The organism is Colwellia ponticola, assembly GCF_005885605.1.
Taxonomy (GTDB): domain Bacteria; phylum Pseudomonadota; class Gammaproteobacteria; order Enterobacterales; family Alteromonadaceae; genus Colwellia; species Colwellia ponticola.
Window position 1 is genome coordinate 1 of the sequence record NZ_SZVP01000001.1, and the last position, 57,671, is coordinate 57,671.

Sequence of the window (57,671 nt, forward strand, 5' to 3'; positions counted from 1 at the left end):
CAGCGTTCAATCTGAGCCATGATCAAACTCTTCAATTAAAAATCGTTTGTGATGTATTCGAAGATAACATCTGCTCAATGAATTCTGTCGTGATACCAACCGAAGTTGATATCGCATTACATAGTCGCTACCTACCTAACTTTCGTTAAGTAACTATATTTATTTGCATGAACAGTTTTCATTAAGCGTTGTTGTTCTCCCGAAGGAAAACTTATAAAACAGCTTAATGTGAGTGTTCACACAAATTGCATGATAACTAATTGTTAAAGAATCTTACTATTAAGTAGTAAGGAGCAACTAATCACATTCGTTAGTTGCTTGGCTTCGTTGCTGTTGCTCCGAAGCAGGATGCGTATCATACGCTCCCGAGTTTTGATGTCAACGTTTATTTTAAAGTATTTTAAAAACATTTTAAAAGTTCACGTTAAGTTAACAGATTTACCTTAAAAGGTAAGAGATAACCTATCAAAACAGTTCGTTGATGGTTCATTTTGCGTGAACCCCTTGGAACTGGAGCGCATTATAGAGATTTCAGTTTGTTGGTCAACCTTTTTCTTTCGAAAAAGACTAATACTTTCAGTTATGCGTTTGTTTGCACAGAAAATAAACGCATAATAATAAAAATCATATAAATGTGCCTAGTAATCATTAAGAGTGAGTATAAGGTAAGTGAATTATCACTTACCTTATACTTTATTTTAGCGTAAAAATATTAACGTAAGCTTACTCGGTAGAGAATATAAGCTCCCCATCGAGAACACTTACCTCAATAATACTGCCTTTAGCAAATTCATTACCAAGAATTTTTTGTGCTAATGGGTTTTCAAGACTTTGCTGAATAACACGTTTAAGTGGTCTTGCACCAAAGAGCGGATCAAAGCCAACAGCAGCAATAAGTGATAAAGCTTCATCATTTATGACTAAATTAAGTCCTTGCTCTACTAGTCTATCGGTCAACTCTTGAATTTGTATTTTAGCAATTTTCTTAATTTGATCTGCCACCAATGGGTGAAATACCACTGACTCGTCAACACGGTTAATAAATTCAGGTTTAAAATGTTGCCCTAATATACTCATGACCTTTGCTTTCATTTCTTCATAGCGACTATCGCCAGCATATTCTTGAATAATGTCTGCACCAATATTGGAAGTCATGATAATAACGGTATTTTTAAAGTCTACGGTTCTGCCCTGCCCGTCTGTTAAACGTCCATCATCAAGTACTTGTAATAAAATATTAAAAACATCAGGATGTGCTTTTTCTATTTCATCAAGTAAAATAACAGAATAAGGTTTTCTGCGTACCGCTTCAGTTAAGTAACCACCTTCTTCATAACCAACATACCCAGGAGGTGCTCCCACTAAACGTGATACCGAATGTTTCTCCATAAACTCTGACATATCAACACGAATAAGTGCCTCTTGAGAATCAAATAAAAACTCAGCCAGTGATTTAGTTAACTCAGTTTTACCAACACCTGTTGGCCCTAAAAATAAGAAGGAGCCTATAGGTTTTTTAGGATCACTTAAACCTGCACGAGAGCGTCTAATCGCATTAGACACGGACGTTACCGCTTCATCCTGACCAATAACATTCTCGTGTAAGTTATCTTCCATATGTAATAATTTATCACGCTCCTGCTCCAACATTTTAGCAACAGGTATACCGGTAGCACGACTGAGCACTTCGGCTATTTCAACATCGGTAACTTTATTAGCTAATAATGTCATCTCTTGCATTTCTGCTTGGCTAGCTAAATCTAATTGTTTTTCTAACGCAGGTAATGTTCCATACTGTAATTCGGACATACGATTTAAATCGCCTGTTCTTCTCGCAGCCTCAAGTTCAAGTCGCGCTTGCTCGAGCTCTTCTTTTATAGTGTGAGCACCATAAAGCGCTGCTTTTTCTGTGGTCCAAATTTCATCTAATTCATCATACTTTTGCTGATTATCTGTAATTTGTTGAGAGATAATGTCCAAACGCTTAATAGACGCTTCATCATCATCTTTTTCTAAGGCTTTTTGTTCAAGCTTTAATTGAATTAAGCGTCGCTCAAGTCTATCAAGATCTTCTGGTTTAGAATCCATTTGTAAACGAATACTTGAAGCCGCCTCGTCAATTAAATCAATCGCTTTATCCGGTAATTGTCTATCACTAATATAGCGATGCGATAATGTTGCCGCCGCGACAATGGCCGGGTCAGTAATATTTACTGAATGATGTAATTCATAACGCTCTTTTAAACCACGTAAAATAGCAATGGTATCTTCAACACTTGGCTCTTCAACTAACACTTTTTGAAAACGTCGCTCTAATGCAGCATCTTTTTCTATATACTGGCGATATTCATCAAGCGTTGTAGCACCAACACAGTGTAGGTCACCTCGAGCTAAGGCAGGTTTTAACATATTACCCGCATCCATGGCACCATCTGATTTACCCGCACCGACCATAGTATGCAGTTCATCAATAAAGAGAATGACTTGCCCTTCTTCTTTTGCTAATTCACTTAACACCGCTTTTAAACGCTCTTCAAATTCACCTCGATATTTAGCACCAGCAATTAACGCCCCCATATCCAGTGATAAAACGCGTTTATTTTTTAAACCTTCCGGTACTTCATGATCAACAATGCGTTGCGCTAACCCTTCAACAATCGCTGTTTTACCAACCCCCGGCTGACCAATAAGTACCGGATTGTTTTTAGTACGTCGCTGTAATACTTGCAAGGTGCGACGAATTTCATCATCTCGACCAATAACAGGGTCAAGCTTGCCCTGCTCTGCCAACTCAGTTAAATCAATCGTATATTTATTTAAGGCTTGACGAACATCTTCTGCATTTTGATCATCCACTTTTTGACCGCCCCTAACGTGTTCAATTGCAGATTTTATACGCTGTTGATTTGCCCCCAAGTCAGTAAGGATTTTCCCTAATGTGCCTTTATCCTCAATAGCCGCCAGTATAAACATTTCTGATGAAATATATTTGTCCGACATTTTTTGAGCATGTTTATCACAAAGGTTTAAAATACGACCTGAGGAAGCTGATAATTGTACATCGCCAGCACTGTCTTCTACTTGAGCAAGCGAGTTTAACGCCTCATCAAGTTTTTGACGTAAAGAGAGTACATTGATACCCGCACTTTTTAATAGTGCGATAACTGAATTACCATTTTGGTTTATTAACGCCATCATTAAATGAATGGGTTCAATGAACTGATGATCTTTACCAAGGGCAAGTGATTGCGCATCGGCAATAGATTCTTGAAATGATTGAGTAAAACGATCTAACCGCATTATAATATCTCCTAGCCAATTAGGTGAGTATGCACTGAATACACAGCGATTACATACTTACTATATAGTCTAATGTATAAGGCTGAAATATTATTTTTCAATGCTGATCAACAATATCATTGATATAGATCAATAGTTTTCGTTAATCATGATGTTTAGGCTAATTGACTGAATTGAGGTTTAGCTAAAATGTGAAGTGAGGCTTTAGCTAAGATTTGAAATGAGAGCTTAGCTAACAACTTAACGACGGCAAATAATAGTCGCCATGCGTCCAGTTACTTTTTCTTTTCGATAAGAATAGTATTTTTCTGTTTGCTGATAGGTACATTCCTCAAGTGCAGCAACTGCCGTAACGCCTAAAGAGGCTAATTGTAATCGCGCGATTAACTGAAGATCAGCAAGATATTTACCATTAGCTTGCTTTAAAAAAGCAGTATGAAACATCGGGTTTAGTTCCACAAAGGCTTGCTTAACTTCACCACCTATTTCAAAAGCACTATGACCAATACACGGGCCAAGCCAAGCAATAAGGGCTGTCGGTTTACTGTGCATTTTATGAATTGTTTTAGCAATAATATTACCCGCTAACGGTCGCCACCCACCATGGATTGCCGCAACTTCCTTACCTTCATTATCGGTTAATAAAATAGGTAGGCAGTCTGCCGTCATTATCGCTAACGCAACATTTTTCTCACGGGTAATACTGGCATCAGCAGTTATTGGATGATCATTAACCGCAGTGACTTCAACAATGTCACTACCGTGTACTTGCTCAAGCCACTGAATTTTTATGGTTTCAATAGCTTGATTATCAACTAACCGTTGCTGGTTAATAAACTGTGTAACAAGCTGACGATTATGGTTAACGCGCTCAGCGTTATCACCAACATGTAACCCTAAGTTAAAGTGATGATAAGGTGTTTTTTCAGCACAGCTTTTTTTTTGTGCATCTAAGGTCGCCACATCAAAACCAGCACGAGTAGTTTGCACAGCAATCACTTTATTAGCCAGCGACTGTGCTAAATTACTCGGCCATTTTACCCGCTCAAAAGCAGCGTTGGTAAAGTTAACGTTTTGGTTGTTACAAGTATTCGTCTTGAGCATTAAGCTTACTGTCTTCTTGTAGTAACTCAACTAGTTCAACAAAATCTTCTGGCAAGTCTGCATGCCAAGTCATTTCTTCGCCTGTTATAGGGTGGAACAGAGACAACATAGCGGCATGTAATGCTTGACGCTTAAAGTTACGTAGCTTCATTAATAATGCTGGTGTGGAATTTTTTGGTGGACGAGGACGACCACCATAAACCGGGTCGCCAACAAGTGGATGGGTAATATGCGCCATATGAACACGAATTTGATGTGTTCTACCCGTTTCTAAACGTAAGCGTAAACGAGTATGTAAGCGGTATTTTTCCATCACTCGGTAATGTGTTACTGATGGTCGACCCACAAAAGAGACTGTCATTTGCGTACGTTTGGTAGAATGACGTCCAATAGGTTCATCAACTAGTCCACCAGCGGTCATTATCCCGTTTGCTATCGCTTCATATTCACGAGTTATCTCACGTAACTGTAGAGCTTCAACGAGATTAGTTTGTGCTGCTATTGTTTTAGCAACTACCATTAAGCCCGTAGTGTCTTTATCAAGACGATGCACAATACCAGCACGAGGTACTACATTAAGTTCAGGACAATGATGTAATAAAGCATTAAGTACCGTACCATCTGGGTTACCAGCGCCAGGATGAACAACTAACCCAGCGGGCTTATTTATCACTAAAATATGCTCATCTTCATAAACAATATTTAAGGGAATATCTTGTGCTTCAAAACGTATTTCAGCTTCAACCGTGGCATTGATGTCAACCGATTCGCCACCATACATTTTCTCACGAGGGATGGTTAGTACTTCTCCATTGACTTGTACTTTTCCGGCTAAAATCCACTCTTTTATTCGCGAACGTGAATAATCAGGAAACATTATCGCTAATGCTTGGTCAAAACGTTTACCTAAACATGACTCAGGCACTATATCTTTATGTTGGATGATTTCTGACATTAAATTCTCTTTTAACAGGTTATAAACCTAGCGAAATAATCAAATTACTATTTGCACTGTGCAAGGTAAGATTGCTAGGGTAGAATGCATATTCTTAAATATACTTAAATATAGAAGCATTTTACCCGTTTACGTGGTCGTTTGATATTTATTTTAATTAAAACAAAGTAGCGATAATACATTTCATGGCAAAATTTACAGTAAAAATTATTTTAACCGTTCTGGTATTGGCTCTTACGGCGTGTTCATCTTCTGAAGATGATATAGAAAAAGTACCAGATAAGTCAGCTCAGGCTTTATTTGTCGATGCACGATTTGCTCTTGATAATGGTTTATATCAAAAAGCTATTCAGATACTTGGCGCCATTGATTCACGTTTTCCGTTTGGCCCAATATCTCACCAAGTACAACTCGATTTAATCTATGCTTATTATAAAAGTGGCGATGCTGCACAAGGTATTGCGTTAACTGATCGATTTTTGCGTTTAAACCCTAATAATTCAAATATAGATTACGTGTATTATATGCGCGCACTCATTAACCTCTCTACCGAAGAAAACTTGTTTCAAGATATGGCTGGCATTGACCGTAGTGATCGCGACCCTGAAGCATCACGAAGTGCCTTTAGAGACTTTAAAAGTATCATAACTCAATTTCCAAACAGTAAATATGCTGCTGATGCACGTAAACGTATGATTTCAATTAAGTCTCGATTAGCGCAATATGAGGTTGCCGTTGCTCAATATTATATAAAACGTGAAGCCTATGCTTCAGCAGCCAACCGTGGTCGTTATATCGTTGAGTATTTTTCACCTAGTCCAGAAGTAGAAACAGCATTAGAAATAATGATTGAATGTTATGATAAATTAGCACTACAAGACTTAAAGCGTAATGCAATGCTAGTTCTTGCCGCTAACTATCCAGATAATTCATTAGTGAGCTCAGAGCTCGTTTATTAGCAAAATAGCTCCATGAATAGCTAACCGATAATAACGCGTAACAAACATAAACGTTAAAAAAGCTAAGTCACTGTAGTGATTTAGCTTTTTTATTGGCAGTTTTTATTGAACTTAGTGTCTACTTAAGTAAGACTCTCAGCGATAAATACTTAAATTGCGGCACCATTTTCTTCACCCGTTCGAATACGGATCACACGCTCTACATCCGTGATGAAAATCTTACCATCGCCAATTTTTCCAGTTTGAGCGGTTTCTAAAATAGCATTAACACAGCGCTCTACATCTTCTTTCGCTATAACAATTTCTAATTTTACTTTAGGTAAAAAATCAACCATATACTCCGCACCACGATACAACTCTGTATGTCCTTTTTGGCGGCCAAAGCCCTTAACTTCAGACACTGTCATACCCGTAACACCAATTTCACCTAAAGCCTCTCGTACATCATCCATTTTAAAAGGTTTAATAATCGCTTCAATTTTTTTCATCTATATTGCTCGTCGGTTAAAGTTAAGTTTATTTCTATTATAAAGTTATTACAGCGTGTTTATTACTATTTAGCAATATCCAATTAACTTTTAATTTTGTTAAACTACTAAGTCATTTATACTTTAAGCCTTTTGTGCCTCACTAGGAAGTCCCATGGACCAGCAAACCATTACTGCCGAAATTATTGCCGAAATGAAAGTGTTACCTAACATTGATATTACCTTTGAAATACAGCGCCGAGTTGCTTTTATTAAAAAGAAACTCCTACAGTCTGGACTCTGTAACCTAGTGTTAGGGATAAGTGGCGGAGTTGATTCCTTAACTTGTGGTCGCTTAGCTCAACTTGCTATTAATGAGCTAAATGAGCAACATGATAATACTACTAAATACCAGTTTATCGCCGTACGTCTACCTTATGGCGTTCAAGCTGATGAAGAAGTCGCGCAGCAAGCGCTAGACTTTATTCAACCTACGTATTGTTTAACGACTAATATTTTAGTGGGTACCGATGGTATTCATCAAGAAGTTGTCCAGGCAATGAGTAAAGCCGAAATTTTAACCGCAAGTGACGCCAATATAGACTTTTCCAAAGGTAATGTTAAAGCGAGAGCGCGTATGATGAGCCAATACCATATTGCTGGCATCGTGGGCGGTTTAGTCTTAGGGACTGATCACAGTGCAGAAAATATTACTGGCTTCTTTACTAAATGGGGTGATGGTGCTTGTGATTTAGCACCTCTTTTTGGCTTGTCAAAAAGACAAGTAAAAGCTATTGCTACAACCTTAGGCGCACCAAGCGATTTAGTTGATAAAACACCAACAGCTGATTTAGAAGAACTTGAGCCAGGTAAAACAGATGAAGACGCTTTAGGTATTACTTACGATGAATTAGATGATTTTTTAGAAGGTAAGCAAGTTACGAGTGCCGTTCGTGAACACATAATCAATATTTATAAAAAAACACAACATAAAAGACAAGCAATACCTACAATTTACAACTAACAACACGTAATAGACACTATAAAAGCCTATTGCTAAGGTATGTATAAACAGTATTGTCCGTTCGCTAAATCCATTTTTATTAGCTATGATTTATTATCTGATCAGCAAATAAAAATGGATTTTTTATGCATCATACTCATCCACAGTTACCTCACTTTCCCTCAGAATTTATCATAGCGCCTGTTGCTAATCATCAAATAGGTATGACTTTGATTAAACTGATGGTGAGCATAGTTATTGTCGCTTTACTTACCACTATCGCCTTGCCAAATTTTAATCACTTTATTGTACAATTACGCGTAGACAATGAAATATATCGTCTCACCCGTTTATTACTTATCGCGAGAAATCACGCTATTAGTAGTGAAGACAACGTTATTATTTGCCCCTTAACAACTGATGGTGTCTGTACGGTAAATTGGTATGAAGAGCTTAGTGTCTTTGTTGACACTAATGGTAACAAACAGTTTGATAGCGCAGATAATGAGGTCGTTATTGCGACAAAAAGTCGGGTAACATCAGGCGACATCTTAACATTTGCCAAAAACAGAGATAAAATAACTTATCAGGCTACTGGACATTTATTTGGCTTAAGTAATGGCACCTTAAAATATTGTCCACAAGGGCATAAAAAGAAATCAAGAGCGATTGTTGTCGCACGTTCAGGCAGGTTTTATGCAACAGCAGATAATAACAATGATGGTTTTGATGAAACTCGCAGTAATCAAAAGATAGAGTGTGATTAAGGCGTTTTGTCTGTAAGTTATTTTACCGATATAAAAAAACCAGCGACTTAGCTGGCTTTTTACTTTTCTTACGCTAGAGAGCGTCGCTTAAAGAATCAATTACTGAGCGACTTTCACGCGGATTTTATTTTTAGCCACTCTAGTTTCATGTAAACTAGCTAAAGCTGCTTTGGCTTCTGTATCATTAGGCATGACAACAAAGCCAAACCCCTTAGATTTAGCAGTAGCGCTATCTAAAACTAAGCTACATTCTGTAACTGAGCCATGAGCAGAAAATAAAATACGAAGCTCTTGCTCCGTTGTAGAGCGAGAAAGGTTACGAACTAAAAGTTTCATAATAAACCATTAAATTGTTATTTATCGTCAATTATCTCACAGTTTGCTAATAGACCAAGAGATATTATGCATTTAAGTTAAAGTTTTTCGGTCACATCTAGGCCTAAAGTGATCTGCTTATTGATCTGCTTATAAAGTAAGAGAAGCGGTAAAAATAATCGCCAAAATATCAATAAGCTCTCATAAGCTCTAATGATGTATTAATATTTTATTGTGTCTTTATTGATTTAAATCTTTCAATACAACAAGTAGATGAGGTATATATATAGTAGCTTACTATCCTACTGAGGCATAAATTTGTATGTTCAAATTTAAAAAAATCAATCACAAACTCGTTTTTACATTTTTATCACTGTCGTTAATCCCCCTTATACTTTTTGCTATTATCAGTATAAATATTGCAAAAGACTCAATAGAATCACAAGAGTTTCATCAATTAGAATCCATTAGAGAGACTAAAAGCTCACAAGTTGTTAACTATATTGCTTCGTTAAAAGCGAGTTTAGAAGTATTACATGGCGACCCTTATGCTTCAGAAGCGTTTAATGCTTTTAATCAAGCAATGCTCTCAGGGGGAATTAAGAGCCAAGCATGGCAACAAGCTGATAAGCAATACGCTAGTCGTTTTCAAAAGATTAATGACATTAATGGTTGGTATGATCTGTTTTTTATTAATTTGCAAGGCGATATTGTCTTTTCTGCCAAACATGAGCCTGACTTAGGAATGAACATACCGCAATCTTCCCTCAATAAAACCAGCATAGGTGAAGCTTTTAAGAAAGCACAACAACAACGTGGTGATAACGATATATCGGTTAGTGATTTTAAACCCTACCCACAGTCTGATGATCAACCTGCCGCTTTTATGATAACAAAGCTTATTAACTCAAATGGCCAGCATAGCGGTTATATAGCCTTACAGTTTCCCATCAATATTATCAGTAAAATAATGAATCAGCGAGATGGTATGGGTGTATCAGCAGAAGCTTACCTGGTAGGTGAAGATAAGCGTATGCGCTCAGACTCATACTTAGACCCTAAAGGTCGTTCAGTTATTGCATCCTTTGCCGGTGATATAAATACAAATGGCGTAAATACCTCTGCAGTAAAGAGTGCATTTAATGGCGAAATAGCCAGTGGCATCATTAACGATTATAACGGGAACCCAGTATTATCTTCTTTTACCACGATAGACGTAGGTGATTTTAAGTGGGCACTTATTGCTGAAATTGATCAAGCAGAGGCTTTTGAAACTGCAGATCAGTTAATGCATATATCGGCGATTATCGTTGTTATTGTCTCGGTCATTATTAGCTTTATTGGCGTACTAATAGCAAGAAATATTAGTCGTCCTATTGTTCAAGCCGTGTCAGTAGTACAAAGTGTCTCCGCAGGTGATTTAACCGTAACAGTTATTGTAGATCAACATGACGAATTAGGCTTATTACAGCAAGCGATGCAGGACATGATAGCTAAGTTAAAAAATATGATTCAGCATATTTCTATCTCAGCCGATCAACAAGCAACCGCTTCTGAAGAGTTATCAAGCATTACCGAATTAACTAATACCAACGTATCTCGCCAACATCAAGCAACAGAGCAAGTTGCCACGGCAATCAATGAGATGAGTATGTCGATTGATGAAGTAACCAGTAATACATCTGAAGCGTCAAGCGCCGCAGATACGTCAACAAAATTAGTACATATTAGTTCTATTGCGGTCAATGAAACAATACAACAAATTATACAATTGTCAGAAGATATCACTAACTCCAGAGCGCTCATTGACGAGGTACAAGCGGGTACAAAAGATATTGCTAATATTTTAGTGACCATTAAAGGTATTGCCGATCAAACAAACTTACTTGCCTTAAATGCTGCCATAGAAGCAGCTAGAGCAGGAGAGCAAGGACGAGGCTTTGCTGTAGTTGCTGATGAAGTAAGAAACTTAGCACAAAACACGCAAAATTCTACCGTAGAAATAGAAAAAATGATTAAGTCATTAGAGCTCAACGTAAGTGCGGCAACCAGTTCAATGATTGCAGGTACCGAGCAAGCGCAACGCATTGTTGATAAAACTAATGAAGTAACACATTCATTAGCAGAAGTTGAAGCCTCGGTAGCCATGATCTCTGACATGAATATTCAAATATCTACGGCGACACAACAACAAAGTGCTGTCGCTAGAGATATAAATCAACAAGCAACTGAAATCAGTAATATTTCAATTGAGACCGGTGCCAGTACTAAAGAAATATCTGCTGCCAGTGAAGAGTTAGCCGCTTTAGCTGTAGAGCTTACTGAGCAAGTAAAAGCATTTAAAATCTAACTGTGTAGTACTGATACGGGTTATAAAAAAACGACTCATAGTGTTACAGCTAAATTCAGCAGATATAGAGTAAAAAAGCCCTAGCGTTCTCAATCTGCTAGGGCTTTTTTATGGTTCGTTTATAGACCTATGGTCACTATCGCTAGTCTTGCTGCTCTGCTTTAGCAATTTTATTAGCAATCGCTTGTGGTGAACCGGTATTACGGCATAACCAATAATAAGCCCCAGGTACAATAAACAAGGTAAATATACTGGCTAATGACACGCCAGCAAAAATCACAACGCCAATGACCATTCGACTTTCAGAACCAGGACCAACGGCTAATACTAACGGAATAGCACTGGTGACTGTAGTAAACGTAGTCATCACAATAGGACGCAAACGTTGTTTCGACGCATTAATTAATGCGTCTTCAAAAGGAATGCCTTTATCACGTAATTGGTTAGCAAACTCGACAATTAAAATACCATTTTTTGCCGCTAAACCAATTAACATCACAATACCTATTTGACTGTAAATATTTAACGTCATTCCCATAATTTCTAAACCAGCAAGCGCACCAACAAGCGCCAGCGGTACTGTAAGTAAAATAACAAAAGGGTGAATAAAGCTTTCAAACTGTGCGGCTAAGACCAAATAAGTAATTAACAGCGCAAGTAAGAAAACAAACAATATTGAGTTACCCGATTCTTTTAGCAATAATGACTCACCTTTGTAGTCAATTTGCACATGTTCAGGGAGTTTATTTTGAGTGACATCAACCAGAAAATCTAACGCGTCACCTAACGCATAACCATCCGCCAAATTCGCCGTTATCGTAATACTACGTAAACGGTTATAACGATTAAGTCGTGACGATGTCGCATTTTCATCAATATTGAGTAAGTTAGCGAGTGGAATTAATTTTTCAGTCGTCCTAGAACGCACATAAAGGTTATTAATATCCGAAGGACTTTTAAATTGCTCTTCATCCCCTTCAACAATCACATCATACTCTTCGCCACGATCAACAAAGGTAGTAACACGACGTTGACCTAACATTGTTTCAAGAGTTTGCGCAATATCACCTACTGGCACACCTAAATCATAAGCACGTTCGCGGTCTATTTGCACGAGTAGTTGTGGATAGGTTTCTTGGTAATCGCTATTAATGTTAGATAAGTTAGGGTTCTTTTGGGCTTGTGTTATTAAAATATCACGCCACTGAGCAAGCTCTTCATAGGTATTACCTTGTAAGACAAAAGACACCGGCTCATTGCTGCCACCACTGCCGCCAATACCACGACGCATAATAGCAAAAGCACGTACATCGGTAATACTTTGCATATCTTTGTTTATTTTATTAATAGCACTAAAGGTATCAATGCTACGTTTATCCCATTCAGGTAAGCCGACAATAGCAATACCACCACTACCGCCAAAGCCTGGAACACGCACTATCACACGCTCTAACTCGCCAGCGACTTGATAACCTAAAAGCTTATCTTCAATTTTATGCATATTTTTAACATTATTTTCATAACTTGCGCCCTCCGCACTTTGCATAATTAAGAAGAAGTTCCCACGATCTTCTTTAGGCGTATATTCAGAAGGAAGTTTATTAAACAACAAAAACACCGCAGCTAATGATAAGCCTACCACCAGAACAATCAATAAGGGTTGGTGAATACTACTAGCCAATGCCCTGCCATAAGAGGCTTCAAAACGCGCAAAAGCTCGGTCTAATTTTTGTCCAAAAGAAGAACTGCGTTCTCGGTGTTTTAACATTTTTGAGCACAGCATTGGCGTTAATGATAATGCGGTTAAACTTGAAAAAATAACCGCTGCAGCAATAGCAATAGCAAATTCGGTAAACAAACGCCCCATATTACCCGATAAAAAGACCAAGGGTACAAATACCGCAACCAATACTAAGGTGGTTGCCACAACAGCAAAAGCAACTTCTCTGCCGCCTTCATAAGCGGCCATTAAAGGCGTTTGACCATTCTCAATACGTCGATAAATATTTTCTAACACAACGATGGCATCATCAACCACCAAACCAATGGCCAGCACTAACGCCAATAACGTTAATAAATTAATCGAGAAACCAAACCAAGATAACGCCATCATCGATCCAATTAACGCAACCGGTACAGTAACTGCTGGAATTAAGGTAACTCGTACATTTCCTAGGAATAAAAAGATAACCAGTACCACCATTAACATCGCGATAATTAATGTGTTATAAACTTCATCAATAGACCCTTGAATAAAAACTGACGAATCATAACTGTTGGTAATTGTCGTACCTACAGGCAAGGTGCCGCGAATAGCAAGCATTTCTTTTCGTGCTGCTTTAACAACCTCTAAAGTATTACCTTTAGATTGTTTAAGCACCCCCAAGCCAACCATATTTTTACCGTTACCACGGAACATGTTTTCATCGTCTTCAGCACCAATAAAAACCTCAGCAATATCACCTAAACGCACCACTGACTTACTCGGTGAATTACTGTCTGAGCTTGGTTTTGAGTGACTAATAACCATATTGCTAAAGTCTTGCTCTGACAAATAGCTACGCTCTACACGAATAGAAAAATCTCTATCAATAGATTCAATACGCCCTGCGGGTAATTCAATATTTTCTTCACGTAAAGTTCGCTCAATATCTTGCACGGTAATATTGCGAGCAGCCATTGAAGCTCGGTTAAGACGTATTTTCATTGCATAAGTTCGACCACCACCTACTCGTACACGAGCGACACCATCAACAACAGCAAATCGGTCAACAATATAACGGTTAGCATAATCAGTCAGTTGTAAGGTACTCATGGTGTCACTTTGCAATACAAACCAAACAATAACATTTTCGTCATCGTCTGCTTTAGAGACTTCAGGAGGATCAGACTGTTCAGGTAAATTGTTTAAAGCTCGGGAGATACGATCACGGACATCGTTGGTCGCAGCATCAATATCACGATCTAAGTTAAATTCAATAGTAATACTTGATCGCCCAACACGACTAGTAGAATTAATGGTTTTAACACCCTCAATTCCACTGATTCTATCTTCAAGCAACTGTGTTATTTTGGTTTCAACAATGGCAGCTGATGCACCTGGATATGAGGTACTAATATTAACAATAGGTGGGTCAATATCAGGGTACTCTCTTAATGGCAGCATTAAAAAAGCGACAATACCAAAGGTAATAATAAGTAAGTTAATGACGGTAGCAAAAACCGGTCTTTTAACCGATAAATCAGATAAAATCACTCGCTTTTGCTCCCATCTTCAGTCGTTTCTTTAATGGCTTGCCCAATAATACTCACGGCAGAGCCATCACGTAGCTTAAGCGCACCTTCGACAACCACTTGCTCGTTTTCAACTAAACCCGAAATAACTTCAACCATACCTGGGTGACGTCGACCTATTTCAATGCTTTTACGGACTGCTTTTTCTTCATTAACAACAAAAACGTAATGTTTATCTTCAATGGGGATAATAGCACTTTCAGGTAATTGCAGTATTTTCTCTACTTGCTGTAATACATTAATATTGATCAACATACCTGGGCGCAGTTTTAAAGCTTTGTTGGCAATAATGGCGCGTACTTTAATACTACGAGTGCTTGAATCAATACGGCTATCAATAGCAGTAATCTTGCCAATAAAGTTTCTATCTCGATAAGCACTATTAACAGCAGTGACTTGTTGACCCACATGAATATTGGTCAATAAACGTTCAGGAAGGTAAAAGTCTACTTTGATCACACTTAAGTCATCTAAGCTGGTGATGACATCGCCTGAATCAATATAAGCGCCTTTACTGACTTCTCGAAAACCAAGCACACCAGTAAATGGTGCTCGAATCGTTAAATCATTTAATTTAGCGCTTGCACTCGTAAGTTGCGCTTCAATCGCTTTTGTTTTTGCTTCTTGTTGATCAACTAACGACTTGGACGTAGCACGGCTAGAAAGTAATTCAGTTAAGCGCTTTAAATGTGCTTGCGACTCTGACAAGTTTGCGCTTAGCTCATTAACTTTTGCTATCTCTTCTTGATTATTTAGCTTAACTAACATCGCGCCTTTGTTAATAAGTTGTCCATCATCAAAATAAATTTCATCAATAACATCAGAATACTTACTGGTAATAATGACTTGCTCATTGGCTCTAGCAGTACCAACAGCTTCAACACTTTCAATAAATTCCGCTATTACCACTGGTACCATTTTAACAGCAACAACACGCTTAAAGTTACTATTTTTCTGCTCAGCGGCTGGCCACTGTAGATAACTAATTAACACAACAAGCGTGATCACTAACATGATTAAAGGTAATCGACTAGCTAGGGTGGGCTTATTTTTTGTCGTTGTAGATACAAACTTATTTTGCATAAAAATTCTCTGGTAGCATATTGGCAATGAAGTATAAACAGTATATTTGTACACCAACACTATAACCTATAGCCTACTTAATAACATTTACCTAAGGGGTAACTTAGCTTAAAATATTAGCCACTTAACGCAAATTAATGTAAAAAATCCAAAAGAGACGTCCCTTTGAATAAACTCGCCGTATTAGCCTTGACTTTGTTATTATTCTTTAGCGCTATGCTCTGGTATCTCGCCGAGCAATCATTAAATGATTACCTCAAAAGCCAAGTTGTTTTACAAAGCCATTATTATAGCGCAGAACAAGCACAGCTCATTGATGCCAACTTTTCAAATACCACGGGCATTGCTAGCTTCACTCATTTTTCTCTCAATAATATTGACGGATTTGCTGAACCCTTAGTGCTAAAAGCAAACAAAATAACGGCGCAATTAGCACCAACGCCTACTAAGCAACTTGAAACTCCAAGCTTACAAAAAGAAACAACAACCATTATTCAAGTTAAACAACTGCATTTTGACCATGTACACGCTTGGTCCGAAGTGACGTCAAGTGACACTGGCGAGACTAACTTAGCAATACTATATACAAAAATTAAGACCCAACTTGCTCTCGATTACCCAGCGTTATATCCACAAACAAGCGCTAAACTATATGCTAAAAAGTACCCTGAACGCAGTGAAAAAATCGCCTTAGCTGCACTAGGTACAGCACCAATAGCAAAACCTGTTGAAACCAACCAAGCAATCATAGCGTCAAATGAAACTAAGCAAAAAAATCGCCTGTTAGGTAAAGCGAGTACTCGAGTACTAATTAACGCTGTAATGATTGATAGATTAACCTTAACCATGCGACAAGGTAACCAAATCATCAGTAAAGACTTCAGCAACATAGCCTTAGGTAATATTGGTGGTGACAATGGTTTAGCAAGTAATCAATTAGGTGGTGAGTTATTGAGGAAGTTACTAGCCAAACTTATAAGTTTAGAGAACGCTAATGTACTCTCGACTACAAACCTTAACCAACTTAAAAATCAGATAACTCCTAACTAACTTTTCACTAATATAGATCAAAATTATAACTAGTGTTTAGTGATACTCTTAATGTCAAAAAACAGCCTAGCAAAGCTCATTACGTCAAAACAAGGATTACTTGTGTCTTGGAAAAACACTGAAAACCACTACGGATCATTTTCAATTAAAATGCATTGGCTGATGGTTGTCTTAATGATTTTTGTTTTTGCCAGTATTGAAGGCAGGGTGTTCTTTGAAAAAGGCACTGAACTGCGAGAGCTATTTAAAATGTGGCACTTTATGCTAGGTTTATTAGTTTGCATCTTAGTCTGTGCTCGTCTCTATATTCACAGTGTGCAAAGACCCCCTCAAATAACGCCACCACTGTCTGCAATGCAAGTTTGGGCAGCTAAAGCCGCTCACCTAGCTTTGTATGGATTTATGATTGCTATGCCAATATTTGGCTGGTTTGTGCTAAGCGCCAAAGGTAAAGTGATCCCTTTTTTCGGCTTAGAATTACCGGCACTTATCCCTTTTGATAAAGCGTTTGGTAAGATATTAGAAGGTTGGCATAAAGAGATTGGAGCATGGGGTTACTACCTGATCGCCTTTCATGCAGGTGCTGCATTAGTGCATCACTACATCAAAAAAGATAATACCTTAACGCGTATGTTGCCAATCAAAAAGAAGTAGTGGTTTATTATCCATAGCAGACTCAAAACCACTTATTTGTTTAACTTAACTTATGTTAACTAAATTAAGTTAAAATAAGTTAAGAGTTTGAGTTACTACCGCTTAATGTTTTTTCAGTTCATTCGCTTTTAATAGCATTGATTTGCTTTCTTCAAGAAAGTCTTCTGCGTAATCACCAAACCAATCAGAAACATGGTTGAACATATCAACAAAAGAATCTTTATCATCAAGGCTAACATCTTCAAGTAACTCTAAAAAGCGATAAGCAAAACGCTTCATCATGCCAACATTGTCTTTATTAGAAAAAATGATATCGGCATAAAGTGTGGGGTCTTGGGCAAATAACCGGCCGACCATAATTAACTCTAATCGATAAATAGGCGAGCTCATCGCCACCAGTTTTTCGATATCAGCCCCTTCGCTCATCAAGTGATAACCGTAAGCAATAGTCGAGAAATGTCGCATCACCTGCACCATCGACATCGCTTCATCATGTTCATGTGCTTGTACCGGATAAATTTTAGCGCCCCACACTTCAAATTGTTCAAGTAACCATTGATATTGCTGAGGGTGGCGTCCTTCACAGCTAATAATGGTTTGCTTGATTAAGCCTGTTACATCGGGACCAAACATAGGATGTAAACCAACGACAGGGCCTGCGTGAGCCTTTTTCATTTCAAATAAGGGCGATTCTTTAATACTGGTTAAGTCAGCAAGAATACAGTTTGGGGGTAAGTTATTAAGTTGATGAATAACCATGGCAGTGAGTCGAATAGGTACAGCAACAATGACTAAGCTTGCCTGCGCTAAAATAGCCTTACTGTTTGGCCAGTCGTTTTGCTCAAGTATTTCCACTTGATAATTTGAACGCTGAAATAAATCAACAAAAATAGCGCCTAACTGCCCTTTACCACCAACAATAACAACTTTTTTACAGTCAGGGTTAACACAGCGATAGCCACTAGCATCTTGGCTAATGTAAGAGTCACGCATTAAACGACGTAAAACATCTTCAATCAAGTCTGGTGATAAACCAGCATCACTTGCTTGTAAGCGCCTTTTAGCAAATAGGCTGGCTTCACGTACGGGATCATAAATAGGTCTGCCAACACTACTTTTTAATTGACCAACCTTACTGGTAACGCTAAGTCGCCTTTGTAATAACTTAACTAAGTCACTGTCAATTTCATCAATCTCATCTCGTAAGAGGGTTAATTTTTTATCAAAGTCGGCATCTGAATTGTTCATTACAATCTCTTTTATAAAACGTTTTATCTAAAGCTAACGGCTCAAAATACTGACATAGAAAACGCGACATAAGCCGCGCTAATATTAGAGCTTAATACTAAATTGGTTATTAGCTAATACGTGACGCTAAACAAGCTGATAGTTGTGCATCAGTCTCGGCTAATAATTGTTCTGTTGCGGCAAAGTCAATACAGCCATCGGTAACAGAAACACCATAAGCTAATTTATCTTTAGCTAAGTCACTGCTTTGATTACCCGCATTAAGATTACTTTCTAACATTATACCAATAATAGATTTATTACCCGCACATATTTGTTTAACTACATCTTGAGCAACTAAAGGTTGGCGCGTGTAATCTTTACTGGAGTTACCATGACTACAATCAACAATAATTCCTGGCGAAAGACCTTGTTTAGCTAGGGCTTGTTCGCACTTTTCAATATTTTTTTCATCATAGTTAGGCGCAGAACCACCACGTAAAATAACATGACCATCAGGGTTACCACGTGTTTGAATTAAGGCAACCTGCCCTTGACGGTTAATTCCCATAAAGTGATGCGATGAAGCCGCTGATTGTAGTGCGTTTATCGCAACGCCTAAACTACCGTTAGTACCATTTTTAAAACCAATAGGCATTGACAAACCACTGGCCATTTCACGATGGGTTTGCGACTCTGTGGTACGCGCACCAATAGCTGACCAACTAAATACTTCTGCTAAATATTGAGGACTAATAGGGTCTAACGCCTCAGTGGCAATAGGTAAGCCAAGTTCCGTTATGTAAAGTATCAATTCACGCGCTTTTTTTAAGCCCATTTCCACTTCAAACGAACCATCCATCTTAGGATCGTTAATTAACCCCTTCCAACCAACTGTTGTACGTGGTTTTTCAAAGTAAACACGCATGACAATAAACAAAGACCCTTGGTATTTATCATGTAAGACTTTTAATTGGCGCGCATAATCTTTAGCCGCTTCTACATCATGCACAGAGCAAGGACCTGAAATAACCAGTAAACGAGGATCGCGTTTATGAATGATATCGCTAATAGTTTTACGCGATTGATGTACGAACTGACGCCCTTCGTCTGATAATGGCATTTGAGCACGAAGCGCTGCTGGAGTAATTAATACATGCTCAGCATTAACATAAATGTTATTTGAGCTAGTAGGTGCTGGTGATAGTTTGCTAGCTGTGGTCATTTTTTTTCCTTAAGACTAATTTTTTTATACTGGATTACTCTTAAATATTTACATCAAAGCGGTTTTTCGCTAACTAATTAAACAGCTTGAAACAAAATTAAACGTGGTATTTAGGAAAGGTAACGCTGACTTTTGTTAAGATTACGACTCGCCCAAAAAACATAAAGACTGTAAATATTTAATTACACCATTTGTACGTTTATTTTTACATTTTTTCACAGAACTGTATAGCATTAACTTGCGATAAATTGAGCTAAATTGAGCTAAATTGAGCTAAATCATACTCATTGACTAAAAGAATAATTCCCTACAAAACACGGGTAATGATAACGGACAATATTACGCAAAATACCCTCTTTGCATCCCCGTTGTGTGCTAAGTCAAAAAACAGTTTTATAAACAGTCATAAAAAAAGCACCTTGCGGTGCTTTTTTGTGAGTAACTTAATAGTTACTGTCTTAATAAATAAGCTAGGTAAGCTAAATATTAGCCACCATGGACAATACGTTTATTGATTAGGTCTTCAACAACACCTGGGTCTGCCAACGTAGAAGTATCACCTAACGTATCAATATCATTTTCAGCTATTTTACGTAAAATACGACGCATAATCTTACCTGAACGCGTTTTAGGTAAGCCCGGTGCCCATTGAATGTAATCAGGCTTAGCAAAACGACCTAATTCTTTAGCAACAAACTCTTTAAGCTCTTTGTTAAGATCTTCAGATTCGCTCGCATTACCCATTAACGTAACATAACAATATACGCCTTGGCCTTTAATTTCATGTGGGTAACCAACAACGGCGGCTTCAGCAACCGCTGGATGAAGTACTAACGCACTTTCAATCTCTGCTGTACCCAATCTGTGACCTGATACGTTAAGTACGTCATCAACACGACCAGTTATCCAGTAAAAGCCTTCATCATCACGTTTCGCACCGTCACCAGTAAAGTAATTACCTGGATATTGACCTAAGTAAGTATGGTAGAAGCGATTATGGTCGCCATAAACCGTACGTAATTGTCCTGGCCAACTTGCCGTCATCACTAATAGACCTGAATTTTCGCCTTCTAAGGTATTACCGTCTTTATCAAATAGCGCCGGTTGTACGCCAAAGAATGGTTTACCAGCACAACCAGGTTTCATATCAACCGCGCCAGGTAGCGAAGTAATTAAGATACCGCCTGTTTCAGTTTGCCACCAAGTATCAACAATAGGACAGTTGCCTTTACCAACAACTTCATAATACCAATGCCATGCTTCAGGGTTAATGGGTTCGCCTACCGAGCCTAATAAACGTAAAGAAGATAAGTCAGCTTGATTAACTAAATCGTCACCAACACTCATTAGGGCACGAATAGCGGTAGGTGCAGTATAGAATACGTTAACTTTATGTTTTTCACATACTTGCCAAAAACGACCAGCATCAGGGTAAGTAGGTACCCCTTCAAATACTAGCGTAGTTGCACCATTTGCTAATGGGCCGTAGAAAATATATGAGTGACCTGTGATCCAACCTGCATCGGCTGTACACCAGTAGATTTCGCCGTCTTGATAATCAAATACATATTTATGTGTCATTGCTGCGTATAAAATATAACCGCCACAAGTATGTACTACGCCTTTAGGTGTACCGGTTGAACCTGAAGTGTAGAGTACGAACAATGGATCTTCAGCATCCATTATTTCTGGTTCACATACCGCTTCTTGTTTAGCTACAGCCTCTTCATAGTTAATATCTGTTTTTTCATTCCAAGCAACATCACCACCGGTTCGCGCAACAACAATAACGGAATGAACTTGAGGACATTCTGCAACTGCTGCATCAACATTAGCTTTAAGGGGAATACGCTTACCACCACGTAAACTTTCATCAGCGGTAATAACCACTTGGCAATCAGCATCCATTACACGTGCTTTAATCGCTTCGGTAGAGAAACCACCAAAAATAACCGAGTGAATAGCACCAATACGTGCACACGCTAACATAGCGTAACCCACTTCAGGGATCATCGGCATGTAAATACAAACACGGTCGCCTTTTTTAACGCCACGTTCTTTTAATAAGTTAGCAAAACGACACACGTGATCATGTAATTCTTGATAAGTAACTTTTAAATCATCACTTGGATCATCACCTTCAAAAATAATCGCGGTGTCATTGGCTTTAGTCGCTAAATGGCGATCAATACAGTTATAACTAACGTTCAGCTTAGCGCCAGAAAACCAGTTAATTTCAGAATTTTTAAGATCAACTTTGCTCACGCTGTCCCAAGGTTTATACCAATCAATAAATTCTTTTGCTTGCTCACCCCAAAACACATCAGGTTGCTCAATTGATTGCTTATACATAGCATCGTATTTAGCGGCATCAATATGTGTATGCGCTTTGGCTTTCTCAGAAACTGGATAACAAGATTTTAATTCTTTCATTTTTCTTCCTTCGGACTTAACTTGAGGTTATTAACTTGAAGTATTTATCTTTATATTTTTTATTCTTCAACGCTTTATAATTATTAATCAACACCAAAACCATTTTCAATGTTATTTAAACATTATTAAAATATATTGCTAAAGTATTATTTTATTTATTGCCAACAACATACTTTTACAAGGACTAAAGCTAAAGATGATTTGATGACTAACATGCTAGAATTTTTAATGGGCTTTTCATATACGCCTTTAGTCTTAATTTACGTTTTTACTCTATAAAGTAGACTTTAGCTATTAAAAACCTCTCCAAGAAAAACATAACGCACTGAAATTTAATAATAAAATATTTTTAAGACTAGAGAAAGGCGGGTGACTTAGTATATTAATAACGACGACTAGTTACATCACTAATAGCGCAAGTTTATGTATTACTCAGTTGATTTTACTCATAAAAAAACCGAGTTAGTGACTCGGTTTTTTTTGTTCAATAAAAGATGGCATGCTACTTTAGTACTTAATCTTCAAAAGTACTGTCATCGTTTTCACGTTCAATAAAAGTTCTAACACCAGCTTTAGCAATAATTTCAATATAGAATGACGTTAAACCATCAACTTGTGTTTTATCAATACATTTATTGATATCTGACAACTGTACTGGTTCAGCTTCTTCTTTAGTATTACCAAATTGGCAATCAAAGTCCCAAAAATCAGCATCTGCAGGTAATTTTTTATTCCGTTCTCTTTTAAGGTATTTTTTAACCTCGTGCTTTACCGCATCAACGCGTCTTTCAAGTTTTATTTTTGGGTGTGTTAATTCAAATGTTTTTTTCATGGTTGGCCTTAAGTCTATGGCTAAAGTTGCTAGCTTTTAGGGCAATAGCAATGGGTATAAATATTAATGGCTGTATTTTACGTTACTTTCACGTAAGTAGCGAGATAGTGATGACTACACAGCTAAAAAAATATTACCTAACAAAATTATAATGACAACATTGCTTGAGTAGCGGCAATTAAATGATGTTTAGTGTTTGGTTCAACGGAAGCATGACCTGAAGCCTCACTGATAACTAAGGTTGAATTCGGCAAGTGCTTATGTAGTAACCAAGCATTGTCAGCCGGACAAACAATATCATAACGCCCATGGACGATAACGGTAGGTATATTTTTTATTGTATCGCAATTAGCTAAAATTTGGTTATCGGTTAAAAAGCAATCATTAACCATGTAATGTGCTTCATGGCGAGCTAATGTCCAGGCATGCTCATCACCCGTTGCCGCATCCACAAAGGCTTGGTCAGGTATGAGCGTACAACAGCGAATTTCCCAAATACTCCATGCGGTAGCTACTTTTTGTGCTAAGGCTTTATCTTCACCTACTAACATGGCATAAGCCGCTGTAGTAGTCGCTTGAGCACTGCCCTCAGGAAGTGCATCCACATACTCTTGCCAATAATCAGGAAATATACGCGTTGCGCCACCACCTGAAAAAGTCCAATGGGTGTCAACGTCTCGACCTAGAAAAATACCGCGTAATACTAAACTGCGTACACTTAAGGGATGCGTTTGAGCATAAACTAACGACAAGGTAGAGCCCCACGAGCCACCAAAAACATGCCACTGCTTAATGTTTAACTGTTGACGAATTTTTTCAATATCGTCAACCAAAAAGTGAGTTTCATTATGATCTAAGCAACCATGAGGTAATGAGCGACCGCAACCACGTTGATCAAATAAAATTATATGGTACTGCTTAGGGTCAAAAAACCGTCTGTCGTTCGTTGAGCAGCCACCACCAGGTCCGCCATGAATAAAAAGTACCGGTTGACCTTTTGGGTTACCGCATTGTTCTACATAGAGTTGATGCTGGCCATCAACTGCTAATAAAAAGTCATTAAAAGGGGATATTTCAGGATAAAAATCATTCATGCTATACAGTCACTACTATAAATAATGAGTTAAATTAGGTCACTTGGCTTAACTAAGTAAAGTTAAACTAAGTGACGCTCAACTTAAATCTAAGGCATACTTTTTTAATAGTTCAATAGGTACTATATCAAGTGCTTTAATATGAGTTTTTCGTAAATGCACTCTGGGTGCACTATCATTTTGATACGCTTCTAACCAGCGCATTGCACATAAGCACCATGTGTCACCAGGCTTTATACCTGCAAAATTAAACGCTGGTATTGGCGTTGATAAATCATTACCTTGAGCACGTGAAAACGCTAAAAAATGTTCGTTTGCTTCAATACAAATAGTATGTGAACCGACATCTTGCGGTGAAGTATTACACATATTATCACGGAAAAAACCCGTGACTGGGTCGCCACCACAACCGATTAACGCCTCACCAAAAATATTGATTGATTCATCCATTTCCATGCTTTTCTCCACTGCTTATTATTAGGGTCTGTTGATCTGTCAGGCTTAATACCAATGCCACTAATTATCTGATCATTTCTACTGGTTAAGACAACAAACTACTTCGTTATTTATTTAATTAAGAAAAGCATTATACCGATACCACTACAAATGGTAACCTGATTCTTCATGTTCAGATTGATCTAAACCATTCACTTCTTGCTCTTCACTTACACGTAAACCACCAGTGAGCAAGCTAACCAATTTAAGTAAAATATAAGTCACTACGGCAGTATAAATAAGCGTTGAGAATATACCTATTAACTGCACTCCAACTTGTTCGGCTATCGTGGTAATACCTTGAGCAAAACCAAAACCACTAAAAACGCCCAAATTAGTTGCCGAGAATAATCCTACTAATAAGGTACCTAAAATACCACCAACACCATGCACAGGAAATACATCTAAAGAATCATCAATGTGTAGTTTATGTTTGATATAAACCGTTGAATAAAAACAAACAACACCTGCACTAATACCAATAATTAAGGCGCCACCGGGTCCGACAAAACCAGAGGCGGGTGTTATCGTACCTAAACCAGCAACCATACCGGTAACCGCGCCTAAAACACTGGCTTTACCAAATTTTTTCCATTCTATAGCGGCCCAGGTTATGGTGCCTGCTGCCGCAGAAATATGAGTAACTAGCATCGCCATAGAAGCATCACCATTAGCGGCTAAAGCACTACCACCATTAAAACCAAACCAACCAACCCACAACATACCTGCACCAGTAACTGTCATGGTTAAGTTATGTGGCAACATAGGTGTTTTAGGAAAGCCCAAACGCGGTCCTACAACCAATGCAGCAACTAAAGCCGCTGTACCGGCGGTAATATGCACGACAATACCACCAGCAAAATCATAAATACCCATTTGCGCTAACCAACCGCCGCCCCAAACCCAATGAGTAACAGGAACATAAACAGCAAGTAACCAAGCTGCACTGAACATAAGTACCGCTGAAAACTTCATTCGCTCAGCAAAACCACCAATAATAAGTACTGGCGTTATCACGGCAAACGTCATTTGAAATAGCATAAATAAGCTTTCTGGAATATCCCCGGATAAAACATCTTTAGTAATACCATTCATCATTACCTTACTAAAGTCACCTATAAAAGCATTACCTTCAGAGAAAGCTAAACTGTAACCCACCAATAACCATAAAATTGAAGAGATTGAACCGATAGCAAAACATTGCATTAAAATGGAAAGCACATTTTTTTTACGCACCAAACCACCGTAAAAAAGTGCCACGCCTGGTAAGGTCATTAATAGCACTAATGCAGTAGACGTTAATATCCAGCTGGTATTAGCCCCATTGAGTTTCGTCTCTTCTGCCAATACCATTGTAGGAAAAAATAGACTAAGTAAGGTAAAGGATAAAAGTAAGGTTTTGCTCATAGTTGCTTCCATAATGAATAATTCAATAACTGAGCGTCTATTAGCACAAAGTGAGCCAAAAAAAATAAAAACTTATATATCAACATATTAGAGTATTAATAAATAAACAAAATGACGTTATGCACCAGTGTAGCGCAGCGTATCGCATCTTTGTGGTGCGCACTATACAGTACTCTTTACATCGGGTATTTTAGCTTGTTTTTCAGGCTCTTTTAATAACGACTTAATTGGGTACTCAAAGAAGGTAATGATTTAATGGAATAGAGTGTTCACAGTGCACTTTAACGACTAACAGGTATATAATAGCGCTCAACAATAAATGACTAACCGACGGTAAAAAAAATGGACTCACAACTACGCGATACAGCGAACATTGAAATAACGCCAATCATCGCGTTTTTCAAAAGCCTACAAGATAAAATTTGTCAGGCACTAGAAGAAGCTGACGGCACTGGAAAATTTATTGAAGATAACTGGCAGCGTAAAGAAGGTGGTGGCGGTAGAACTCGCGTGATGACCGATGGCACCGTTATTGAGCAAGGTGGGGTAAACTTTTCTGTGGTATCGGGGGATAAATTACCACCATCGGCTAGTGCTCATCGTCCAGAACTTGCTGGTAGAACTTGGCAAGCTTGTGGTGTTTCATTAGTTATTCACCCAAAAAATCCAAACATTCCTACCGCACACGCTAATGTACGCTTTTTCATTGCCGAAAAAGCAGGTGAAAAACCCGTATGGTGGTTTGGTGGTGGTTTTGATTTAACGCCTTTCTATCCAAAAAATGAAGACATCACGCACTGGCACCAAACCGCGTTCGATCTTTGTCAACCTTTTGGGGACAATGTATATAACGACCATAAAAAGTGGTGTGATGAATATTTCTATTTAAAACATCGTGATGAAACTCGTGGTGTTGGCGGCCTATTCTTTGATGATTTAAACCAATGGGATTTCGACACCTGCTTTGATTATGTCAAAGCAGTTGGCCAAGGGTTTATTGATGCTTATATACCTATTATGCAGCGCCGTAAAAATGATGCTTATGGTGAGCAAGAACGTCAGTTTCAGCTTTATCGCCGCGGTCGCTACGTAGAGTTTAATTTGGTATTTGATCGAGGTACATTATTTGGCTTACAGTCTGGTGGCAGAACAGAGTCAATTTTAATGTCTATGCCACCGCTCGCCCGCTGGGAATATAATTTCCAAGCCGATGAAAGTAGTAATGAGGCTAAATTAGCTGACTATCTAACGCCTAAAGATTGGTTAAACCTACTAAAGTAAAGCGTAAACGTACTATATTAAGGCGTTTATCAATATTTACAAATAAAAAAGCACTAATTAAATTTTTTAGTTAGTGCTTTTTTATAAGTCATTCTATGTTGAAGTTGGGATTGATAGTTACACATGACCTTGATTTTTGATTTGAGCTGATAATAGTTAATTACCAAGCTAACATAAAAGTCTTATTTAATGATGCCTAGGGTATAAGACCTAAGCCACCATTAAATAAGACTCTCGTCCTACATTTTTAGCTTTACGCTGGTAAGAGCCCTTACCTTTTTTCGCTTTAACTACCTGCATTTTATAAACTTTTGAGGTGACTAAGGCGGCTAAAAAGTTAGCTTTAATTTGTCCTCTACCCAGCTCTGTTGCATTATTGCCTCTTGTCGCTAATGGTTTGCTTTTCTTATTCATTACTTATCCTTTCTAGTTAAGCTACTTATTCAATTTGTATAATTTTTCTCACTAAACGCATCAGTGATTTAGATGAGTATACGCTTAAAATTGTAAATAAATAGCTATCTCAAAAAATTAATTTATTGACCAGTAAAGTGCTTATACCAATTTGATTAAATTTCTTCCCAACTCAATACTATGCCCGATGTGTAATAACAAGGCGAATTTTTTCGGTTTAGTCATTCTAAATCAAATAAATTTAACGCGGTTAGTATGTATCGAGCAAGTTACACCTAAGCCATTACTTCTGATCAACCCTTTTTATAAATACAAACAAAAAGACCTGAATAATTGCTTATTCAGGTCTTTGATCAAAATTTCTTTACAGAAAATGGTATAAAAAATATTTCTATTTTTTACCCAATTTTTCTTTGATACGTGCTTTACGGCCAGATAGCTCGCGCAAGTAGTAAAGTTTAGATTGACGAACAGCACCACGACGTTTAACTTCAATTGAATCAACAATCGGGCTATGTGTCTGGAATACACGTTCTACACCAACACCGTTCGAAATTTTACGAACAGTAAAAGCAGAATGTAAGCCGCGGTTTTTAATAGCAATAACTACACCTTCAAACGCTTGAAGACGTGATTTATCACCTTCTGTAACTTTAACTTGAACTACAACAGTATCGCCTGGGGCGTATGCTGGTAGATCTTTTTTCATTTGCTCTTGTTCGAGCATTTCAAGAATTTTACTCATAATACCTTCTTCCTAGTGTGCACAGTCTAAGTGGACCGCTTCGCTTTTTTTTTAATTAAAGCGAGTGCTTTTTCCTGCTCAGCTGTCAGAGCTAGGTTAGTTAATAATTCCGGTCTTCTAGACCAAGTTCTTAGCAAAGATTGCTCTTGTCGCCATAAGCGTATATGTTCATGATTACCACTAAGTAACACTTTCGGTACTGACATTTCTTCTCCGTTAGGAGTCGTTAGTACTTCTGGCCTGGTATAATGAGGACAGTCTAGTAAACCGTTAGAGAAGGAGTCCTGCTCTGCTGATTCTTTATGTCCTAAAACACCTGGCACTAAGCGTGCTACGGCATCAATAACATTCATCGCAGGGAGTTCACCACCACTTAAAATGTAATCGCCAACCGACCACTCTTCGTCAATATCTGACCCGATTAATCGTTCGTCTATGCCTTCATATCGTCCAGCAATAAATACTAGTTGATTATGTTGTGCTAATTCACTTACGCCTTGTTGATCAAGCTTTCGCCCTTGCGGAGACAAATAGATAACTTTGACATTACTCTCATAGTTACCGGACGCTAGCGCTGCTTTACTTGCGGCAGTTCTTGCAGCATGTATTGCATCTCGTAATGGCTGCACCATCATTAACATCCCCGGACCACCGCCATAAGGACGATCGTCAACGCTACGATGTTTATCATGGGTAAAGTCTCTTGGATTCCATAACTGAAAATCAATTAACCCATTACGAATCGCTCGCCCTGTTACCCCATACTCGGTAATAGCGTTAAACATTTCGGGAAAAAGGCTTATCACCCCAATCCACATTTTGTTATTCTCTTTATCAGAGGTAGTGCTACTCACAAGTTAAAAACCTGGATCCCAGTCAACACAAATTTGTTTATTTTCAATGCTAACCGATTCAATTACTTGTTCAAAAAGATAAGGAATTAACCGCTCTTTTTTACTAAAACCATCATTTAAGTTAGCTTTTACAACCAGTACGTCATTAGCGCCAGTTTCCATCATGTCTGAAACTACACCCAGGTCGTAACCTTTGTTAGTCACTACAGACATACCTATTAAATCGCGCCAGTAAAAATCGTCTTTCGACAATGCTGGCAACGCTGCTTCGTTGGTTAATATTTCTGAGCCGACTAATGCTTGCGCGTCATCTCTGTCATCAATACCAGCCACTTTCACAATAAGTACTTTGTTATGCTTGCGCCAATCAGTAATTTCAACTGATTGTATCTTATTTCCTAATTTTAATGACCAAGGAAAGTAGTCAAGTATGGCCTCAGTTTCATCGGTGAACGAATGAATTTTCAACCATCCTTTGATGCCGTAAACAGCGCCTACTTTACCTAAGATGATTAGATCTTCTTTACTCACAAAATTCTCCTACTACCTACTAAGTAATTAAGCCGCAGTTGCGTCTTTAACTAACTTAGCCACACGATCAGATACTGTTGCACCTTGACCTACCCAATGGGTAACACGGTCTAGGTCTAAGCGTAATTTTTCTGCTTGACCTTGTGCTGTCGGGTTGAAGAAACCAACTTTCTCGATGAAACGACCATCGCGAGAGTTACGGCTATCTGCAACAACAACCTGATAGAATGGACGCTTTTTAGCGCCGCCACGAGCTAAACGAATGGTAACCATATCGTCCTCTATATATGTTAAGTGTAAAAACGGATTTTCCAGACATTTCCTATCGACAAGCGACAGAAAAGCTCGCGTATTATACGCTTCTGGTATAATTTTACAAGCTTAGTTTCGCTATTGAGTGAAGAGTATTATGAAGGGAATGTCGATGATGGTGCTGATAGCCATTGCATAAACGGCACTATATTATACTCGTTCACTTTAGTCGTATTAATTGACAACCTTCACTTACCAACAACATCGGTTAATAAAAAGGCCGCAAAGCGACCTTTAATTTAGTGTCAAACGAGAGTAAAAGTGATAATGAGGTGACTAGAGTTAAAGTCTAACGACCGAACATACCACCGCCACCTGGTGGCATCATGCCTTGCATACCTCGCATCATTTTTTTCATGCCACCTTTACCTGACATTTTTTTCATCATTTTTTGCATCTGAGCGAATTGTTTAAGAAGTTTATTAACATCTTGAATTTTTGTACCTGAGCCAGCAGCAATACGACGTTTACGTGAACCTTTAATAATATCAGGACGTTCTCGTTCACCAGGCGTCATAGAGTTAATAATAGCTTCCATTTGCACGGTAATTTTATCATCCATCTGATCTTTAATTTTATCAGACATATTACCCATGCCAGGGAGCTTATCCATCATACCCATCATGCCGCCCATATTTTTCATTTGGACAAGCTGGTCACGAAAATCTTCTAAGCTAAAACCTTTACCACTTTTTACTTTTTTGGCGAGTTTTTCAGCTTGCTTTCTATCAACTTTCTGTTCAATTTTTTCAACCAGTGACAGTACATCCCCCATACCTAAAATACGTGAGGCGATACGGTCTGGGTGGAAAGGCTCAAGTGCTTCAATTTTTTCACCAACCCCCATAAACTTAATCGGTTTACCGGTAATATGACGAATTGACAACGCTGCACCGCCACGTGCATCACCATCGGTTTTCGTTAAGATAATACCGGTTAATGGTAGTGCATCATTGAAAGCTTTAGCGGTATTAGCCGCATCTTGCCCGGTCATGGCATCAACAGTAAACAGTGTTTCTATAGGATTGATAGCCGCATGAAGCTGTTGAATTTCGCCCATCATATTTTCATCAATATGTAAGCGCCCAGCGGTATCGACAATTACCACATCAAAAAAGTTTTTCTTGGCGTGATCAATGGCAGCATTGGCAATATCAATAGGCTTTTGTGAAATATCACTAGGGAAAAAGCCAACATTAATTTCTTGTGCTAAGGTTTCTAGCTGCTTAATAGCCGCTGGGCGATAAACATCGGCACTAACTACTAATACCTTTTTCTTTTCACGTTCTGTTAAAAATTTGGCTAATTTAGCTACTGAGGTAGTTTTACCCGCACCTTGTAAACCGGCCATTAAAACGATGGCTGGTGGCGCTGCTCTTAAATCAAGAGCTTCGTTAACATCACCCATAGCCGCTTCAAGTTCTTTTTGTACTATTTTTACAAAAACTTGCCCCGGCGTAAGACTTTTAGAAACATCGGTGCCAACGGCGCGTTCTTTTACTTTAGCAACAAATTCACGAATAACGGGTAAAGCAACATCGGCTTCAAGTAATGCCATACGCACTTCACGTAAGGTATCTTTTATATTGTCTTCAGTTAAGCGGCCACGGCCACTAATATTTTTAAGCGTTTTACTTAAGCGATCGGAAAGATTGTCAAACATGGAATACTCTAACAGCGAAATATTGATAAGGTTAATGCTGCTATTATACCCAAATATCGCTAAGATGCGACTGTAGATAATTTAACTATGAAGTAATTGACATAAAATAACTTAGGGAAGCATAAGTTATAGTGCTGTGGGGAAGGTTGGCGTGATATAATATTGCTAATTTTTAACCTCATGCGTTAGATCCACTAACGCTAATAAATAATCGATTCAATATAGGTATTTATGGAACAGCTAACCGCCTTAGCGACAAATTTTCTAGACTTAAGTGCCGAAGCAAGCCCTTGGTTACTATTAGGCTTAGTCATTGCAGGGTTAATGAAAGCTTGGGTACCTAGTAAAGTATTAAGTAAACACTTGGGGCAAGGAAAGTTGGCTATTGTAAAAGCCGCATTAATTGGTGCTCCATTACCGCTATGTTCATGTGGCGTTATTCCCGTTGCCACAGAGTTAAGACGAAGCGGTGCTTCAGCGTCTGCTACCTCTTCTTTTTTAGTAGCAACCCCGGAAACAGGCATTGATTCAGTATCGGTTTCTTACGCCTTGCTTGGCCCTGTTTTTGCTATTTATCGCCCTATTGCCGCTATTATGTCTGCCATTATTACCGGGTTATTAGTCTCAGGTATTAAAAACGAAGATATAAAATCTTCTCCCCCCGATAAAAACACGACTAAGGGTTGCGCTAAAACCAATAGCCAAGACAGTGTCAAAAAAACCGAACAGGTCGGTTGTTGTAGTAGTAAAAAAGTTGAGATAGTTGAAGAGGTGATTGTAAAGCCTGAATCTACAGCATCGTGTTGCGCTAGTAAAAATAAGACAGCTGCGGTAACAAAAAATCAGTTTCTAGCTAAAACTAAGCAAGGTATTTATTATGCGTCAACCACATTGATTGACGATATTATCACTTGGCTCTTCATCGGATTAGTTTTCGCATCACTCGTTCGAACATTTTTACCTGAAGAATTGTTGTTAAGTTATGGTAGTGGCTTACCGGCTATGTTGTTAATGGTATTAATCTCTATCCCTATGTATATTTGCGCAACCGCTTCAACACCGATTGCCGCAGGGTTTATTATGGCGGGGTTATCGCCAGGTACTGCCTTGGTATTTATGATGGCAGGACCTGCTACCAATATTTCAACACTGGGCGTTATTCGTAATGAAATGGGTAACGCGATATTAATTAGGTATTTACTTGGTGTAGCATTGTGCGCCATCGGTTTTGCGCTGTTACTTGATTTTGCCCTTAACTTTTATGACATTAATATTAGCGAACAAATGCAACATAGTCATGAGCTCTTACCTAAGTGGTTTGGTTTAAGCTGTGCCGGTTTAATTGCTTTTCTAGCGATTAAACCAGTGAGAAAGTTGTTAATAAGAGCTTAATTTAATGGTTAACGTTATGGTAAATTTAAGTAAATTACGATTCATCACATGGCGCTGAAGATTTTATCTGATAGAATAATTTTTTACGCGTATTTCAAGTTGTTTTTAGGGGTTTTGAAGTGGATTTTTTGGTTATAGGTTCAAGTTTAGCATTTATGCTTTATATGCTTGCTACATTAGCAATAGTGACGCGCTTATTTCACCCTAAAGGGCCTAATATAACCCTAGTATTAAGTTTAGCGGTCTCTGCTATTGTAATACACGCTTTTAATGATGCTTTATTGTCTTTTTCTCAAAACGTCATTAATTTCAATTTACCCAATGTAATCTCACTAGTGAGTTTACTCATAACGATAGTAGTCACCTTAGTGGCCTTGAAATTTAAAGTTAACTTATTGCTACCAGTTGTGTATGGTTTTACCGGTTTATGGCAGTTAGTGGTTATTTTTTTACCGCCAATCGATTCAATTCCTTTGGTGGTTGAGAAGATATTCTTACTCAGCCATATTAGTTTTGCGTTAGTGGCTTACTGCGTGCTTATCATTGCAACTTTATTTGCTTTTCAAGTCACTTATATTAACTTTAAACTCAAAAGTAAAAACTTAACCGCGGTGGCTCATTTACCGCCGTTAATGCAGGTTGAAAAACAGCTTTTTACCATATTAACTGCTGGTACAGCCATTTTATTGGTGAGTGAACTAATTGGTTTTATCTTTTTAGATGGTTTTTTAGCAAAAGAAAGTGCTCATAAAACTATATTATCATTAGTATCTCTCGCCATTTATAGCCTTATTCTGTGGGGTCACTTTGAAAAAGGTTGGCGCGGACACCGAGTATTAGTTTTAATGGTAACCGCCAGTAGTTTACTAACGCTTGCCTACTTTGGTAGTCGATTCGTTAAAGAATTTATTTTATAAATCTCAGTCATTGTTTACTAGTGCGCCTATACGTTAGCCGTACTAGTAAATTATTTTAAACGCTAAACAGGGAACCCCCTTCTTGGACAGTATATCCACCGAATTACTCTTTACTATTCTCGGTATTTTAATTCTTATTTCAGCCTATTTCTCAGGCTCTGAAACTGGCATGATGTCATTAAATAGATACCGTTTACGTCATCTTGAAAAACAAAGCCATAAAGGTGCTAAGCGGGTTAGCAAGCTACTTGATCGCCCTGACCGACTTATTGGTTTAATTCTTATTGGTAATAACCTGGTTAATATTGCCGCCTCTGCTATTGCAACCGTTATTGGTTTACGCTTATTTGGTGACATGGGTATTTTAATTGCCACCGTAGCACTAACACTCATTATTCTTATATTTGCCGAGGTTACCCCTAAAACATTGGCGGCCTTGTACCCTGAAAAAATAGCCTTTCCTAGCTCTATTGTGTTAACAATATTATTAAAGATACTGTTTCCATTAGTCGTAGTCGTTAACTGGATAACTAATGGCATACTAATGCTTTTAGGTATTAATTCAGAACAAAGAGAGCAACACAGTCTTAGCAGTGAAGAATTACGAACCGTGGTAAATGAGTCTGGGGCTTTATTGCATGAGCGTGATCAAGACATGCTCGTGAGTATATTAGACTTAGAGAAAGTGGTTGTTGAAGACATTATGATCCCACGAAATGATTTAGTTGGGATAGATGTCAATGATGATTGGAAAACAATACAAAAACAACTGACACAAGCAAACCATACCCGGGTATTACTTTATCGCGATAATATCGATGATGTGGTTGGTTATATTCATGCTCGTGATGCATTAAAACTTTCGTCTAAAAATCAATTCTCCAAAGCAACATTACTAAGAGCTGTACGTGAGTTGTATTTTATTCCTGAAGGAACACCATTAAATATTCAGCTATTGAAGTTTCAACACGCTAAAGAGCGCTTAGGTCTAGTTGTTGATGAGTACGGTGATATTCAAGGTTTAGTTACCTTAGAGGACATTCTAGAAGAGATTGTCGGCGACTTTACTACCACCATGACACCAACGACCAGTGATGAAGTAAGTTTACAGCCTGATGGCAGCTATTTAGTCGATGGTAGTGCCAGTATTCGTGATATTAATAAGGAAATGTCATGGCAGTTGCCCACAGACGGCCCCAAAACCCTCAACGGCTTGATTATTGAGTATTTAGAAGAGATACCTGAAAGTAATATTAGCGTGCGTATATCGGGCTACCCTGTCGAAATCATTGACGTAGCAGACAATAAAATAAAAACGGTTCGGGTGATGCCTGAGCATTTTATTGATGAAAACGCCGATGAAGCATAATTAAGCAACAACAAAAGTTAATCACAAAGTTATCCACAGAATGAGGTTTCAGCACACCTGATTCAGCTTTCCACAATTTCTGTGGATAACAATAGCTAACCCTATCAGCAGCAGCATTTTACTATTTCAACAATTATTTACTAAAAATTGCGACTTTATTTTCTAGTTTTTTTGTTAAAAGACTAGCTTTTCTTGTAGCAGTTATCACAGCTAGCCTTAACGATTTTTCATGATAAAAATATTTTTTTGGCAAGCTTTATACTGCTGTAGCATTATTAAACACACAAATGACGTGGTGAAATATTAGCAATTAACATTGTACTGATTAACCAAAAAACAACCGCCACAACCAACCATGATCTAACTCTTTTTCACAGCTCTTTAACTGACTACTGTAGCGTCTAGCGCGATTATCTACTTTTCTAGACACTTTCATTAACCAAGGTTTTCGTTTATAGCTTTTATGCTTAAAGCCGCCCCAACCTTCATGATAATTTAAATATTGGTTGTAGGCATCCCACTTTGATACACCATTAATTTTTTGGGTTTTAAAAATAAACCACCCCATAAAATCTATAGCATCATCAAAATCATCACGATCAGCTCCAGAGTTATTTGTTTCTCTGATGTAGTCTTTCCAGGTCATAGTTTTTGCCTGTGAATAACCATAAGCACTACTTACCCTACCCCAAGGAATAAAACCAAGCAGATAATACCTAGGTGGGATTGCATCATGACGAAAAGAACTTTCTTGATACATCATACTCATGGGGACATGAATAGGTACGCCCCAACGTTCACGCATATCTTTAGCGGCAAAATACCAATCACGATGTTCGCGAAAGATTTCACATATATTTTCAGGGTTTTTCGGGGGAGGAGTCGCGCAGCTAGAAAGTAATAAAACACTCGCGGAGGTTAGTAGGAAAGTTTTACGTAGAGACATACACAATTAACGGTTAGTACAATATGTTATTATCATGCCAGAAATTACTAATTAATGGCAGTTTTTGCTGAGTAAATTACTCGCTTTACTAAAAATATTGTCTTGTCTTTGTAGGTATAAAAATAAAACTAAAATTAATTTGAACTAAAGCAAACAACAGCACTCTTACTTAATAGTTATGTTGTTCCCTTAGTTGTTTCTTTAGTAATATCCCTTAGCGATGTTTACGCCTGCTACTTTAGCAGGCTTTTTTTTACCTAAAAATTATAGTAAAACGCAGAAGGTGTTTTTTGGCACTTTACAAGTTAATCGCTTGATAATATTAATGTGTCACATAACGGTAATACTACTTTGCTATGGTTATTATGTTTTTCATTATTGTGCTTTAACTTTATACACCTTCTTTTAGAAGGTGTTTTTTTATGAATTTTTTTTATGAATATTATTACGAATATTGGGAAAAAGTACTAGATGGTCGCTAAACATTGCTACTTAACAATAAAAATTCAAATACGGTATCAAAATATTACTCATGACATTAATTTAAAAAAATAATGAACTTACTGCTAATAGTGCGGTCTTATTTATTGAAACATTCTTTCCCTGGATTGCTTCATTTGATTTAAGTTTTGTTTACTTAAATAAGCAGCGCGTCTATTTGACGCGCTTTTTTTTGAGTGTTTTCCGTGAGTTATTAGCTAAAACTTTCTTTAGTGGAGTCTTTCGTGGGTAAGTTATTTAAAATAGTCAGATAAAAAATCATCAAAGCTTAATACATCAGCCGCTTCAATATCTGCTTGCGCTTGATGAGAAGCAGGCACACTTTCATCAAAGAAAGCCTTATCATAAAATTGATAGTCTCGACTTTGAGCTGCTTGCTGATATTCACTGGCTTTAGCTAACGCATATGCCGATAAGGATTGCTCTTTAACAATAGCGACTATCTGCGCTGAAGGCGTTAAACTAGCATCATTAACTTTAGCCTGCTCACGTACAATAGCTTCGCTATATTTTGTAGTTTGATACGCTTTATCTAATAACTGTGCAACTTGATCCATCTGCTCAAATAATTCATTACCCCAGCTAACCACTGATTTAAGCTTAACATCACCATTACAGTTAGCGTCATTGAGTAATAACTCAGGATCTCGACCTCGTAATACCACTTGCTTCATATTTTCTTCATGCAATTTTTGGCGAGTACAATCAAACTCTTTATTATCAACAAATGCACAATACGTTAAGAAAATATCAAGAAAGTATACTTGCTCAATAGTAATACCCGTATCTGAAAAAGGATTAACATCAAGCGCTCTTACTTCAATATACTCAACACCACGTGCTCTTAATGCAGCTGAAGGTTTTTCGCCTGCTTTAGCAACGCGTTTAGGTCGTATAGGCGCATACAATTCGTTTTCAATCTGTAATACGTTATCGTTAAGTTGCTGATACTTACCGTCGACTTTTATGCCAATTTTCGCAAACTCTTTCGATTTAAGTTTAATAGCATCCTGAACACCATCAACATAGTCGTTCAAATTGTTATAACAAATTGGCAGTGATGATTGCTCGGAGCTAGTATAACCTAAGTCACTCATACGTAATGAGGTAGCATGCTCAAGATAAAGGGCACCAAAAGGTGACTTTTTAAAAGGTAATTGATGCTTTTTACCTTGTAAAAAAGAACCACACAACGCAGGGGAGCTGCCGTATAAATACGGAATTAACCAACAAAAACGTTTATAGTTTCTTAAAATTGAAAAGTAACGCTCCGAGATAAAATCATCAAGTGATGATAACTTTTCACCTGATGATTGGTGTAGCTTTTGCTGTACTTGCCAAAAGTCTTGTGAAAATGAAAAATTGAAATGGATACCTGCGATCACTTGCATCATAGAACCATAACGATTCTTCAACCCTTGGCGATAAACAGTCTTCATTTTGCCTATATTAGAGTGACCAAATTGCGCTAATGGTATTTTATCCGCATCATTAACAAAACAAGGCATGCTCATTGGCCACAACAATTCACCTTCAATATGATCAAAGGTATATTTTTGTATATCTTGCAGTTGACTAATAGCTTGCTCAGGTGAATCACTAACCGGCGTAATAAACTCAAGTAACGTTTCTGAATAGTCAGTTGTTATTTGTCCGTGTGTAAGCGCTGAGCCAAGTTGATAATAATGCCCGTGTTCTGATAGCTTCCCCTCAGGCAATATACGTAATGTTTCTCGCTCTATACCGCGTCCAATACCAGCAAGTGCCGCTAAGTTTTCACTTTGGCTAAAGGCGCCAATATAATCAGTTAATGAAAGTGTCAAATTAATTCCTATCAATACTGCATAAAGCTAAAAGTAACATTATCAGTATGTAGCGGGTAAAAAGGTATCAAGAAATACCCCTGAGTATACCTATAAGTTAATACCTATAGATAAGGGGCTTTTCATGGTTTTCAATGCATTGTAATATAAATTGCACTTTATTTATTGTGTACTGTAAAATTATACTTCATCAATTGAGTATTACTTAACTAGTTCTAGCTCAACAACCTCTAGATTGAGTGCTTTTAATTGTGGCCTCACTACTTGACCGTCGCCAACTACTATCCATTGCATGGGTTTTGCTAATTCTTTTGCGGCAATAGCATTTAATTGCTCAATAGTAATATTTTTTATGATGTTACTTTGCTCTTCGCCATAGTTAGCTGGTAAATTAAACTGTAGTATTTGTCGTAAAAAACCACTTTTTTGACTGGGTGTCTCAAAGCTAAGCGCTTCATTTTGTGAAATAGCTTGGCGCATAAAAGACACCTCTTCTGCTGTTAAACCATGCTGCTGATACTTTGTTAATTCTGCTTCAATTTCACGTATTGAATCATAGGTATGTTCTTTTTTAACGCTGGCGCCAGCGCTAAAGCGACCTAAGGTTTTACCTGCAGAAAAGTAACTTGATGCGCCATAGGTGTAACCTTTATCTTCACGTAAATTTAAATTAATGCGGCTGTTAAAGGCGCTACCTAACGGGTAATTCATTAACGTTGCTTTAAAGTGATCGCCCGTGGCATCATAGGCCATTGCCCTGCGCGATAATCTAATCACTGATTGGCTCGCGTTTGGTAGATCAACAAAATAAAGCTTGTTAGCGGTTATCTGTGGAAATTGATAATTCCCCTTAATGGTATAGTCATCTCCCTGCCAGCTTTGTAATGAGGCAATTTTAGCGAGTAAATCTGCTTTATTAATATCACCAACTACGACTAAACTGGCTTTTGCTGGTGAAAAGTATGTTTTATAAAACGCTTTAACATCATCAAGTGTGATTGCAGATACGGTAGTAATGGTACCACTATCAGGCAAACCAAAACGATTACTTTTACCGTAAGTGACTTGTTTTAAAGCGTTCCCCGCTAGTGTACGGGCGTCTTTATTACCTTGCTGTAACCCTTGAATTAACTGATTTTTAACACGATTAAAAGCTGCTGGTGAAAACTCGGGCTTAAGCATCATTTCATTCATTAAGGCTAAGGTAGCATCAAGGTTTTTAACTAAGCTATTGACTTTAATGTAAGTATTACGACCTGATGCGCCAATAGAAATATTACTGCCCAATTTAGCTAATTCATTCGATAATTCTTCTTTACTATGAACAGTGGTCCCTTCATTCATTAAACTTGCCGTTAAACTAGCTAAACCAGCTTTATCGACAGAATCAAGCAATACGCCACCATCAAGACTTAAGAGTAAACTAACTGTCGGTGTTTCACTGTTTTTAGTGGCAATCACGTTAATGCCATTAGCAAAGGTTTCTCGCCATAAACTTGGCAAAGTAATCAGCGGGTTAGCTGGGGAACTCGGCATTAGGCTGCGATCAAAAGTACTGGTATTTTTCATCAGTGGCGTATGCTGCGCTAGTTTTGCCTGCTTACTAGCCCCCTTACTAACATCAGGTAAAACAAAATTATCTGCCTTAGCGACTAGCGTTTCTTGTCCTGGTGGTACTATTGATAATATTGCCGCACCTTTACCTTGAATATACTGCCTAAAGACACGCATAACATCGGCTTTCGTCACGTTATTATAACGCGCTACTTGTTGTTCTGTATAATTAGCATTACCTAACATTGTTTGATAATGCGCTAAGTTAGCGACCTTACCTGAGACGCTTTGCAAACCATAAATGGTGCTGGTTTCAATGCCTACTTTAGTTTTTAATAAATCGTCGCTATTGACACCACGTTGTTCAAACTCAATTAAGGTGTCGTTAATCACTTGCTCTATTTTAGTTAAAGACAACCCCTGCTGTGGGTTTGGCAACGCATAAAAACTCATTTGACAGGCCAATTCTCGGCAAGGATGGCTTGCACCCGCCTGCACTGCTGCACCTGATTTAACAAGATTTTTATAAAGTAATGACGTAGGACCATTGCCTAAAATATTAGCAAGTACATCTAAAGCTGGTTCATCTTCATGCATACCATAAACGGTAGGAAAACTAATATACAATAACGGCAGTGAAACATTATCAGTAAAAGAATAATAACGGTTGGTGTTTAAGGTCACTGGCGTTTTAGCCATTTTTTCTACCGTTGGTCCTGCATTTAACTCGCCAAAATATTTATTAATCCACGCTAACGTTTGCGCTTCATCAAAGTCACCACCAATGGTAATTACCGCATTATTAGGACCATACCAGCGCGAGAAAAATTCTTTTAAATCAGTGACTGTACCTCGTTCAAGATCAGACATATAACCTATAACAGGCCAGGAATAAGGATGTTCACGTGGGAAAATCATCTGATTGATGGTTTCATTTAATCGACCATAAGGGCGATTATCAACATTTTGACCACGTTCATTTTTTACTGTGGCGCGTTGTACTTCAAATTTTTCTGCGGTAATGGCTTCTAATAAAAAGCCCATACGGTCAGACTCAAGCCAGAGCATTTTTTCTAACTGATTTTTAGGTACTGTTTCAAAGTAATTAGTACGATCTGAGTTAGTCGTGCCATTTAAATCCCCCCCACTTTGGGTAACGACTTTAAAATGCTGCTCATCGGCAACATTTTTCGAGCCTTGAAACATCATGTGCTCAAAAAAATGGGCAAAACCTGATTTACCTAATTGCTCTCGAGCAGAGCCAACATGATAAGTAACATCAACATGCACTAAAGGATCAGAATGATCTTGATGTAAAATAACCGTTAAGCCATTAGCTAATTGATACTTATTAAAAGGGATATTAAGGGTATCTTGCTCAGCTGTGACCGTTTCAACTAAGCTAACGCCAGCAGGAATTTCACTGGCAGCTAGAGTATTATTAGCTAAATCAGTTATTTGTTGGTTGCTACAAGCAACTAATAATGCGGTACTCGCTGCTATTAACGAAACTTTCAATCTAGTGATACTGTGCAGTGAAAGTGGAGTCGTAAATGCGGTTGGCAATAAAGCTGTTAATGAAGTAAGAAATCGGTATCGAGGGAATTTTCGCAAAATAACATACCTGTAAAAAAGAGTAAAAAGAAGTATCGAGCTATATTAACCCACAGCAGTACCTAAGAAAGTACTCACCTTCTTAAGCTCAATAGTATTATCATAACAAACATGAAGACTTCTCGGCTAATTAAAATGTATAAAACTATTGCGCAATACCCTGACTTTATCGTGGTTGAAAAGCCCGCTGGACTAAATTTTCATGATGAAGGTGATATAGGCTCTGGCTTGCATTCTTTAGTAAAACAACAGCTACAAAACCAGCAGCAAACCAGTGATAATAAGTGTGAGCTTTACCCTGTGCATCGATTGGATAAAATGACTTCAGGCTTAGTTATTTTTGCCAAAAATTTAGCTTGCGCACAAGTTTTTGGACAACTTTTTAGTGAACACCAAGTAGAAAAATATTACTTGGCTATTAGTGATAAAAAGCCTAATAAAAAACAAGGACTCATTAAAGGCGATATGGGCAAAAGTCGCCGTGGTATGTTTAAATTATTACGGACCATGGAGAACCCAGCCATTACTCAGTTTTTTTCATACCCTGTTGCGAATAAACAACGCTTATATTTACTTAAACCTCATTCAGGTAAAACTCATCAATTGCGCGTAGCCTTAGCAAGTATTGGTGCACCTATAGTCGGCGACCCACTTTATTACAGTACTTCACCGGCAGATCGAGGTTATTTACACGCCTTTGCCCTGCGCTTTAACTATTTAGGTGAATCTTTTGAGTTTACGTCATTACCAACATCAGGTGATTTCTACCTCAACGCGACAATCACAGAACAATTACAGGCAATAAAAAAGCCTTGGCAGTTAAACTGGCCAAGGCTTTAGTTAGATAGTTAATACTAAGCTAACTGATAAGGAAATTACAGTGAATGCCAAAAAACTAAAGCAATCGCGGTAGGACAAATAAATTTTATATACCATGGCCAAATTTTCCAAAATAGGCCATATTCAACCGTACTATTACCCTGTTTAATTTCAGCGAGTACATCACTTCTATGCCATATCCAGCCGACAAAAACACAACACAACATCGCAATAATAGGTTGACCATATTGGGTTGATAACATGGCAATAAAATCTAGCATCCATGATAAGTTAACCACAATAAGAATACTAAACACTAAAATAGCTAAACCGATGAAGGTAGTTGCTTTTTCTCTTGGCACCTCATGTCGTTCAACCACATAAGATACCGGCCCTTCAAGCATAGAAATAGACGAGGTTAGTGCCGCTATAGACATCAAGACAAAAAAGCCAAACGCAACAAATAAGCCAACAAAGCCCATACCTGAAAATAGCGCCGGTAACACGGTAAATACTAAATTTGACCCTGAAATAAGACTGCCATCTTCTGCAAAAATGGCTACTCCTTGTGCTTGGGCAACATACATGGCTGGAATAATTAATAAGCCAGCTAAAAAGGCAATTGAGACATCAATAAGCGTTACTTGTACACCCAATGTTACCAAGTTTTCTTTTTTAGCAATATAAGAGCCATAAACGATCATGACACTAGTCCCCAATGACAAGGAGAAAAAGGCTTGCCCTAAAGCGCTAATTAATAAGTTAGGTTCAAATACTCGAGAAATATCTGGGTTTAAATAAGCAGTAAAACCTTCTTTTGCTCCCTCAAGCGTAAAAACGTAAATAATTAATAGTATGAGTAATGCTATTAGCATTGGCATCAGTCGTTTTGACCATTTCTCAATACCTTGTTCGACACCACGGCGAATAATAAAAATGGTTAAACTCATAAATAATGCGGTAAACAGAACATTACGCACTAGTGACTGACTTATTAGCCAGTTAGCTGTACCTGTTAATCCGGCAAGTTTAGCCACGGGTTCAATCGCATAAGACATCATCCAACCGGCAATAATGCCATAAAAACTTAGAATAAGTGCGGCACAAATAACACCGCCAAAGCCAATGACAAAAGCAAAGTGTTTTTGTCTGTTATTGCGGGAAATTTTTTGCATGCTGGTCACTGCATTCGCTTGACCATAACGACCAATAAGTAACTCAGCCATAAACGCGGGATAGGCTAAACAAAATGCCAACACAAGATAAACTAACACAAAAGCAGCGCCACCATTGCTAGCGGTTTGCGTTGGAAAACCCCAAATGTTTCCCAAGCCAACAGCTGAGCCTGCTGCCGCCATAATAAAACCAAAGCGCGAACTAAAGCCGCCTCTTGCAACACCCATAATATTCCTCAACTCTCTTTACTAACTATTTTATAACCTTTGAGTAGGGTTAGCCTAACACTCTCAAGGATATTTATATTGCTCTTTATAAGAGCTCTAATCTACTCAATTACAGTAAAAATAGCATTAATCAGACAGAATAAACAAAAAGCCCTGTGTATAACTCTTATAACAGAATTAACACAGGGCTTACATCATCCACTAACTAAAAATTTATTAATCTATCTATAAATTAACTTACACAAGAATTTCAAGGTTAATTGCAGCACCAGTCTACATTAACCTTTACTCATCAAACAGACTGTTATTCAGCTTCAGGACGCATATGCGGGAACAAGATAACGTCTTTAATGGTTGGTGAATCACTAAACAACATAACTAAGCGATCGATACCGATACCCTCACCTGCTGTTGGTGGTAAACCGTGCTCTAAAGCGCGAATGTAATCTTCATCAAAATGCATTGCTTCATCATCACCAGCATCTTTTTCTTCAACTTGCTTTTTAAAACGTGCTGCTTGGTCTTCAGAGTCGTTAAGCTCAGAGAAGCCATTGGCTAACTCACGACCACCAACGAAGAACTCAAAACGGTCGGTGATAAATGGATTGTTATCATTACGACGTGCTAATGGAGAAACTTCCCATGGGTATTCAGTAATAAACGTAGGCTGATCTAATAAATGCTCGGCAACCTCTTCAAAAATTTCACAGATATATTTACCTGGACCCCAAACTTTTGCGGCTTCGCCTTCTTTAACGCCAACGGCTTTAGCCATTGCTTTAATAGCATCAAAGTTGTTTTCTGGATCACGTAAAACCGCTTCATCTAACTGCGCTGCTGCGTGATGATCTTTACCGTAAGTTAAAATAGCATCAACCATAGATAAACGGACAAAAGGCTTACCAAAGTCATAGAATTTTTCTTCTACTACTTCACCTTCAGTATTTTTAACCGTATTACGAACCAGTGCCGTACCTAATACGTTCTCAGCTACCGTACGCAACATATCTTCAGTAAGATTCATCAAGTCATTATAATCAGCGTAAGCTTGGTAGAATTCAATCATAGTAAATTCTGGGTTATGACGCGTTGATAAACCTTCATTACGGAAGTTACGGTTAATTTCAAATACTTTTTCAAAACCACCAACCACTAAGCGTTTTAAGTAAAGCTCAGGGGCAATACGTAAGTACATATCAATATCAAGTGCATTATGATGCGTAGCAAATGGCTTAGCCGTTGCGCCACCAGGGAGCACTTGTAACATAGGCGTTTCAACTTCCATGAAATCGCGCGACACAAGGAAACTACGAATACCGTCAATAATTTTTGAACGTAATTTGAAAGTATTACGGGTATCTTCATTAATAATTAAATCGACATAACGCTGGCGATACTTAGTTTCTTGATCTGATAAACCGTGAAATTTTTCAGGCAATGGACGTAAAGACTTAGTTAATAGTGAGTATTTATCCATGTTCACGTAAAGATCACCTTTACCTGACATACGTAAAACCCCTTTCACACCAACGATATCACCAATATCTAGGGTGCCCCAACGCTCTTTAATGTCTTTTTGTACTGTTTTGTCTGCGTAAGCTTGAATGCGACCAGACATGTCTTGTAACACTAAAAAAGGTCCACGTTTAGCCATAACACGACCAGCAACCGCATAAGTTAACTGTAACGCTTCAAGTTCTTCTTTAGTCTTTTCACTGTGTTCGCTTTGAATATCGTTAGCATAATGCTCACGACTGAAATCATTAGGAAAACCATTAGCTGGACAATTTTCACGAATCTTTTCTAATTTTGCACGACGCTCGGCAATTAGTTTATTTTCATCTTGTGCGCTTGGGCTATCTTGAACCTTGTTTGTCATGTTATTTTCTCGTGGTTATCTTTAATTTTTCAATGTGATTCATGCCCTATGAAATAAGTGTGCTTACCTCAAACAGGTTAATCTGAATTTTTTACAAACCTGATTTCAAACTTGCTTGTAAAAACCGATCTAAATCGCCGTCTAATACCGCTTGGGTGTTGCGGTTTTCAACACCCGTTCTTAAATCTTTAATACGACTATCATCTAATACGTAAGAGCGAATTTGACTGCCCCAACCAATATCTGACTTACCGTCTTCTAACTCTTGTTTACCTTCGTTTTGCTTTTGTATTTCTATTTCATACAACTTAGCTTTAAGCAGCTTCATTGCGGTCGCTCTATTTTTATGCTGAGAACGATCTGCTTGACAAGCCACCACAGCCCCCGTAGGAACATGGGTAATACGTATAGCCGAGTCAGTTTTATTTACATGCTGACCACCAGCGCCCGAGGCGCGGAACGTATCAATACGTAAATCGGAAGGATTAATATCAATGTCAATATTGTCATCTATTTCAGGGTAAATAAACGCTGAAGCAAACGAGGTATGACGACGACCTGACGAGTCAAACGGTGACTTACGTACTAAACGATGCACACCTGTTTCGGTGCGTAACCAGCCAAAGGCATACTCGCCAGTGTATTTAATAGTACAACCTTTAATACCAGCAACATCACCATCGGTTACTTCAATCGCTTCGGTTTTATAACCGTGGGCTTCACCCCAACGTAAATACATACGCATAAGCATTTCAGCCCAGTCTTGCGCTTCAGTACCGCCAGAGCCTGACTGTATATCTAAATAACAGTTATTAGCATCTTGCTCGCCTGAGAACATACGGCGAAACTCTAATTTTTCTAAGATGGCATCTAAAGCAGCTGCTTCGTTTTCAGCGTCGTTAAAAGTTTCTTGATCAGACTCTTCAACAGCTAACTCAACTAAGCCTTCAATATCTTCACAACCTGTTTCGAGTTCGACAATGGTATTAACCACTTCTTCTAAGGCACTGCGCTCTTTACCTAGAGCTTGAGCGCGCTCAGGCTCATTCCAAATTTCTGGTCGCTCTAATTCACGGGAAACTTCAACTAAACGTTCTGCTTTAACGTCGTAGTCAAAGATACCCCCGAAGCATACTAGCGCGCTCACGGATTTCTTTTAATTTACTTAATATTGGGTTTGTTTCGAACATAAATCTTCAAAAATAAAGTTAATTGCCAGTATTTGCCAACTCTTGGCTAATAATATTGTCAATTGTCATGCTAGGTGTACCTAATTTTATACAATACAGCAAGGACAAATGGTCGCGCATTGTAACGCACTTAAAGGGGTAAATAAATAGCCATAATTAATGAATATGTTGGTTTACAGCTGCTTTTTACTCAGTGTGAATAGTAGTGAAAAAACTAGTCAAAAAATGAGTGGGAAAGCGATGACTAAAAGTAGTTAATAACGCACTATGCTAAGTGTTTCTGGTATTTAATGGTATTAACGCTTAAATTTTACAGATACGTCTTATTTGATTTTTATAACCAGTGCTGATTCATCTGATTTCCCTTCTTCTCTTTCCCCGCAGGGAATGTAGAAAAGTTCTTTTGCTTTCGAACGCGTACTGAGCAATTGACACTATTGTGGCTTCAAGGATGGAGTGTAAGCACTTTTATTTTTTATAGTGACTTATACTATGCAACTGCTGTATTATTTGTATAGGTATGATTTTTAACAAAAATACCTGCATGATATATATCACTTATAGATAACGCATAGATAATACATAGATATAACCTATGTGTGATATCTATGATATGTGCATTACATAGAAACAACGAATACCAATAATACAAATGTAAAAGGCAAACTAGTCGAAAGTCTAGGACGCAAAGCTACCGATCTAAGGGTGTAAAACCTACGACAGCGGAGCCACCATAGCTTTATTAAGAACGAATAAGTACCCGACCTAATTTTTCATTCCAATGCTTGGTGATTGCCTTTTTTGTTCATAACATTAAAAAGGATATCCAGAATGTTACTCAAAAAAACCTATTTACCCCGCATAAAAAAACCGACCTTGTTACCCGCTACGTTTCATCTTAAAGCCACTGTGTTTGCCAGTATCGCGGCTAGTATGCTCAGCTCTGGCGTTCTTACCTCTGGCGTGGCTAGCGCTGCGGAGCAAGTGACACAATCAACATCAGCACCTTTACTAGTCTTTAATAACAACGACTTGCCCAGTGATTTAGAAGGCACACTAGAGGCGTCGGTATCCTTTGCCCAAAGCCAAATTATGCCCTCAAAACATCAGCTATATGGTGACGTTCAACCCCACTTAATCGCTGAGCGAGCAGCGCTGTTACTGGTTAAACCAAAGCGAAGTGATCTCAATATAAACCAGCCACTAACGGTTACAGCGATTAATAATGAGGGTAAAAAGTTAGGTACCTTGCGCCTTAATCCACCAAGCCAACTACCAACAACAGCCTATGCTATTGACGGAGCTCCTGAAGGGGATATTGATTTCACCCCGGTATCCGGTCCGTCAACGGTAATTAATTCAGCACAGGCAATCTCTAAACTTAATGATCCTAATGCCGTCTTTCTATCCAGTAAGCTGGACGATAATAACCTAGTCGACATACATACCGCTGATGGCGTTTGGACAAGAAATATTTACTTACCAAACTCGACATCAATGACCAATAAAGTGGTACGAGTCAATTCAACCGCCGGTTATTCATCACAAGTTTTCTATAGTGGTCGCTCTGTACCACTTCACGATAACCAAAAATTAGTGTTTAAACAGATCAATGGCCAATGGTTCTTAGACGGTGAATTAGAAAATAACAAGTTGATTTATGCTAATAACACCTGGAGCGTTAAACTGCCGCCAAGCTTTATGCAACCGGGTGTTAGCATGAGATTCAAGCATGAAAACCTGATTGGTGAGCTAAGCAATGTTAACGTCGGTGCCCCGTCAGCATTACTGATAAACACTATCGATCTTGGTATGTTAACTGCGCCCCGTGGCGCGTTTCAGTTTGCTAACGATGCTGCTGCGCAGCGTGAATACTTTCAAACATTACCGGTGAGTCGTATGACGGTAAGTCAATATGAAGCCGTTTTTTTAGAAGAAGTTATGCTGCCTAACGGTACACTACTGACGGATTTTGACCCAAGTACCGGCGGTTGGCATACCGGCACTATGCGTCAAAGAATTGGTAAAGAGCTAATTTCTATCGGCATTAATAACGCCAATTACGGTATTAACAGCTCTGTTGGTGAAGGGGAAAGCGATAATCCCTATTTAGCGGCGCAGTTAACCGCCCACAATAGCCGTGGTAATTATCAAAACGGCATAGTCACCCATGGCGGCTCTGGTGGTGGCGGTATTGTCACGTTAGACGCCACCTTAGGTAACGAATTTAGTCATGAATTAGGCCACAATTTTGGTATAGGTCATTACCCTAATGGCTTTAACGGCTCTATTCACCGCCAAGCTGACAACATTAACTCAACCTGGGGTTGGGACGAAGCACTAAATAAGTTCATTCCCAACATGGCAGCAAAGAAAAGTAACCAAAGTGCATGCCTAAATGGCGAATGCCAAGCTCCTTTTGATGGCAGAAAGTTTGGCTCAGATTCACTTGCCGGCGGCTATCCTATGTCAGCGCTTAATCGGTTTACCCTTTACACGCCTTATACTGCTGCGCATATTCAACAAAATCTTGAGTCAAAAATGCTCTTTTCGATGGACTCTGCAACCGGTTTTGAAAAATGGAACCCCGTTGCACAACAAATGGAGCCGTATCAACACAACGTCATCGATGCCGAGCAAGTCAATGCATCCATTGGCCTGTTATCAGAAAATTATTTAACGGATTTGTTCAAAGACTATGACTTAGTCAATATTGCCATGTACAACGGCAATTGGAGCAAATATATTACAGTGCCTGCGGCATCGGATGCCAATAAAGGACGGGTGATTTCTATTAACCACAATGCGGGTTACAATAGCCACCTATTAATCAATGGTGAATCAATTGTTATTTATAATGGCTTGAAAACATCTTATCGATCTAATGGCACAACCTGGTCTGAAACTGAAAAGCCCGACTTAACCATTGCAAAAGTACCGACGTCGTTTGGTATCCCAGTAACTACGCTTGTCGGTTATTACGACCCACAAGGAGTACTGCCTAGCTATATTTATCCAGCGCTACATGGCTCGTATGGCTTTACCTACAGTGACGATAGCGCAAGACTCTCTGCCAATCATTGTCAATTAACAGTGGCCACTAAAGACGGTCAAGTATTGGCATTTAAGCTTGCTAATGTACGTAGAAATGAGCATGTGATGAATAAATTTCACATCAACATTGCTCAAGCAAGCCATCCCGAAAATGTCACCGTGATCTGCGATGGCAACATATTAGCTTCCAAGGGCATTAGCCCGGTAAGCGCGACGTTGTCGACCGGTTTTAATGGCTATCATAAAAACAAAACATACCATCAATGGGGTGATTACGATCGCCTAGGTAACATCGGTGACTTATATCTCTATAACAACCCTTACAACGGAGATAAAGAGTTGTTTAAGCTTTCTGGGTTAGGTAGTGATGGTCGCTATTGGTATTTTCCGACCAATAAAACCAATAATAGGTTTTGGACATATATCGCTGATATAGAGTAACCGCCTAGCCGATCAACGTTTTAACTAGCCGCAGCTAACATAATAATCACGCTTAACTGGTGATATTAAGCTGCGGTTTAACATCACCATTAAGTCGTAACTTTAGTTTATAGCGATATAAAAAATAGCATCAACGACTGGGGTCTGCTGAACTTTTTCGGTTGAATTTCATTCGCTTTTTATATCATAGTGAGTAAAGCGTTTTAATCGCGACGAAGTAGTGTGTAGCCTATTGATTCTAAGAAAATTCTATTCAACAATGGGTAAAATGCTTTTAGCCGGATAATTAGGACACCGTTTGTTGATCATTGTTACGGCGTTATCACCTTTTTATCTGACGCTACATGGAAGTAGTTTATTAGACAATGCCGAAGCGTATTGTCCTGAACAACCACATGACAAAGGCTCTGCCTTATATAATGACCCAACAAATCACTGGGAAATCTACATAAAGTAGCGATAATTACCTGTATTAACAGGCTAGTTATAACAGATAATTCGATAATGAGAAATGGTGTCTATTAGGAACCTAAAATGTGTTAACCATTAAGATCTAACACCATAATCTCTTGTTATATTATTCTTTCACCCAACTTAGCGCCTCATGTAAATTATCAAAATATTTAATTTCACCTGAGATAAACCAAGAGCCTACTTTAGCTGTTATTTCTTGCCAATTTTTATTACCATAAATTGCTATTTTACGAAATTCATTATTATGTTTAAGACCAAGTTTAAAATCATCCCAAGCAGCTCTTAACTCCCACCCCTCAAGTTCTGTACCATCAATTAAAACATCAACCTTAGGTGCTTTAACTTGCGCTAATGCTGAATCAATCATAGGCGTGATTATTTTATAGTCTTCGTGCGTGAGCCTTCCTACTGCTTTCAATGAAAGGAAAAAGTCATTTTCAATTCTTTCTATACCAATAGATAAACCATGTTTAATAGAACTCATCACTATATCTCCGAATAATATAGACACAATGACTCCCCACGAGATGCTAGCCTCTAAACGTGGGTTAGCTTTACAAATCAGAGCTAAAATATATGTGTCAACAATATGAAGCAGAGGTTAGCATACTAAAACATAGCATAATTTTTATTCACCTAGATACTTATAAGACATTTACTGCAGTGCTTACATCAAAGAGCAACGTGGCGCTAAATCAACACAACGGGGTAAAATACCCAGCAAGACGGGCATAAGATGTTACTGATACGTCATAGTAATATCTTATTGATAGGTATTTGTAGTTGGGTGGCTAGGTTTATTTAGTATTAAAAAAATTGCCGATGCCAGCCCTGCCGAAGCAAACACCATACACATCACCATAATTTGATAACGCGCAGCAATGAAAGGCGAAACGCCAGCAAGAATTTGCCCTGTCATCATGCCAGGTAACGAGACAATACCGACGGCAAATAAAGCATTAATATTAGGGATCATCGACGCTTTAAAGGCAATATTACGTGCTTTTTGATAGTTTTCTCCGCGCTTAACTTCGGCAAAAAAGCGTTCGCCACATAAGCTCACACTATTCATGCCATTGGCGAAAACCATGCCAGCGAGAGGCACTAAGGTTTGTGCTTGATGCCAAGGGCTGAGGTTTAATACACCTTGGGTGATCGCTAACAACACAATAAGGCTACTCACAAAAATAGCGAGAAAGGCTCGATGAAAAAGCAACTTTCGTGATGACTCTATATTATTTAAGGCAATCCAGCTTGAAAATAGCACCATTACAAGCAGTAAAATGCCAATAATCCAAGCATTGTCACTGGCAAAAATGTAACTAAGCACATACCCGACCAACAATAGTTGCACTAACATACGCACTAGCGCATGTAGCGTACGCTTTTGCGGTAGTGACCAACACGCGAGAATAATCAAAACAAAAGCGACCGGTATAAAGGCAATCGCTAGCTTAGCTAGTGAGATTGTTTCAAGTGTTTGCTCCAACGCTAATTTCTCCTTTTCAACGTTAAATCCTCGCGTTTATTGTTTGCAGTAGCGATAAATGTCGCTAATTATAGCCTGCGTTATATAGTGCGAATATCTTCTATCATTAACTGCACGGTACGTTTACCACGAAATTCATTCACATCAAGACGATAAGCAAGGTGAACTTGATCAGCCTGCGCATTAGGCCAGGCTTTAATATCAACATTAAAGGCTATGCCGTCAAACACTTGTTTGCTCTGTATGCCAACGTTATTCATTGCTGTTTTTTGTACCACGATTTTTAAATGTTTTTCACCTACTATGCGCTGTTGCACTAAAGTAAAAGTGTCATCAAATAAAGGCTCTGAAAAATTTTGTCCCCACGGCCCAGCTTCACGTAATTGTTCGGCAAATTCAAGGGTAAGTAACTCTGTGTCTAACTCACCGTCAGAAAGTATAATACTGTCTAAATCTTCTGGTTTTAGCCACTGCCCTGCCATGGTATTAAAAAGCTGTTGAAATTGGGCAAAGTCTTTTTGTTTAATCGATAACCCTGCCGCCATTGCATGACCACCAAACTTACTGATCAATCCTGGATTTTGGCTATCTATATGCTCAAGTAAGTCGCGTATATGTAAACCAGGAATTGAGCGTGCTGAACCTTTAATTTCTGCATTCTGTGGGTCGTTATCTGCTTCATTCGCTTTGGCAAAAACAATACAGGGGCGATGAAACTTTTCTTTTAAACGCCCTGCAACAATACCAATTACGCCTTGGTGCCAGTCGGCTTGAAAAAGCGATAAAGCACTAGGTAAGTTAACTTCATCAAAATTAAGTGAAGTAAGTACGCGCTCAGCTTCTTGTTGCATACCTTGCTCTATTTCTCGGCGCGTTTTATTCAAATCGTCAAGCTCTGCGGCCATAACGCGAGCACTCGATAAATCCTTCGCTAACAAGCAGTTAATACCATAAGACATATCATCTAAACGCCCAGCGGCATTGATGCGCGGTCCAAGAGCAAAACCAAAGTCACTGGCAACAAGCCTTTGTTGATTTTTATTGGCGATTTCAATAAGCGCTTGAATACCTGGTCGAGTTTGTCCTGCTCGAATACGCTTTAGCCCTTGCGCCACTAAAATGCGGTTGTTAGCATCTAACGATACAACATCAGCCACGGTTCCTAAGGCGACTAAATCTAATAATTGAGCAATATTAGGCTCGCCAATACCTTGTGCGGCAAAGTAGTTGTGCTCTCGGCAATATTTTCTTAACGCTAGCATTAGGTAAAATGCAACACCGACACCAGCAAGGGATTTACTAGGAAAATTACAACCATGTTGATTAGGGTTCACAATAGCGTCAGCAATCGGTAGTGCGTGTCCAGGTAAATGATGATCGGTAACAATCACTTGCATACCTAAATCTTTGGCGCGTTTTACACCAGCAATACAGCTAATACCGTTATCTACCGTGATTAACATTTGTGCCTGTTGCTGGGCGGCAATATCAACAATCTCAGGCGTTAGACCGTAGCCATATTCAAACCGATTAGGCACGATAAAGTCATGGTTATGGCTGTTAAATAAGCTTAGCGCATCCATCATTAAGGCGGTACTAGTCGCACCATCGGCATCAAAATCACCCACAATGACAATGCGTTTTTTATCAACCAAGGCCTGATGTAGTAACTGACAGGCTTGGTCTATACCAAGCAAAGCGGTCTCTTCAACCATACCTTGCAAGCGCGCAACAGTTAACTCAAGCTCTTGCGACGATTGCATGCCACGGGTTGCATAAATTTGTTTGATCACTTCAGGTAAGTTATTGGGTAAGTGACTAGTCGATACGGCGGTTCGGCGAATAATTTTTTTATGCATATTATCTGTTCTCAATTTTACAAATGCAGGCGCTGGTACATAATTTTTAACATAAAAAAAGTACTTAATGAAAGCCACTAAGTACTTTAATAGCGTTATTTACCTGCTAGTAACGCATCAATTAACTGTTTTTTAACAGCTCTTCTAATTGTGCAGGTGGTTGATAGCCAGGGATCATCATGCCATTTGATAAAATAATGGCAGGGGTACCGTTAACGCCAATTTGACGACCGAAATTAAACTGCGCTTCTACGGGTGATTCACAAATTCTATAAGCAATACCTGAACCTGACTTAGCTTTAGTTAATGCTTGTGCACTGTCGTCACTACACCATACTGAACGTAAATCCTTAAAGCCTTGACTTAATTCACCACTGCGATCTTTAATACCTGAACGTGGGTAAGCTAAGTAACGAAAGGTAATACCACGGGCATTGTAATCAGCCATTTGTTCGTGCATTTTACGACAGTAGCCACAGGTAATATCAGTAAACACCGACACCACGTACTTTTCATCCTTTGCTTTGTAAACAATCATATCGTCTTCAAACGTTTTTAACCCTTCCAAGCGGATTTTAGCTAAGCTTTTTTCGGCAATATCAGTGACAGTTGCATTACCTAAACTATAAACTTTACCTTGAATAAAAAACTCACCGTCATAACTGGCGTAAAACATGCCTTGATCGGTAATAAGTAAGGCAATACCCGGTACGGCTGTCGCTTCAGCTTTCACCACCTTTAGCCCTAAAGAGCGATTGATTTTTGCTTTTAACAGATCTACATCAAGCGCTGTTGGATCACTTGCTGGTTTGGCTAGCGTAACAGGAACATTCGCTTGTTCCGCATGAGCATTTGATAAAAGCAAAGGCAATGACAGCGCTGAAAATACAGCACCAATAATAAGTTTTTTAAACATAATGGTTCCTAAAAACGCCCAAAAAAGACGGGATTAATAATACAAGAATCGTAAAGTAGCTACGCTATTTACCTTACTAACCACAATAGACCTGTGTACAGGTAAAGAAATTACAGCCATGAGACACTATTTGAATTAACTTGTAAACAAAGGTTGTTGTTTTTGGTAAAATCTCAGTAAATTACCTCACACTCGCCCCGACATTGGATATAGCAGAATGAAAATTGGTTTATTTTATGGTTCAACAACTTGTTACACTGAGATAGTTGCCGAAAAAATTCAGGCGATAATGGGGGCCGACTTAGTTGATATTATTAATATTAAAGATCAAGCGTTAGCACTATGCCTTGATTATGACTTTATTATTTTCGGTATTTCAACCTGGGATTACGGTGAATTACAAGAAGATTGGGAGTCAATTTGGAGTGATATAAATCAATTAGACCTGTCTGATAAGATCATTGCTTTATACGGCATGGGCGATCAAATTGGTTACACCGAATGGTTTCAAGATGCACTAGGCATGTTAAACGAGCAAGTGCTAGCACAAAGCGCTACGGTTATTGGACACTGGCCAAATGAAGGTTATGAATTTTCAGCCTCTAAAGCGTTAACCGCTGATGGTAGTCATTTTGTCGGTTTAGCGTTAGACGAAGACAGCCAGTACAACTTAACCGATGAACGTTTAGATGTATGGTGTGAACAAGTCTTACTCGAGTACAGCAATTTGCTTTAATATTGTGCTGCCATACGTTTTCTTCAAAGAATTCAACGTAGTTATGTCAACGTAGTAGCCTCAAAATGAGTGCTTTAAAGCTTTTATTGGTATATTTATGTGGTAAATTTATTGCACAATAAACTGCCACTTACTGCACTTGCGATAAATAGTTACAGCCAGCGCTAAAACTACTATAATTGCCGCCATATAAACCTTAATTAACCCTTAGTGAACTATCCCTTATGTTTGAGAAATTCGATCTAGACTCTGAATTATTAGCCAGTATCAACAAAATTGGTTACACCAAGCCTACCTCAATTCAAGAACTTGTAATCCCTGAAGCGATGGTTGGCAAAGATATATTAGCATCAGCACCAACCGGTACTGGGAAAACAGCGGCATTTTTATTACCTATTGCTCAACACTTATTAGACTACCCTCGCACACAGCCAGGTTTTCCCCGTGTATTAATATTAACGCCAACGCGTGAATTAGCGATACAAATAGGTGAAGATAGTCAGCAACTTACCGAGTTAACCAAAATAAAAACAGGGGTAATTACCGGTGGCGTTAATTACGGTAGTCATGCTGATATATTAACAACCACCACTGATATTTTAGTCGCCACCCCAGGTCGATTATTAGAATATATTGAAAATGAGCAGTTTGATGCCCGTGAAATAGAAATTCTGGTTTTAGATGAAGCAGATCGCATGTTAGATCTCGGTTTTAGTGAAGCGATTAACCGTATTGTTGCCGAAGCTCGCTGGCGTAAGCAAACCATGCTATTTTCAGCGACATTAGCCAGTGCTGGTGTAACGCGTTTTGCCGATGAAGTACTTAATGAGCCAGTCTTTTTAGAGTCGAGCCCTTCACGTAAAGAAAAAGCCATTATTCATCAATGGATTCATCTAGCTGATAACCTTGACCATAAAACCAAGATGTTAGTTAATATTCTCAAACAGGAAGGTGTAGAGCGAACGGTAGTTTTTGCCAATAAGCGTGAAACTGTACAGCACCTTTCAGGAAAACTTTATGCTGAAGAGTTACCGTGTGTGTGGTTAGAAGGAAAAATGCCACAGGACAAGCGTAATAAAGCTATTGAACGTTTTAAAAGTGGTGAAATTAAGGTGTTAGTCGCAACAGATGTTGCTGCCCGTGGTTTGGATATTGACGATATAAGCCATGTTATTAATTTTGATATGCCACGTAAGGTCGATATTTATATTCACCGCATTGGTCGTACAGCCCGTGCTGGTAACAAAGGCACAGCGATTTCTCTGGTAGAAGCGCACGATATGGCTGTTATTGGAAAAATTGAGCGTTACACTAAGGAGCGCCTACAGCGTAGATTTATCGCTGATTTACGCCCTAATAACAAAGAATCACGCGTAGTTAACAAAAAAGTCAAAGTTAAACTGACTAGCTCACAGAAAAAAGCAAAAACGAAGAAACAAATAAAGAAAAAAGCTAAAAAATCCAAAGCAGCTAAGTAAGAC

45 protein-coding genes and 1 riboswitch are annotated in these 57,671 nt (G+C 38.5%); of the genes, 15 read left to right on the plus strand and 30 right to left on the minus strand.

Annotated features, from left to right (window positions below):
* Positions 1-723: 723 nt before the first annotated feature.
* From clpB to rluD, 3 genes are all read right to left on the minus strand, one after another.
* Positions 724-3,300: an ATP-dependent chaperone ClpB gene (clpB, locus tag FCS21_RS00005; protein ID WP_138619939.1), complete on the minus strand. Its 2,577-nt coding sequence runs from the start codon at positions 3,298-3,300 to the stop codon at positions 724-726.
* Positions 3,301-3,540: 240 nt separating this feature from the next.
* A complete protein-coding gene (pgeF, locus tag FCS21_RS00010; RefSeq protein ID WP_138619940.1) occupies positions 3,541-4,404 on the minus strand; it encodes a peptidoglycan editing factor PgeF in 864 nt (287 codons plus the stop codon).
* Entirely contained in the window at positions 4,382-5,359 is a 978-nt protein-coding gene (rluD, locus tag FCS21_RS00015) for a 23S rRNA pseudouridine(1911/1915/1917) synthase RluD (RefSeq protein ID WP_138619941.1), read from the minus strand. The genes pgeF and rluD overlap by 23 nt, the downstream gene beginning before the upstream one ends.
* 185 nt (positions 5,360-5,544) lie before the next feature.
* Here rluD and FCS21_RS00020 point away from each other — a divergent pair, with 185 nt between their 5' ends.
* Positions 5,545-6,318: an outer membrane protein assembly factor BamD gene (locus tag FCS21_RS00020; RefSeq protein ID WP_138619942.1), complete on the plus strand. Its 774-nt coding sequence runs from the start codon at positions 5,545-5,547 to the stop codon at positions 6,316-6,318.
* Positions 6,319-6,467: 149 nt separating this feature from the next.
* Here the strand turns inward: FCS21_RS00020 and glnB are convergent, their stop codons facing one another.
* Entirely contained in the window at positions 6,468-6,806 is a 339-nt protein-coding gene (gene glnB, locus FCS21_RS00025; RefSeq protein ID WP_138619943.1) for a nitrogen regulatory protein P-II, read from the minus strand.
* Between the two features lie 154 nt (positions 6,807-6,960).
* Between glnB and nadE the strand changes: the two genes are divergently transcribed.
* Positions 6,961-7,809 carry an NAD(+) synthase gene (gene nadE, locus FCS21_RS00030; protein ID WP_138619944.1) on the plus strand — a complete coding sequence of 283 codons (849 nt, stop codon included), beginning with the start codon at positions 6,961-6,963 and terminating at the stop codon, positions 7,807-7,809.
* A 125-nt stretch (positions 7,810-7,934) separates the two neighbouring features.
* Positions 7,935-8,555: a GspH/FimT family pseudopilin gene (locus FCS21_RS00035; protein WP_138619945.1), complete on the plus strand. Its 621-nt coding sequence runs from the start codon at positions 7,935-7,937 to the stop codon at positions 8,553-8,555.
* Positions 8,556-8,654: 99 nt separating this feature from the next.
* Here the strand turns inward: FCS21_RS00035 and FCS21_RS00040 are convergent, their stop codons facing one another.
* A complete protein-coding gene (locus FCS21_RS00040) occupies positions 8,655-8,891 on the minus strand; it encodes an RNA recognition motif domain-containing protein (RefSeq protein WP_138619948.1) in 237 nt (78 codons plus the stop codon).
* A 301-nt stretch (positions 8,892-9,192) separates the two neighbouring features.
* Here FCS21_RS00040 and FCS21_RS00045 point away from each other — a divergent pair, with 301 nt between their 5' ends.
* Positions 9,193-11,220: a methyl-accepting chemotaxis protein gene (locus FCS21_RS00045; protein WP_138619949.1), complete on the plus strand. Its 2,028-nt coding sequence runs from the start codon at positions 9,193-9,195 to the stop codon at positions 11,218-11,220.
* A gap of 142 nt (positions 11,221-11,362) precedes the next feature.
* On the opposite strand, the gene FCS21_RS00050 is transcribed toward FCS21_RS00045, so the two are convergent.
* Both FCS21_RS00050 and FCS21_RS00055 read right to left on the minus strand, forming a co-directional pair.
* Positions 11,363-14,476: an efflux RND transporter permease subunit gene (locus FCS21_RS00050; RefSeq protein ID WP_138619950.1), complete on the minus strand. Its 3,114-nt coding sequence runs from the start codon at positions 14,474-14,476 to the stop codon at positions 11,363-11,365.
* Positions 14,473-15,597, minus strand: a complete 1,125-nt coding sequence (locus FCS21_RS00055) for an efflux RND transporter periplasmic adaptor subunit (protein WP_138619951.1) — start codon at positions 15,595-15,597, stop codon at positions 14,473-14,475. Before FCS21_RS00055 ends, FCS21_RS00050 begins: the two co-directional genes overlap by 4 nt.
* A 165-nt stretch (positions 15,598-15,762) precedes the next feature.
* Between FCS21_RS00055 and FCS21_RS00060 the strand changes: the two genes are divergently transcribed.
* Positions 15,763-16,647, plus strand: a complete 885-nt coding sequence (locus tag FCS21_RS00060) for a hypothetical protein (RefSeq protein WP_138619953.1) — start codon at positions 15,763-15,765, stop codon at positions 16,645-16,647.
* A 102-nt stretch (positions 16,648-16,749) separates the two neighbouring features.
* Positions 16,750-17,301 (plus strand): cytochrome b, encoded by a 552-nt coding sequence (locus FCS21_RS00065; protein ID WP_138619954.1) that lies wholly within the window; start codon positions 16,750-16,752, stop codon positions 17,299-17,301.
* Between the two features lie 102 nt (positions 17,302-17,403).
* On the opposite strand, the gene tyrA is transcribed toward FCS21_RS00065, so the two are convergent.
* From tyrA to FCS21_RS00100, 7 genes are all read right to left on the minus strand, one after another.
* Positions 17,404-18,549, minus strand: coding sequence for a bifunctional chorismate mutase/prephenate dehydrogenase (gene tyrA / locus FCS21_RS00070; RefSeq protein WP_138619955.1), 1,146 nt, complete (start codon positions 18,547-18,549; stop codon positions 17,404-17,406).
* A gap of 109 nt (positions 18,550-18,658) precedes the next feature.
* Positions 18,659-19,753 carry a 3-deoxy-7-phosphoheptulonate synthase gene (locus FCS21_RS00075; RefSeq protein WP_138619956.1) on the minus strand — a complete coding sequence of 365 codons (1,095 nt, stop codon included), beginning with the start codon at positions 19,751-19,753 and terminating at the stop codon, positions 18,659-18,661.
* A gap of 486 nt (positions 19,754-20,239) precedes the next feature.
* Positions 20,240-22,186: an acetate--CoA ligase gene (acs, locus tag FCS21_RS00080; protein ID WP_138619957.1), complete on the minus strand. Its 1,947-nt coding sequence runs from the start codon at positions 22,184-22,186 to the stop codon at positions 20,240-20,242.
* 514 nt (positions 22,187-22,700) lie between these two features.
* Positions 22,701-23,018 carry a DUF6172 family protein gene (locus FCS21_RS00085; protein WP_138619958.1) on the minus strand — a complete coding sequence of 106 codons (318 nt, stop codon included), beginning with the start codon at positions 23,016-23,018 and terminating at the stop codon, positions 22,701-22,703.
* A gap of 146 nt (positions 23,019-23,164) precedes the next feature.
* Positions 23,165-24,112 carry a prolyl aminopeptidase gene (pip, locus tag FCS21_RS00090; protein WP_138619959.1) on the minus strand — a complete coding sequence of 316 codons (948 nt, stop codon included), beginning with the start codon at positions 24,110-24,112 and terminating at the stop codon, positions 23,165-23,167.
* Positions 24,113-24,190: 78 nt separating this feature from the next.
* Entirely contained in the window at positions 24,191-24,568 is a 378-nt protein-coding gene (locus FCS21_RS00095) for a DUF2237 family protein (protein WP_138619960.1), read from the minus strand.
* Between the two features lie 144 nt (positions 24,569-24,712).
* On the minus strand, positions 24,713-26,014 hold the full coding sequence (locus FCS21_RS00100; RefSeq protein ID WP_138619962.1) for an ammonium transporter: 1,302 nt from the start codon (positions 26,012-26,014) through the stop codon (positions 24,713-24,715).
* 342 nt (positions 26,015-26,356) lie between these two features.
* Here FCS21_RS00100 and hemF point away from each other — a divergent pair, with 342 nt between their 5' ends.
* Positions 26,357-27,295: an oxygen-dependent coproporphyrinogen oxidase gene (gene hemF / locus FCS21_RS00105; RefSeq protein WP_171035606.1), complete on the plus strand. Its 939-nt coding sequence runs from the start codon at positions 26,357-26,359 to the stop codon at positions 27,293-27,295.
* Between the two features lie 210 nt (positions 27,296-27,505).
* Here hemF and arfA read toward each other — a convergent pair whose 3' ends face one another.
* The 6 genes from arfA to ffh all read right to left on the minus strand — a co-directional run bounded on the left by arfA (position 27,506) and on the right by ffh (position 31,814).
* Positions 27,506-27,709, minus strand: coding sequence for an alternative ribosome rescue factor ArfA (arfA, locus tag FCS21_RS00110; protein WP_138619963.1), 204 nt, complete (start codon positions 27,707-27,709; stop codon positions 27,506-27,508).
* Between the two features lie 391 nt (positions 27,710-28,100).
* Complete coding sequence (rplS, locus tag FCS21_RS00115; protein ID WP_138619964.1) at positions 28,101-28,454, minus strand: 50S ribosomal protein L19; 354 nt, start codon at positions 28,452-28,454, stop codon at positions 28,101-28,103.
* Between the two features lie 26 nt (positions 28,455-28,480).
* Positions 28,481-29,272 (minus strand): tRNA (guanosine(37)-N1)-methyltransferase TrmD, encoded by a 792-nt coding sequence (gene trmD / locus FCS21_RS00120; protein ID WP_138620479.1) that lies wholly within the window; start codon positions 29,270-29,272, stop codon positions 28,481-28,483.
* 39 nt (positions 29,273-29,311) lie between these two features.
* Positions 29,312-29,839, minus strand: a complete 528-nt coding sequence (gene rimM / locus FCS21_RS00125; protein WP_138619965.1) for a ribosome maturation factor RimM — start codon at positions 29,837-29,839, stop codon at positions 29,312-29,314.
* A gap of 27 nt (positions 29,840-29,866) precedes the next feature.
* Positions 29,867-30,112 carry a 30S ribosomal protein S16 gene (rpsP, locus tag FCS21_RS00130; RefSeq protein ID WP_138619966.1) on the minus strand — a complete coding sequence of 82 codons (246 nt, stop codon included), beginning with the start codon at positions 30,110-30,112 and terminating at the stop codon, positions 29,867-29,869.
* A 328-nt stretch (positions 30,113-30,440) separates the two neighbouring features.
* Positions 30,441-31,814: a signal recognition particle protein gene (gene ffh, locus FCS21_RS00135; RefSeq protein ID WP_138619967.1), complete on the minus strand. Its 1,374-nt coding sequence runs from the start codon at positions 31,812-31,814 to the stop codon at positions 30,441-30,443.
* A gap of 231 nt (positions 31,815-32,045) precedes the next feature.
* Between ffh and FCS21_RS00140 the strand changes: the two genes are divergently transcribed.
* From FCS21_RS00140 to FCS21_RS00150, 3 genes are all read left to right on the plus strand, one after another.
* Positions 32,046-33,206, plus strand: a complete 1,161-nt coding sequence (locus FCS21_RS00140; protein ID WP_138619968.1) for an SO_0444 family Cu/Zn efflux transporter — start codon at positions 32,046-32,048, stop codon at positions 33,204-33,206.
* A 119-nt stretch (positions 33,207-33,325) separates the two neighbouring features.
* Positions 33,326-34,123, plus strand: coding sequence for a cytochrome C assembly family protein (locus FCS21_RS00145; protein WP_138619969.1), 798 nt, complete (start codon positions 33,326-33,328; stop codon positions 34,121-34,123).
* Positions 34,124-34,205: 82 nt separating this feature from the next.
* Positions 34,206-35,492 carry an HlyC/CorC family transporter gene (locus FCS21_RS00150; RefSeq protein WP_138619970.1) on the plus strand — a complete coding sequence of 429 codons (1,287 nt, stop codon included), beginning with the start codon at positions 34,206-34,208 and terminating at the stop codon, positions 35,490-35,492.
* A gap of 325 nt (positions 35,493-35,817) precedes the next feature.
* Here the strand turns inward: FCS21_RS00150 and FCS21_RS00155 are convergent, their stop codons facing one another.
* The 3 genes from FCS21_RS00155 to FCS21_RS00165 all read right to left on the minus strand — a co-directional run bounded on the left by FCS21_RS00155 (position 35,818) and on the right by FCS21_RS00165 (position 41,834).
* Positions 35,818-36,438: a transglycosylase SLT domain-containing protein gene (locus tag FCS21_RS00155; protein ID WP_138619971.1), complete on the minus strand. Its 621-nt coding sequence runs from the start codon at positions 36,436-36,438 to the stop codon at positions 35,818-35,820.
* Positions 36,439-37,172: 734 nt separating this feature from the next.
* Complete coding sequence (gene gshA / locus FCS21_RS00160) at positions 37,173-38,762, minus strand: glutamate--cysteine ligase (RefSeq protein WP_138619973.1); 1,590 nt, start codon at positions 38,760-38,762, stop codon at positions 37,173-37,175.
* 201 nt (positions 38,763-38,963) lie between these two features.
* Positions 38,964-41,834 (minus strand): M16 family metallopeptidase, encoded by a 2,871-nt coding sequence (locus FCS21_RS00165; RefSeq protein ID WP_246046928.1) that lies wholly within the window; start codon positions 41,832-41,834, stop codon positions 38,964-38,966.
* Positions 41,835-42,065: 231 nt separating this feature from the next.
* Between FCS21_RS00165 and FCS21_RS00170 the strand changes: the two genes are divergently transcribed.
* Positions 42,066-42,770 carry a TIGR01621 family pseudouridine synthase gene (locus FCS21_RS00170; RefSeq protein ID WP_138619975.1) on the plus strand — a complete coding sequence of 235 codons (705 nt, stop codon included), beginning with the start codon at positions 42,066-42,068 and terminating at the stop codon, positions 42,768-42,770.
* A gap of 35 nt (positions 42,771-42,805) precedes the next feature.
* Here FCS21_RS00170 and FCS21_RS00175 read toward each other — a convergent pair whose 3' ends face one another.
* The 3 genes from FCS21_RS00175 to prfB all read right to left on the minus strand — a co-directional run bounded on the left by FCS21_RS00175 (position 42,806) and on the right by prfB (position 47,221).
* Positions 42,806-44,152: a sodium-dependent transporter gene (locus FCS21_RS00175; protein ID WP_138619977.1), complete on the minus strand. Its 1,347-nt coding sequence runs from the start codon at positions 44,150-44,152 to the stop codon at positions 42,806-42,808.
* A gap of 304 nt (positions 44,153-44,456) precedes the next feature.
* Positions 44,457-46,031, minus strand: a complete 1,575-nt coding sequence (gene lysS / locus FCS21_RS00180; RefSeq protein ID WP_138619978.1) for a lysine--tRNA ligase — start codon at positions 46,029-46,031, stop codon at positions 44,457-44,459.
* 91 nt (positions 46,032-46,122) lie between these two features.
* A protein-coding gene (prfB, locus tag FCS21_RS00185; protein ID WP_171035607.1) for a peptide chain release factor 2 occupies positions 46,123-47,221 on the minus strand; the annotation gives its coding sequence in 2 pieces (ribosomal slippage) (positions 46,123-47,145 and positions 47,147-47,221; 1,098 coding nt in all).
* A gap of 650 nt (positions 47,222-47,871) precedes the next feature.
* A riboswitch (cyclic di-GMP riboswitch) is annotated at positions 47,872-47,957 on the plus strand.
* A gap of 95 nt (positions 47,958-48,052) precedes the next feature.
* On the opposite strand from prfB, the gene FCS21_RS00190 reads away from it, so the two are divergent.
* Positions 48,053-50,716 (plus strand): M66 family metalloprotease, encoded by a 2,664-nt coding sequence (locus FCS21_RS00190; protein WP_222927933.1) that lies wholly within the window; start codon positions 48,053-48,055, stop codon positions 50,714-50,716.
* A gap of 298 nt (positions 50,717-51,014) precedes the next feature.
* Entirely contained in the window at positions 51,015-51,173 is a 159-nt protein-coding gene (locus FCS21_RS00195; protein ID WP_306461450.1) for a hypothetical protein, read from the plus strand.
* Between the two features lie 120 nt (positions 51,174-51,293).
* On the opposite strand, the gene FCS21_RS00200 is transcribed toward FCS21_RS00195, so the two are convergent.
* The 4 genes from FCS21_RS00200 to dsbC all read right to left on the minus strand — a co-directional run bounded on the left by FCS21_RS00200 (position 51,294) and on the right by dsbC (position 55,454).
* On the minus strand, positions 51,294-51,674 hold the full coding sequence (locus FCS21_RS00200) for a SpoIIAA family protein (RefSeq protein ID WP_138620482.1): 381 nt from the start codon (positions 51,672-51,674) through the stop codon (positions 51,294-51,296).
* A gap of 279 nt (positions 51,675-51,953) precedes the next feature.
* Positions 51,954-52,679, minus strand: a complete 726-nt coding sequence (locus FCS21_RS00205) for an ABC transporter permease (RefSeq protein WP_138619981.1) — start codon at positions 52,677-52,679, stop codon at positions 51,954-51,956.
* Between the two features lie 80 nt (positions 52,680-52,759).
* Positions 52,760-54,538 carry a single-stranded-DNA-specific exonuclease RecJ gene (gene recJ, locus FCS21_RS00210; RefSeq protein WP_138619982.1) on the minus strand — a complete coding sequence of 593 codons (1,779 nt, stop codon included), beginning with the start codon at positions 54,536-54,538 and terminating at the stop codon, positions 52,760-52,762.
* 121 nt (positions 54,539-54,659) lie between these two features.
* Positions 54,660-55,454, minus strand: coding sequence for a bifunctional protein-disulfide isomerase/oxidoreductase DsbC (gene dsbC / locus FCS21_RS00215; RefSeq protein ID WP_138619983.1), 795 nt, complete (start codon positions 55,452-55,454; stop codon positions 54,660-54,662).
* 217 nt (positions 55,455-55,671) lie between these two features.
* Between dsbC and fldB the strand changes: the two genes are divergently transcribed.
* Together fldB and srmB are read left to right on the plus strand one after the other, a co-directional pair.
* Positions 55,672-56,190, plus strand: a complete 519-nt coding sequence (fldB, locus tag FCS21_RS00220) for a flavodoxin FldB (RefSeq protein WP_138619984.1) — start codon at positions 55,672-55,674, stop codon at positions 56,188-56,190.
* A gap of 224 nt (positions 56,191-56,414) precedes the next feature.
* Positions 56,415-57,668 carry an ATP-dependent RNA helicase SrmB gene (gene srmB, locus FCS21_RS00225; protein WP_138619986.1) on the plus strand — a complete coding sequence of 418 codons (1,254 nt, stop codon included), beginning with the start codon at positions 56,415-56,417 and terminating at the stop codon, positions 57,666-57,668.
* Positions 57,669-57,671: the final 3 nt, after the last annotated feature.

Coding starts and splice junctions, on each gene's coding strand:
- clpB (WP_138619939.1), bottom strand. CDS start 3,300: ATGCGGTTAGATCGTTTTACTCAATCATTTCAAGAATCTATTGCCGAT.
- pgeF (WP_138619940.1), bottom strand. CDS start 4,404: ATGCTCAAGACGAATACTTGTAACAACCAAAACGTTAACTTTACCAAC.
- rluD (WP_138619941.1), bottom strand. CDS start 5,359: ATGTCAGAAATCATCCAACATAAAGATATAGTGCCTGAGTCATGTTTA.
- FCS21_RS00020 (WP_138619942.1), top strand. CDS start 5,545: ATGGCAAAATTTACAGTAAAAATTATTTTAACCGTTCTGGTATTGGCT.
- glnB (WP_138619943.1), bottom strand. CDS start 6,806: ATGAAAAAAATTGAAGCGATTATTAAACCTTTTAAAATGGATGATGTA.
- nadE (WP_138619944.1), top strand. CDS start 6,961: ATGGACCAGCAAACCATTACTGCCGAAATTATTGCCGAAATGAAAGTG.
- FCS21_RS00035 (WP_138619945.1), top strand. CDS start 7,935: ATGCATCATACTCATCCACAGTTACCTCACTTTCCCTCAGAATTTATC.
- FCS21_RS00040 (WP_138619948.1), bottom strand. CDS start 8,891: ATGAAACTTTTAGTTCGTAACCTTTCTCGCTCTACAACGGAGCAAGAG.
- FCS21_RS00045 (WP_138619949.1), top strand. CDS start 9,193: ATGTTCAAATTTAAAAAAATCAATCACAAACTCGTTTTTACATTTTTA.
- FCS21_RS00055 (WP_138619951.1), bottom strand. CDS start 15,597: ATGCAAAATAAGTTTGTATCTACAACGACAAAAAATAAGCCCACCCTA.
- tyrA (WP_138619955.1), bottom strand. CDS start 18,549: ATGAACAATTCAGATGCCGACTTTGATAAAAAATTAACCCTCTTACGA.
- FCS21_RS00075 (WP_138619956.1), bottom strand. CDS start 19,753: ATGACCACAGCTAGCAAACTATCACCAGCACCTACTAGCTCAAATAAC.
- acs (WP_138619957.1), bottom strand. CDS start 22,186: ATGAAAGAATTAAAATCTTGTTATCCAGTTTCTGAGAAAGCCAAAGCG.
- FCS21_RS00085 (WP_138619958.1), bottom strand. CDS start 23,018: ATGAAAAAAACATTTGAATTAACACACCCAAAAATAAAACTTGAAAGA.
- pip (WP_138619959.1), bottom strand. CDS start 24,112: ATGAATGATTTTTATCCTGAAATATCCCCTTTTAATGACTTTTTATTA.
- FCS21_RS00095 (WP_138619960.1), bottom strand. CDS start 24,568: ATGGAAATGGATGAATCAATCAATATTTTTGGTGAGGCGTTAATCGGT.
- FCS21_RS00100 (WP_138619962.1), bottom strand. CDS start 26,014: ATGAGCAAAACCTTACTTTTATCCTTTACCTTACTTAGTCTATTTTTT.
- hemF (WP_171035606.1), top strand. CDS start 26,357: ATGGACTCACAACTACGCGATACAGCGAACATTGAAATAACGCCAATC.
- arfA (WP_138619963.1), bottom strand. CDS start 27,709: ATGAATAAGAAAAGCAAACCATTAGCGACAAGAGGCAATAATGCAACA.
- rplS (WP_138619964.1), bottom strand. CDS start 28,454: ATGAGTAAAATTCTTGAAATGCTCGAACAAGAGCAAATGAAAAAAGAT.
- trmD (WP_138620479.1), bottom strand. CDS start 29,272: ATGTGGATTGGGGTGATAAGCCTTTTTCCCGAAATGTTTAACGCTATT.
- rpsP (WP_138619966.1), bottom strand. CDS start 30,112: ATGGTTACCATTCGTTTAGCTCGTGGCGGCGCTAAAAAGCGTCCATTC.
- ffh (WP_138619967.1), bottom strand. CDS start 31,814: ATGTTTGACAATCTTTCCGATCGCTTAAGTAAAACGCTTAAAAATATT.
- FCS21_RS00140 (WP_138619968.1), top strand. CDS start 32,046: ATGGAACAGCTAACCGCCTTAGCGACAAATTTTCTAGACTTAAGTGCC.
- FCS21_RS00155 (WP_138619971.1), bottom strand. CDS start 36,438: ATGTCTCTACGTAAAACTTTCCTACTAACCTCCGCGAGTGTTTTATTA.
- FCS21_RS00170 (WP_138619975.1), top strand. CDS start 42,066: ATGTATAAAACTATTGCGCAATACCCTGACTTTATCGTGGTTGAAAAG.
- FCS21_RS00175 (WP_138619977.1), bottom strand. CDS start 44,152: ATGGGTGTTGCAAGAGGCGGCTTTAGTTCGCGCTTTGGTTTTATTATG.
- lysS (WP_138619978.1), bottom strand. CDS start 46,031: ATGACAAACAAGGTTCAAGATAGCCCAAGCGCACAAGATGAAAATAAA.
- FCS21_RS00190 (WP_222927933.1), top strand. CDS start 48,053: ATGTTACTCAAAAAAACCTATTTACCCCGCATAAAAAAACCGACCTTG.
- FCS21_RS00200 (WP_138620482.1), bottom strand. CDS start 51,674: ATGAGTTCTATTAAACATGGTTTATCTATTGGTATAGAAAGAATTGAA.
- recJ (WP_138619982.1), bottom strand. CDS start 54,538: ATGCATAAAAAAATTATTCGCCGAACCGCCGTATCGACTAGTCACTTA.
- dsbC (WP_138619983.1), bottom strand. CDS start 55,454: ATGTTTAAAAAACTTATTATTGGTGCTGTATTTTCAGCGCTGTCATTG.
- fldB (WP_138619984.1), top strand. CDS start 55,672: ATGAAAATTGGTTTATTTTATGGTTCAACAACTTGTTACACTGAGATA.
- srmB (WP_138619986.1), top strand. CDS start 56,415: ATGTTTGAGAAATTCGATCTAGACTCTGAATTATTAGCCAGTATCAAC.